Origin of the sequence: Streptomyces sp. NPDC006551 (assembly GCF_040611675.1) — a bacterium.
Taxonomy (GTDB): domain Bacteria; phylum Actinomycetota; class Actinomycetes; order Streptomycetales; family Streptomycetaceae; genus Streptomyces.
Window position 1 is genome coordinate 57672 of sequence record NZ_JBEXOT010000014.1, and the last position, 57671, is coordinate 115342.

Below are 57671 nucleotides of genomic sequence, written 5' to 3' on the forward strand. Positions count from 1 at the left end.
ACCTGGGGGCCGGTGTAGAGGCCGCTCGCGGAGAAGTTCGGGGGCATCGCGTTCATGGGGTTGTTCACCATCCTGGTGGCGTTCAGCGGGCTGGGATCGGTGGGCTGGGGGCGGCGGGCGCTCAGGCGCCCGTGCCGCCGCCGCCCGGAACGCCCGAAGCGGCAGAGATGATCTCGTCGATGAGGCCGTAGTCCTTGGCCTCCTCCGCGGTGAACCAGCGGTCGCGGTCGCCGTCGCGGATGATCGCCTCGACGGTCTGGCCGGAGTGCAGCGCGGTGATCTCGGCCATGCGCCTCTTCGTACGAAGGAGGTACTCGGCCTGGATCTTGATGTCCGAGGCCGTACCGCCGATGCCGGCGGAGCCCTGGTGCATCAGGATGTCGGTGTTCGGCAGCGCGAAGCGCTTGCCGGCGGAGCCGCCGGTGAGCAGGAACTGGCCCATCGAGGCCGCCATGCCCATACCGATGGTCACGACGTCGTTGGGGATGTACTGCATGGTGTCGTAGATGGCCATGCCGGCCGTCACCGAGCCACCGGGGCTGTTGATGTAGAGGAAGATGTCCTTGTCCGGGTCGGCGGCCAGGAGGAGCATCTGTGCCGTGATCTTGTTGGCGATCTCGTCGTCGACCTGCTGGCCGAGGAAGATGATGCGCTCGCCGAGCAGCCGGTTGTAGACATGGTCGCCGAGGCCACCACCGATGGACGGCTCACCCGCGGCGTAAGGCATCAGATTCGTCACGTATCCACCTGCTCGTCTCTGACGGCTCCGGCCGTCTCAGCGTCTCTCGTACCGAGGACGGGGTAGGACCCTGCCCTCGTATTCATGGACCCTAACGCGCAGGTCGGACAACACCATCCCGCTTCCCGAACTGTTCGCTGGGAGCGCAAGGTAGTTGGACGCACCGCGCATACGTTCCGCATACGGTCACGGGCCCGGACGCACCGCAGTGCGTCCGGGCCCGTGGACCGGTTCAGCGCGAGGCTCAGGCCTCGTTCTTCTCCTCGGCGGCCTCGACCGCGTCGGCGGCGGCCTCGGTCTCGTCCTCGTCCTCGAGGTCGACGGTCTCGCCGTTGGTGTCGACGACCTTGGCGGCCTCGACGACGACCGCGAGGGCCTTGCCGCGGGCGACCTCGCCGACGAGCATCGGCACCTGGCCACCCTCGACGACGGCCTGGGCGAACTGGTCGGGGCTCATGCCGGAGGAGGCGGCGCGGCGCATGAGGTGCTCGGTGAGCTCCTCCTGGCTGACGTTGAGCTTCTCCTTGTTGACGAGCTCATCGAGGATGAACTGCGTCTTGATGCCCTTCTCGGCCTGCTCCTTGGTCTCCGCCAGGAACTCCTCCTCGGTCTTGCCCTGGATCTCCAGGTACTTCTCGAGGGTGAGGCCCATCTGGCCGAGCTGGTGGTGCTCCAGGTTGTGCTTGCGGGTGTTGATCTCGTCCTCGAGGAGCTTCTCGGGGATCGGGACCTCCGCCAGCTTCAGCAGCTCGTCGAGGACGCGCTCCTGGGCCTGGGTGGCCTGGTCGAACTGCTTCATGTTCTCGAGGCGCTTGCGGCTGTCGGCCTTGAGCTCGTCGAGGGTGTCGAACTCCGACGCCATCTGCGCGAACTCGTCGTCCAGCTCGGGGAGCTCACGGGCGGAGACGGCGGTGACCTTGACGGTGACCTCGGCGTCCTTGCCCTCGGCCGAGCCGCCCTTCAGCTGCGAGGTGAAGGTGGCCTCGCCGCCGGCCTCCAGGCCGGTGACGGCCTCGTCGATGCCGTCGAGGAGCTCGCCGGAACCGATGGTGTACGAGACGCCCTCGGCGACACCGTCGGGCAGCACCTCGCCGTCGACCTTGGCCTCGAGGTCGAGGGTGACGACGTCACCCTCGGCGGCGGCGCGCTCGACCGGGTTGGTGGAGGCGAAGCGCTCGCGCAGCTGCTGCACGGACTTCTCGACGTCCTCGTCGCTGACCTCGACCGCGTCGACGGTGACCTCGATGCCGGAGTAGTCCGGGATCTCGATCGCCGGGCGGATGTCGACCTCGGCGGTGAAGGCCAGCAGCTCGCCGTCCTTCAGCTCGGTGATGTCGACCTCGGGCTGACCCAGCGGGTTGACCTCGGCCTCGTTGACGGCCTCGGTGTAGAACTTCGGGAGCGCGTCGTTGACGGCCTCCTCCAGCACCGCACCACGGCCGAACCGCTGGTCGATCACACGAGCCGGGATCTTGCCCTTACGGAAGCCCTTGACCGTGACCTGCTGGTTGATCTTCTTGTACGCCGCGTCGAGGCTGTCCTTGAGCTCCTCGAAGGGCACCTCGACAGTGAGCCGAACCCGAGTCGGGTTCAGGGTCTCCACGGCGCTCTTCACGGTTCGGTCTCCTTGGTGGCTGATTCTTGGTTTCTGCCGATGCCGCTTGATGGCGGTCCCGGCCGATCGGCCCGGTCAGAGAGACACACGGGCACGCAGCTTGCATAGTAACCGCAAGCGGGATGAGGCCCACAACGCGATCTTGGGCGGGGCGATCCGCCCGACTTGATCTTGTATCGCGTGATGTTGGTCGGGGTGGCGGGATTTGAACCCACGGCCTTCCGCTCCCAAAGCGGACGCGCTACCAAGCTGCGCCACACCCCGTCGGTGCGACACGTAGGGTACATGCACGGAGACAGCGCGACGCCCCCTCCGGAAGGGGCGTGCGGGGACCGCCCGGGACCCGCTACGATGCTGTCCGTGCCGCGGCCCTCGTGACCTGCGGCGCGACCTGTGCGGGCGTAGCTCAATGGTAGAGCCCTAGTCTTCCAAACTAGCTACGCGGGTTCGATTCCCGTCGCCCGCTCCACATGGCTCAGGGCCAGGTCAGAGGATCATCCTCCGGCCTGGCCCTGACGCGTTCACCGGCCATCGCGCCGCGCGCTGCTCGGCGGAGACCGGCGGGGTCCTTCTCTTTTCACGGAGGCGATCACGGCGGAGACGGCGGCGGTCACGAGGAGGCTCCCCGCCATGACCATCCCGACGCCGATGACGAAGAGGCCGCTGGAGTCGTCCGACCAGTCGTAGAAGGCGGCAGTCGTCAGGCCGGCGGTGACACCCAGCACAGCGGCGGTGACATGACGCCGGGACGCCGCCCAGTACACCGGCGCAAGCAGGGTCAGCACCAGCCCGATCAGCTGCCACGCCTCGTACGGGCCGGTCGTCGTTCCATCAGGTCGTACGTCGGCATGCTGGTCCCAGCCCAGCCAGGCAGCCCACAGGGCGAGCGCCACCAGAGCCAGTACGAGCATCACCGACAGGTGGGGTACGAGTTTCCGAAGTCGTCGCATGGCCCGAGACTTCCGGCTCGGGCCGTGACCGACCAGGGCTCGCGTACTCAGCCCTGACCGAGTACTCGGCTCGGACGGAAACCGCCTACGAGGTCTTCCGTCGTGTTCAGAACTTGATCGAGCTGACCGTCTGCGTTATCGAGTCCAGGAAGCGCTGGATGTCGTCGGCCATGCCCGTGGAGGCAAGGAAGAAGCCGAAGAGCACCGCGACGACGGCCGGGCCGGCCTTCAGATTTCCGCCGCGGATCAGCACCACCAGGATGATCGCCAACAGCAGCACCACAGACAGTGAAATGGCCACAACTGATCACACCCTCGGTCGGTCCCACCTTGCCGCCCGGGAGCGCGCGTCACAGAACACCCCCGCTGCATCCATCGTGCCACCAACTTCCTGCCCCGGAACGCCGGGTGAGGAATCGTCGACGCACGAATCGAGCCAACCCGCGAGATTTCGTCTTGATCGTTACGGGGCGGAGAGCCCGAGCAGCGCGCGGACGTGGGCGTACTTGGCGGTCAGCCGGGCCCGGGTCGGGGCGTCGAGGGCGGCGAGGCGGGTGGGGTCGGCGTTGTGGGCGAGGTCGGCCTCCTTGACCAGGAGGGCGCCCGGGGTGGCGAGAATGCGCCGGGCGTACGTCTCCGGTGCCTCGCCCGGGTGTCTGGTGAGCGCGAGGACCATGTCCTTGACGGCGCGGGGAAGCTCGGCGCTCTCCAGCCGGTCGGCGGAGAGCGCGTCGTCCTCGACGGCGTCGTGCAGCCACGCCGCGGCGATCTGTTCGTCGCTGCCGCCGCGGGCGCGCACGCCGTCGGCGACCGCCCGCAGATGTTCGGCGTACGGGCGCCCCGCCTTGTCGGTCTGGCCCTCATGGGCCGCGACGGCGAGGGATTCGACCTGGGCGAGGGTGAGGTGCGGCATGCGCCGACTGTACGGCGGGTGCGGGCGCGGGGCGCGGTCCTCAGGTCTTGCGGCTGATCAGCAGGAGCGCCCGGTCGTCGTTGACGTCCTTGGCGCAGGCCTCGATGAGGTGCCAGGCGGCGCCCTCGAAGCCCGAGGCGACATAGCGGTCGGCCTCGCCCGTCAGCCGGTCGATGCCCTCGGCGATGTCCCGGTCCGCCGCCTCGACCAGGCCGTCGGTGAACAGCATCAGGACGTCGCCGGGCCGCAGCGAGCCCTTGACCGGATGGAACTCCGCGCCGTCGTAGACGCCGAGGAGCGGGCCCTCGCCGGCCTTCTCCTCCCAGCGGCCGCTGCCCGCGTGGAGCTGGAGCGCGGGCAGATGGCCGGCGGAGAGGAGTTCGTAGTCCCCGGAGTCCAGGTCGAGCACCAGATGGATGGAGGTGGCGAACCCCTCGTCCCAGTCCTGGCGGAGCAGGTAGCCGTTGGCGGCCGGCAGGAAACCGTGCGGGGGCAGCGAGCCGAGGAGTCCGCCGAAGGCGCCGGAGAGCAGCAGGGCGCGCGAGCCCGCGTCCATGCCCTTGCCGGAGACGTCCGTGAGCAGCACTTCGAGGGTGCGGCCGCCGTTGGTGCGGGCCGCGACGACGAAGTCGCCGGAGAACGACTGGCCGCCGGCCGGGCGCAGCGCCATCTCGCGGTGCCAGCCCTGCGGGAGCCGGGGCAGGGCGCTCTGCACCCGGATGCGTTCGCGCAGGTCGAAGAGCATGGTCCCGCCGCGCCGCCAGGGCACGCCGACCCGGGCCCGGAACTGCGCGATCAGCAGCCCGAAGAGGCCGCAGGCCGCCACGACCAGGACCGTTCCCGGGGTGACCCGGGCGGGGCCCTGGGTGTACGGGCCGAGCACGACGGACTCGACGATCAGGGCGCCGGCGGCCGCCGCGTACAGGCCGAGCAGGCTCGCGGGGCGCAGCAGCAGTCCGCCTGCCACGATCGGCAGGACGAGGGCGGCGGGCGCGCACCAGACCGGATCGGTGAGTGTGCCCAAGGTGATCGCGGGAATGGTGAGCAGGAGGCCGGCCAGCGCCACCCAGTCGGAACCGTCGCCGCGGAAGTAGTCGACGCCGGATTTGCGCAGCGCGACGCGGACCCGGTGGGCGCTCACGCGCATCCGGGCCGCATACGCGTCCACTCCCCTGCGACCTCTCATTGGCCTGGACCCTATCCACCCGCTCGGACCTCGTGCAGGGGGACCCCGAAGACATTGCGCGTGAAATCGGGTCGCCCCGGACGCGTGTGCGCTGATATCGATGGCATATGACCAATGAACTTCGGGTGTTGGACCCGGCCGAGTGGGACGACTGGTTCGGGACGCTGGAGACCGCGTTCGGCGGTGTTCCGGAGTCCCCGGAGGAGCGGACCCTCTGGCGGGAGTTGACCGAGTGCGACCGCTCGATCGGCGTCTGGGACGGCGAGGAGTGTGTGGGCACGGCGGGGGCGTTCAGCTTCCGGCTGTCCGTACCGGGTGGGGCGGTGGTGCCGGCGGCGGGCGTCACGATGGTCGGCGTGGCACCGACGCACCGGCGACGCGGGATCCTCACCTCGATGATGCGGCGTCAGCTCGACGACGTCCGGGCGGGCGGCGAGCCGCTGGCCGTTCTGACGGCCTCGGAGCCGGAGATCTACGGGCGGTTCGGGTACGGCATCGCCACGTACACGACGCGAGCGACGATCGACACGACGCGGGTGCGGCTCTCGGTGCCGGAGGGCACGGACGCGGTGACGCTGCGGCCGGCCGATCCGGCGAAGGCGGCGGAGGCGTGCGAGTCGGTGTACGCGCGGCGGGTCGCGGCCCGGCCGGGGATGCTCGCCCGGCAGCCGGGGTGGGAGCGGCTGCCGCTGCTGGACCCGCCGGGCGAGCGGGGCGGCGCGTCGGCGCGGCAGTGCGTACTGGCGGAGCGGGACGGGGAGGTCGTGGGGTACGCGCTGTACGCGGTCAAGCCGGAGTGGACGCACGCCGGGGCCGACGGCACGGTCGTGCTCAAGGACCTGGAGGCGCTGGACCCGGTGGCGGAGGCGGCGCTGTGGCGGTTCCTGTGCTCGATCGACCTGACGTCGTCGGTCCAGATGAACAGCCGGCCCGTGGACAGTGCCTGGCAGCACCTGGTGAGTGACGTCCGGCGCTGTGTGCCGACGCAGCGGGACGCGCTGCACGTGCGTCTGGTGGACGTGGGCGCGGCGCTGGAGGCGCGGACGTATCAGGCGCCGGTGGACGTGGTGTTCGAGGTCGCGGACGCGTTCTGTCCGTGGAACGAGGGGCGTTGGCGGCTGACGGGGGACGCCAAGGGTGCGGTGTGCGTGCGTACGGAGGAGGCGGCGGACGTCGCTCTGTCCGTACGGGAGTTGGGGGCGGCGTACCTGGGGGGCGTGAGCCTGACGTCGCTGGCCGCGGCGGGGCGGGTGCGGGAGCTTCGGGAAGGGACGCTGACGGAGGCGTCCGTGGCCTTCGGGTGGCCCGTGGCGCCGTGGTTGCCGCACGGCTTCTAGGGGGCGCGTCAGCGCTCTTGGCAGGTCGGGCACCAGAAGAGGTTGCGGGCGGCGAGGGTGGCCGTGTGGATCTCGCCGGCGCAGATGTGGCAGGGGCCGGGGGCCCGGCGGTAGACGTAGACCTCGCCACCGTGGTCGTCGACGCGTGGTGGGCGGCCCATCGCCTCGGGGGTGTGCTCCGGGCGTACGGTGTCGATGCGGTTGTTGCGGACGCCCTCGCGCATGAGGTCGACGAGGTCCGTCCAGATCGCCCGCCACTCCCTCGCGGTCAGGTCCCTGCCCGCGCGGTACGGGTCGATGCCGTGGCGGAAGAGGACCTCGGCCCGGTAGACGTTGCCGACGCCCGCGACGACCTTCTGGTCCATGAGCAGGGCCGCGATCGTCGTACGCGACCTCGAGATCCGGCGCCACGCCTTCGCGGCTCCGTCGACGTGGTCGGCGTCCCGCAGCGGGTCGGGGCCGAGGCGGTCGTGTATCGCCCGCTTCTCGGCGTCCGTGATCAGGGCGCAGGTGGTGGGGCCCCGCAGGTCGACGTACGCGCCGTCGTGGGCCAGGCGCAGACGCACGGTGTCGGTGGGCGGCGGCGCGGGGGCGTCCCCGAAGTTCACCTTGCCGAAGAGGCCGAGGTGGATGTGGACCCACTCCCCACCCAGGCCGCCGAAGCCGAGGAAGAGGTGCTTGCCGTGGGCCTCGGTGGTCTCCAGGACCGTGCCGTCCAGCAGGGCCGCGGAGTCCGCGAACTTGCCCTGGGGGCTGGAGACGCGAACGGACCGGCCGCCGAACCGTTCCCGGTAGTCGGCGGCCAGTCGGTGGATCGTGTGCCCTTCGGGCATCAGGCGGTGGGCTCCTGCGGGTGGTGGGCCGGGATCGGGGGGAGCTCGCCGGTCGTCTCGTACGCCGAGAGCATGTCGATGCGGCGAGTGTGACGCTCGTCACCCGAGTACGGCGTGTTCAGGAAGATCTCGACGAACTTCGTCGCCTCTTCCCGGGTGTGCATCCGGCCGCCGATGGAGACGACGTTGGCGTTGTTGTGCTCACGGCCGAGGGCGGCGGTCTGCTCGCTCCAGGCGAGGGCCGCGCGCACCCCCTTCACCTTGTTCGCGGCGATCTGCTCGCCGTTGCCGGAGCCGCCGATGACGATGCCCAGGCTGTCCGGGTCCGCGGCCGTCTTCTCGGCGGCGCGCAGGCAGAACGGCGGGTAGTCGTCCACCGCGTCGTAGATGTGGGGACCGCAGTCGACGGGCTCGTGGCCATGGGCCTTCAGCCACTCGACGAGGTGGTTCTTGAGTTCGAAGCCGGCATGGTCGGAGCCGAGGTACACGCGCATGGTTCCGAGTGTGGCACGGCGGGAGCGGGGTATCGGTCAGCGGGGTCGGGACCTTCACCCGTACTGGTCTGGACCTTCGGATTTCGCACAACGATCCGGAATCGGGTCTTCCGATCTCCCGGGGTCACGGGTTTCAATGCTCGTTGCTCGCGACCCGAGCGCCCCCCAGACGTAAGGAAAGCGTTCATGACTTCGCAGCCGACCCTTGCGAAGGAAGGCGGTACCACCGGAAGCGCCGGTGATTCCCAGCCTTCCGACGGTCTCAAGGCCGGTCTCAAGAACCGTCACCTCTCGATGATCGCCATCGGTGGCGTCATCGGTGCCGGCCTCTTCGTCGGCTCCGGCTCCGGCATCGCCGCGGCCGGTCCCGCCATCCTGCTCTCGTACGCGCTCGTCGGCACGATGGTCGTGTTCGTGATGCGGATGCTCGGCGAGATGGCGGCCGCCCGGCCGTCGTCCGGCTCCTTCTCCGCCTACGCCGACCAGGCGCTGGGCCGCTGGGCCGGATTCACCATCGGCTGGCTGTACTGGTTCTTCTGGGTCGTCGTGCTCGCCGTCGAGGCGACCGCTGGCGCGGTCATCCTGGAGTCGTGGATACCGGCCGTGCCGCAGTGGGCCTGGGCGCTGATCGTGATGGTCGTGCTGACCGCCACCAACCTCGCCTCCGTCTCCTCGTACGGCGAGTTCGAGTTCTGGTTCGCCGGGATCAAGGTCGTGGCGATCGCCGCGTTCGTCGTCGTCGGCTTCCTCGCCGTCTTCGGTGTGCTGCCGGGCTCGGACAACCCGGGCGCGGGCTTCGCCCACCTCACCGACACCGGGGGCTTCTTCCCGATGGGTGCGGGCGCGATCCTCACCGGCGTCCTGATGGTCGTCTTCTCCTTCATGGGCAGCGAGATCGTCACGCTCGCCGCCGGCGAGTCCGAGAACCCGCAGAAGGCCGTCACCAAGGCCACCAACAGCGTGATCTGGCGGATCGCCGTCTTCTACCTCGGCTCGATCTTCGTCGTCCTGACGCTGCTGCCGTGGAACGACAAGTCGATCGTCGACAAGGGCTCGTACGTCGCCGCGCTCGACTCGATCGGCATCCCGCACGCCGGCCAGGTCATGAACGTGATCGTGCTCACCGCCGTGCTGTCCTGCCTGAACTCGGGCCTCTACACCGCCTCGCGGATGGCCTTCTCGCTCGGCCGGCGCGGTGACGCGCCGAAGGCGTTCGCCCGCACCAACGCGCGGGGCGTACCGACCGCGGCGATCCTCGCCTCGGTGGTCTTCGGCTTCGTCGCCGTGTTCTTCAACTACTGGCGGCCGGACGACGTCTTCGCCTTCCTGCTGAACTCCTCGGGTGCCGTCGCGCTCTTCGTCTGGCTGGTCATCTGTGTGACCCAGCTGCGGATGCGCGGGATCATCCTGCGCGAGACGCCGGAGAAGCTGGTCGTACGGATGTGGCTCTTCCCGTACCTGACCTGGGCGACCATCGCGATGATCGTCTTCGTCCTGGGCTACATGGTCTACGACGGCGGCAGCGCGCGGGAGCAGGTCGTGCTCTCCCTCCTGGTGGCCGCCCTGGTGCTGGTGATCGCGCTCGTCAAGGACCGGTTCGCGAAGGCCACGCGCGAGGAGATCGGGCACTGATCCGGAACATCCGGACCTGACGTACGAGGTCAGGAAAGCGGAAGGCTCTCCGTACACCGATCACGTCGGCGACGGAGAGCCTTCTCATGTCCGCGTCTTGTCCGCGGGAGGTGAGGCTGTCGCGGGAAACCAGGACATCGCTCCCGAACGGAGCGGCCCGGTCAGCCCTTCCGGCCGAGGAGCTTCCACGCGGTGGGGAGCACTCCCATCGCGAGAGCGGCCTTGAGGGCGTCGCCGATGAGGAACGGGGTCAGGCCGGCCGCGACCGCCTGCGACAGCGTCATGCCGGTGGCGAGGGCCAGGTACGGCACGCCCACCGCGTAGATGATCAGGGAGCCGAGCGCCATCGTTCCCGCCGTGCGGAGCACGGAGCGGTCTGCGCCACGGCGGGCCAGGAAACCGACGACGGTGGCGGCGAGCAGCATGCCGAGGATGTAGCCGAAGGACGGCATCCCGTAGCCGGAGGTGGCCTGCGCGAACCACGGCACGCCCGCCATGCCGGCCAGCGCGTACACGGCCAGGGCGAGGAAGCCGCGGCGGGCGCCCAGCGAGGTGCCGACGAGCAGGGCGGCGAAGGTCTGGCCCGAGACCGGGACGGGGGAGCCGGGGACCGGGACGGCGATCTGCGCGGCGATGCCGGTGAGGACGGCGCCGCCGGCGACCAGCGCGATGTCGCGGGCGCGGCCGGCCGGCAGCAGGTCGGCCAGGACCGTTCCGGCACGGAGGGAACGGACAGGGGCGGCGGCGGTGCTCATCGGTACTCCGCGAGGGTGAGGACGGGGGGGACAGGTTGACCGTAGTCGAGGAGTGAACGCTCGATCACCATCAGCCGCCCACAAAGCGGAGGTTGAGCGCTTCGTGGAGATCAAACAAAGGATGGCGGCCAACCCTCGCGCCACGTGATGCTTGTCACTGGGAAGCCTCGCCGAGAGGCCCCTTTTGCGTCAGGGGACGACCACCGGAGAGACTGTGGGGTCTCCATAAACGCTTTCGAGAGCACGGCCCCCCACATGCACGACGCACCGCCTGCCGCCCCGGCTCCCCTCGCTCCCGAACCGGAGCCTCTCTCCCATGGGCTGAAGCAACGTCATCTGACGATGCTCGGGCTCGGCGGTGTGATCGGCGCCGGGCTCTTCGTCGGCTCGGGTGCGGGCATCGCCGTCGCCGGGCCCGGCATCGTGCTCTCGTACCTGATCGCGGGCACGCTCGCGATGCTGATCATGCGGATGCTCGGGGAGATGTCGGCGGCGATGCCCGCCTCCGGCGCCTTCTCCGTCCATGCCGAGCGGGCCCTCGGCCGCTGGGCGGGTTTCTCGGTGGGCTGGCTGTACTGGTTCCTGCTGGTGGTGGTGCTCGCCGTCGAGGCGACGGGCGCGGCCCGGATCGCGCACGGCTGGGTGCCGGGGATCCCGCAGTGGGGCTGGGTGCTGCTCTTCATGGTCGTGTTCACCGTCGCCAATCTCGCGGCGGTGAGGAACTTCGGCGAGTTCGAGTTCTGGTTCGCCGCGTTGAAGGTCGGCGCGATCGTCCTCTTCCTCGTCCTGGGGGTCCTCGCGATCGTCGGATGGCTGCCCGAGACCGACCCGGTGGGGATGACCAACCTGACGGGGCAGGGCGGTTTCCTGCCCAACGGCTGGGAGGGCGTGGTCTCCGGCGTCCTCGCCGTCGTCTTCGCCTTCGGCGGTCTGGAGGTCGTCACGATCGCGGCCGCCGAGTCGGACGACCCGGCCCGCAACGTGGCGCGGGCGGTGCGCAGCGCGGTCTGGCGGATCCTCTTCTTCTACGTCGGTTCGATGCTGGTCATCGTGACCCTGCTGCCGTGGACGTCGATGGAGCCGGGGCAGTCGCCGTACGTCGCCGTCCTGGACGCGATCGGGGTTCCCTCGGCCGGTCAGATCATGAACGTCGTGGTGTTCGTGGCGCTGCTCTCGGCGCTCAACGCGAATCTCTACGGATCGTCCCGGATGGTCTTCTCGCTCGCCGAGCGCGGGGAGGCGCCGAAGGGGCTGCTGAGGATCTCCGCGGGCGGGGTGCCACGGCGCGCCGTGCTCGCGTCGGTGGCGTTCGGGTTCGTCTCCGTCCTGCTCAATCTGAAGTGGCCGGATTCCGTCTTCCTCTACATGCTCAACGCGGTCGGCGCCGTCCTCCTCTTCGTCTGGGGACTCATCGCGGTGTCCCAGCTGAGGCTGCGCCGCCGGATCGAGCGGGAGGCGCCGGAGACCCTGACGCTGCGGATGTGGGGTTTCCCGTGGCTGACCTGGGCGTCGCTGGCCGCCATGGCAGCCGTACTGGTGCTGATGCTGACCGACGAGGGGGCGCGGCCGCAGGTGCTCTGGTCGGGCGCGGCCACCGGCGCCGTCCTGCTGGTGGCGTGGGTGCGAGAATCGCGCACGAAGCGGAAGTGAATCTTCACCTTGTGTGAAGGTCGTGCCCGTATAGCGGACATCCGTTCCCTGTAAGCGGTGCGCGCGCCCAGACTGTGGCGCGTTCCCCCGTACCGGCCAATGAACAGGGCGGCCCATGTCCCGGACCACCGCGCCCACGCCCGTCGACCGCAAGGACGACGGAGCGAGTGCGTCGCACGGCCTCTCGCACGGCCTCAAGCAGCGCCATCTCTCGATGATCGCCCTGGGCGGCGTCATCGGGGCCGGCCTCTTCGTCGGCTCCGGTGCGGGTATCGCCGCCGCCGGCCCCTCGATCGTGGTCGCCTACGCGATCTCCGGGCTGCTCGTCATGCTCGTGATGCGCATGCTCGGCGAGATGTCGGCGGCCAACCCCGCCTCCGGCTCCTTCTCCGTCCACGCCGAGCGGGCCATCGGCCCCTGGGCCGGTTTCACCGCGGGCTGGGCCTTCTGGTTCCTGCTCTGTGTGGCCGTCGGCCTGGAGGGCATCGGCGCCGCCAAGATCATGACGGGCTGGTTCCCGGGCACTCCGGAGTGGGCCTGGGTGGCCCTCTTCATGCTGGTGTTCTGCGGCACCAACCTGGCGGCGGTGAAGAACTTCGGCGAGTTCGAGTTCTGGTTCGCCGCGCTCAAGGTCGGCGCGATCGTCCTCTTCCTCGGCATCGGCGTGCTCGCCATCGTCGGCGTGCTGCCCGGCTCGGACGCCCCCGGTGCCACGAACCTCACCGGGGACGGCGGCTTCTTCCCCAACGGCTCCGAGGGCCTGATCGTCGGACTGCTCGCCTCCGTCTTCGCGTACGGCGGTCTGGAGACCGTCACCATCGCCGCGGCCGAGTCCGAGCACCCCGTCCAGGGCGTCGCCAAGGCCGTCCGTACGGCGATGTGGCGCATCGCGCTCTTCTACATCGGCTCGATGGCGGTCATCGTCACCCTCGTCCCGTGGGACGACAAGGCGGTGGTCGAGAAGGGCCCGTACGTCGCCACCCTCGACCATCTCGGCATCCCGGCGGCCGGCCAGATCATGAACGTGGTCGTGCTGATCGCCCTGCTGTCCGCGATGAACGCCAACATCTACGGCGCCTCCCGGATGGCCTGCTCGCTGGTCGACCGCGGCCAGGGCCCGAAGGCGCTGGGCCGTACGTTCGGCGGCGTCCCGCGCCCGGCGGTGCTCGTCTCCTCGGTCTTCGGGTTCGTGTGCGTGCTGCTCAGCTACTGGCGTCCGGACGACATCTTCATCTGGCTCCTGAACACCATCGGCGCCATCATCCTCGTCGTCTGGTTCTTCATCGCCGTCTCGCAGCTGCTGCTGCGCCGCCGGACCGAGCGCGAGGCGCCGGAGAAGCTGGTCGTGAAGATGTGGGCCTACCCCGTGCTGACCTGGGTGGCGCTGGCCGGCATGGCGGCGATCTTCTTCCTGATGGCCCGCGACGAGGGCACCCGGGTGCAGCTGTACTGGACGGGCGGCCTGACCGTGCTGCTCGCCGCGATCGGCTTCGCGCTCCAGAAGGCGCGGCGGCCGGTGTCGCAGGACGCCTGATCCCCTCCCGTACGACGAACCCCCGGACCTGATCGGTCCGGGGGTTCTTTCGTCTGCCCGACGCGTGACCTAGGGCCAAGGGCTGATCAACTTCGACCCACTCCTGCTGTTAGCCTGCACTTGCATATAGGTTGCAATAAGCACCAGCAGCGAGAGGCTCGGCACATGGCGATCTACACCCTTCCGGAACTGCCGTACGACTACGCGGCGCTGGAGCCGGTGATCAACCCGCAGATCATCGAGCTGCACCACGACAAGCACCACGCCGCCTACGTCAAGGGGGCGAACGACACCCTGGAGCAGCTGGAAGAGGCGCGCGACAAGGAGCAGTGGGGCGCGATCAACGGCCTGGAGAAGAACCTCGCGTTCCACCTCTCCGGCCACATCCTGCACAGCATCTACTGGAACAACATGAACAGCCCGAAGGACGGCGGCGGTGGCGAGCCGCTCGCCGCCGACGGTGTCGGTGAGCTCGCGGACGCGATCACCGAGTCCTTCGGCTCGTTCGCCAAGTTCAAGGCGCAGCTGACCAAGGCCTCCGCGACCACCCAGGGCTCGGGCTGGGGTGTGCTCGCCTACGAGCCGATCAGCGGCCGGCTGATCGTCGAGCAGGTCTACGACCACCAGGGCAACGTCGGCCAGGGCTCGGTCCCGATCCTGGTCTTCGACGCCTGGGAGCACGCCTTCTACCTCCAGTACAAGAACCAGAAGGTCGACTTCATCGAGGCCATGTGGCAGGTCGTCAACTGGCAGGACGTGAACAAGCGCTACCGGACGGCCAAGAACTCCGTCCCGTTGATCTCCATCTGATCAGCCCCTCGGCGCCCTGCTCGTGATCGTCTTCTCAACCTTCACGGGGCAGGCGGAAGAAGGACGACCCCCGCGAGGACGTGACTCGCGGGGGTCGTCTGTATCAGCGGAAGAGGTTCGGCCGCGGACTACTCGAAGCTCGGCTCCGCCGTCCGCGTGCGCTTGATCTCGTAGAAGCCCGGCGTCGAGGCCACCAGGAGAGTGCCGTCCCACAGCCGGGCCGCCGCCTCGCCGCGCGGGGTCGGGGTCACCACCGGGCCGAAGAAGGCGACCTGCCCGCCGTCAGCGCCCGGTACGGAGATCACCGGCGTGCCGACGTCCTGGCCGACCTTGTCGATGCCCTCCTTGTGGGAGGTGCGCAGCTCGGTGTCGTAGGTGTCCTTGTCGGCGTACTCGACCAGGTCGGCCGGCAGGCCCACATCGGTGAGGGCCGCGGCGATCGCCTCGCGCGTGGGGCCCTCGCCGTTGTTGTGGAAACGGGTGCCGAGCGCGGTGTAGAGCTTGCCGACGACCTCGTCGCCGTGCAGCTGCTGGGCCGCGATCACCACGCGGACCGGACCCCAGGCCTGGGTCTCCAGCATCTCGCGGTACTGCGGCGGGACCTCGTCGAGACGGTTCTCGTTGAGGACCGCCAGGCTCATGACCTTCCAGCGCACGTCGACCGGGCGCACCTTCTCCACCTCCAGCATCCACCGGGAGGTCATCCAGGCCCAGGGGCACAGCGGGTCGAACCAGAAGTCGGCGGTGGTCCTGCTCTCGGACATGTCACTCCTCATGGACGGGCGTCTGCAGTGGATGTGGTGCGCCAGAAGGAGCAACGTCACGACGGGGCCGAGCCATTCCCCGAGTGCCGGGGGTCAGCGGCACATGGGAGGATCGGTGCTGTTTCCAACGAGCCACGAAGGAGTGACCGTGCCCGGAGAGAATCTGTCCCGCGACGAGGCCCGCGAGCGGGCCGAGCTGCTGACCGTCGACGGGTACCAGGTCGCCCTCGATCTGCGCTCCGCGGTCGGCGAGTCCGGGGAAGGCGTGCGCACCTTCCGCTCGGTGACCACGATCCGCTTCCGCCGTACGGGGACGGGCTCGGCCACCTTCGTCGACCTGATCGCGCCCGCCGTGAACGCGGTGGAGCTGAACGGCCGGGCGCTGGACCCGGCCGTCGTCTTCGACGGCTCGCGGATCGCGCTGGACGGCCTGGCGGACGAGAACGTTCTGGTGGTGGACGCCCAGTGCGCCTACAGCCGGACCGGTGAGGGCATGCACCGCTTCGTCGACCCGGAGGACGGCGAGGTCTACCTCTACACCCAGTACGAACCGGCCGACGCCCGCCGCGTTCACGCCAATTTCGAGCAGCCGGACCTCAAGGCGCCGTACCGCTTCGAGGTGACGGCGCCCGAGGAGTGGACGGTCTGGTCGAACGGCGCGGGCGAGCGGGGCGCCGACGGTGTGTGGCGGTTCGCGGAGACGGCGCCCATCTCGACGTACATCACCTGTGTCGTCGCGGGGCCGTACCACTACGTCACCGACACGTACAAGCGCACGCTGGACGACGGGACCGAGCTGGAGATCCCGCTCGGCGCGATGTGCCGCAAGGGGCTCGCAAAGCACTTCGACGCGGACGACGTCTTCCTGATCACCAAGCAGGGCTTCGACTTCTTCCACGACAACTTCGACTACCCGTACCCCTTCGGGAAGTACGACCAGGCCTTCGTCCCCGAGTACAACCTCGGCGCGATGGAGAACCCGGGCATGGTGACCTTCCGCGAGGAGTACATCTACCGGGGCAAGGTGACGCAGGCGGCGTACGAGCGCCGGGCGAACGTCATCCTGCACGAGATGGCGCACATGTGGTTCGGCGACCTGGTCACCATGGTGTGGTGGGACGACCTGTGGCTGAAGGAGTCCTTCGCCGACTTCATGGGCTCGTTCTCGCTGGCGGAGGCGACCCGCTTCACCAACAGCTGGGTGACCTTCGCCAACAACCGCAAGTCGTGGGCCTACCGCGCCGACCAGCTGCCGTCCACGCACCCGATCACGGCCGACATCCGTGACCTGGAGGACGCCAAGCTGAACTTCGACGGCATCACCTACGCCAAGGGCGCGTCCGTCCTCAAGCAGCTGGTGGCGTACGCGGGGCGGGACGCGTTCCTGGAGGGGGCGCGGCGCTACTTCAAGCGGCACGCGTACGGCAACACGCGCCTCGCCGATCTGCTGTCCGTCCTGGAGGAGACCTCCGGCCGTGACATGAAGGCGTGGTCCCGCTCCTGGCTGCAGACCTCCGGCGTCAACGCGCTGACGCCGGTGGTGACGTACGACGCGGAGGGCCGGATCACCGAGCTGGCCGTCGTCCAGGACGGCGACGAGCTTCGCCCGCACCGGGCCGCCGTGGGGCTCTACCGGCTGTCGGACGCGGGCGAACTGGTGCGGTACGCGCGGGCCGAGGCGGACGTCACCGGGGCGCGGACGGTCGTGCCCGAACTGGCGGGCGTCGAGCGGCCGGCGCTCGTCCTGGTCAACGACGACGACCTCACGTACTGCAAGATCCGCTTCGACGAGGGCTCGCTGAGCACCCTGCGGGCGCACCTGGGCGACATCACCGACCCGCTGGCGCGCGCGCTGTGCTGGTCGGCGCTGTGGAACCTGACGCGGGACGGCCTGATGCCGGCCCGGGACTTCGTGGCGATCGTGCTGGACTTCGCGGGCCGCGAGACGGACATCGGTGTGCTGCAGATGGTGCACGCCTGGGCCCAGGCGGCGGTCACGCACTACGCGACCGTCGACTGGCGTGAGGAGGGCGCCCGGCTGCTCGCCGAGGGCGGGCTGCGCGAACTGCGGCTGGCCGAGCCGGGGAGTGAACACCAGCTGACCTGGGCGCGCTTCTTCGCGGCGACCTCCTCGTCGGACGCGGACTTCCAGCTCCTGGAGGGGCTCCTCGACGGCACGGCGAAGATCGACGGGCTGGACGTCGACCAGGAGCTGCGCTGGTCGTTCCTCACCCCGCTGGCCGCGCACGGCCGGGCGGACGAGGCGCGGATCGACGCGGAGCTGGCCCGGGACGACACCGCGACCGGCAAGCGCCACCAGGTCCGCTGTCTGGCGGCCCGCCCCTCCGCCGCGGTCAAGGCGCAGGCGTGGGCGCAGGTCGTCGAGTCGGACGCGCTGTCGAACGCGCTCGTGGAGGCGACGATCGCGGGCTTCGTCCAGCCCTCGCAGCGCGAGCTGATCGCGCCGTACGCGGAGAAGTACTTCGCGGTGATCGCACGGCTGTGGGCGGACCGGTCGATCCAGATCGGGATGGACGTGGTCCGGGGTCTGTTCCCCGGGCTGCAGGACGGCGAGGAGACCCTGGCCGCGACGGACGCGTGGCTCTCCGCGCACGCGTCCGCCCCGCCGGCGCTGCGCCGGCTGGTCCTGGAGGCCCGGGACGACCTGGCGCGGGCGCTGCGCGCCCAGGCGTGCGACCGCGCGGCGGCGTAGGGGTTCACCGGGCCATCGGATCGGCCCCGGCGACGAGCTCGGCTCGTGGCCGGGGCCGATCCATGCCGGTGCGGTGGCGGTGGAGTCCGGTGGCGGTGCCGGGGCCGGTTGTGGTGCCGGGGCCGGTGGCGTCCGGTGGATCAGGGCCGGTGAGCCTTGCCGTGAACCCGGCGCGATCGGCGCGTTACGCCGCAGGTCGCGGCCGGTGAGCCTCGCCGTGAGCATGGCGCGATCGGCGCGTTACGCCGCAGGTCCGGGCTCTCGGGGGCCAGGACTGATCGGCAGTCGAACGCGCGTACTTTAGGACGAGCTTGTCCCTGAATGTCTACGGCTGTGTAACAGCGGTTAGCGGACGCGCGGGCGGCGGAAGACCTTCGGCATGAACCACAACACCCCCATCACCCCCCGCCCCCTCCCCCGCACCGGCGAAGCCCGGATCCAGGAGGCACTCCGCTACACCCGGCGTCGCGGCGGCGTGCCGGGCCAGAGTGCCGAGGCGATGGTCACCGGCCTCGCCGCGCTCGCCTTGCACCGCTTCGCCTCCGCTCCTCCGCTGCACTCCGTCGACCAGATCGACGTGCTGGTGCACCGCACCCGCCGGCTGCGGTCCACGGGCTGCGTGCGGGTCGTGCGCGCGCAGGACCTCCCCGAGCCGCTGGAGCTCGGAGGGGTGCCCGTCGCGCCGGTCGCCCGCGCCCTCGCCGACGCGGTCTCCGCCCTCACCGACGCGGGCGTGGTGCGCCGGCTGCTCACCGAGGCCGTACGCGCCGGACATTGCGAACCCGGCGTGGTGGTCCGCGAGTTGAGCCGCGAGCGGCTGCTGAACCGGCCCCACGTGGTGGACGCCGTCGACTCGCTGCTCGCCGAGGGCCGGGCCATCGCCGAGGAACGCCTCTACGAGATGGTGCGGGCGTTCGCCCTGCCCGACCCGATGTGGAACGTCGACCTGCGGCTGCCGGGCGGCCCTCATCTCGGCGGCCTCGACGCCTACTGGCCGGACCAGGCGGTGGCGGTGGAGTTGGACACCCGGGCGCCGAGACAGGACGACGACGCGCTGTGGTCCGAGTACACCCGCAAGCGCGAGCATCTGGAGCGGCTCGGCATCACGGTCGTGCACATCACCCCGCGCAAACTGCGCGAGGCGATGGACCAGCAGGCCACGGTGATCCGCACGGCCCTGATGACCGCCTCGGACCGGCAGCCCGCCGCCTACGTCGTCGTCCTTCCCCGGTAGCCGCTACTCCTTCGGCGCCGTGCCGCAGAACTCGGCCTCGATGACGGTCTGGCTGTCACCGGTCCAGTCGGCGTTGAAGTTCATGGCGAGCGAGTGCTCGCCGTCCCGGCTGGTGACGGCCTGCGAGGAGGAGCCGTGGATGCCACCGCCGTGGCCCCAGACCTCCTTGCCGCAGCTCAGCTTCGTCCGCATCAGCCCGAGGCCGTAGCGCAGTTCCGGGGCGCTCGGGTCGGTGGGGACGGTGTCGGTCAGCTCCCGCTGCTCCGCCTTCGGCAGCAGCTTGCCCTTGAGCAGGGCTCGGTAGAACGTCTGGAGATCAGCGGAGTTGGAGATCATCTCGCCCGCCGCGTGAGCGAGGGAGGGGTTCAGCTCGGTGATGTCGTGGACCCGGGTGGCGTTCGGGTCGAAGGAGAGTTTCGAGTACGCCCGTGAGCTCGGCTTCGGCACCGTCACGTCGGTGCCGGGGACGCTGGTGGCGCGCAGCTTCAGCGGCTTGATGATCCGGCGCTCGACCTCCTTTCCGTACGGACGGCCGGTGACCTTCTCTATCACCAGGCCGGCCAGGACGTAGTTGGTGTTGGAGTAGTTCCAGTCGGTGCCGGGGGCGAAGTCCGGCTCGTGGGTCATCGCGACGGCGACGAGCTGCTCCGGGGTCCAGGTGTCGTAGCGGTGCTCCAGGAAGGCGGGGCCGAAGATCTTCTCCTGGAATCCCGGGTCCGAGGTGACGCTGTAGACGCCGCTCGTGTGGTTGAGGAGCTGGCGGACGGTGATCTTCCGGCCGTCGTGGCCATTGCCCCGGACCATGCCGGGCAGCCACTTCTCGACCGGGTCGTCGAGGTCGAGGCGGCCTTCGGCCTGGAGCTGCAGGAGGACGGTGGCGACGAAGGTCTTGGTGATGGAGCCGACCCGGTAGTGGTCCTTGCCACCGCGTTCGCCCGCGGTCCCGGTCCAGCCGGCGCGGCCGGTGCGGGCCTGGGCGACGGCTCCGGGAACGCCCGCCTCGACCGCCGCGTCGAGGGCCTGCTGGGTGGCGTGGTGGTCCTGCTTCTGGGACGTGGCGGGCGCTGCCGCCGCGGCCGCGGGCGCGGCGAGGGCGGTGGCGGTGAGGGCGGCCACGGCGGTGGCTGCGAGAACGGTCCGGGTCATGGTGCGTACGGCCGGCATGCGCGGGCTCCCCTGTCGTGTGTACTGCGGTCACGCGAGGGGACCGCGGTACGCACGGTGAAGGTTGAGCGGGGTCCGGGGGGTTGAGCGGAAATCAGCCGTTCGCGGGATCGGTGCGCCGGGAGCGCCCGACCGGGGGGCGTTCGCGCCACAACTCGAGCCCGATGTCGACCAGTTCGACGCGTGCGAGGTCGGGGACGGCGGCGAGGGGGTGCCAGGCGGCGAGATCGGTGGAGCCGTTGATCTCGTTGCGCAGGGAGCCGCCGGTGACGCGGGCCTCGTAGATGATCCGCAGCCCCTGGAAGTCGCCGGGCCCGGCGAGGCGGCGCAGCCAGGAGCGGCGGATCGAGTCGATGCCGAGCAGGGCTGTGGGTTCGGTGAGGTACCCGGTCTCCTCCTCGACCTCGCGGACGACGGTCCGGACCGGTTCCTCGCCGTGCTCCATGCCGCCGCCGGGCAGCGTCCACTTCTTGGTGCCGTCGCCGGCCACCCAGCGGGCGAGCAGTATCTCGTCGTCCCGTACGCATACGGCGTAGGCCGCCACCCTCAACTCCGTCTTCATGCGGAGAGGTTAGAACCAGTACGCCGGATACGCCCGCCCGGTGACGCGGGCGCCGGCCAGGCCGACGGCGACGAGGAGCAGGCCGGCCAGGGCGAGCAGTCCGAGGAAGGCGAAGAACGGCGGATTCTCGAGGGTGACGATCACGGCGGTCGCGGCGGCGGGCGAGTGCGGGGTGCGCGCCAGCATCATCACCCCGAGCGCGAGTCCTCCGGCGACGGCGGCTCCCCAGATCCCCGGCCCGGTGACCGCGAGGACGGCGAAGCCGGTGAGCGCGGAGAGCAGCTGCCCGCCGACGACGGACCGCGGCTGGGAGAGCGGCAGATCGGGCGCCCCGGCCACGAGCGCCATGCTCGCCGCGAGCGGCGGGATGAGCAGGGGCTCGTGGAGTACGGCGCCGACGGCGACGAGCACGAGCAGCGCGACGACGCTGACGGCGGTGGCCAGGGCCACGACGTGGGGGCGGGGTCGTGCGGGAGGCCGGGCGGGGACGGGGGCGGGGGCCGGGGCGGTCGTCATGAACGGTCCTGGTTCAGGGGCGGGTTGGCCGGGGAGTACACGGGGGCGGACCAGCGCAGGGGGCTGGCGGACGGGGTCTCGACCGTCTGGGCGATACGGAAGCGGGTGCGCCGGCCTTCGGGGCCGTACTCGGTGTGGGCGACGCCGGTCAGCCGGAGCGTCGTGCCCGTGCCCCAGTCCAGGAAGAGCAGTCCGGCCCGACCGTCGGCCTCCAGGTTGCCGAGGGTCAGGAACATCGCGTTGCCGCGGTAGTCCGGCCAGCTCACCTCGGTCGGCGAGTCGACCCGGACGAAACCGGGGTTGCCGCCCCGATGGCTCGCGTCCGCGCCGTCCGGGGCGACGGTCGCGACGAAGAAGGTGTCGGCGGCGCGGACGAACCCCTCCTGGTCGGGGGTGAGCGCCCCGCCGCGCCGCTCGGCACCGGCGGGGGTGGCGACGTCGGGTGCGTCCAGGTCGCGCTTCTGGAGGTACTTGGGGCAGTTGGAGAAGACCTGGTCCGCCTCGACGGTGAAGCCGCGCGGGCTGGGCCGGGCGATGCCGTTGAGGCGCATCCGGCGGCGGGTGCGGGGGTCGAGGGCGATCGTGCCGACGGGGGTTCCGGCGGCGGCGCCCTCGGGGAGGGCGGCCGCCACCGAGATCGTGTGCGGGCCGGTCGCCCGCACGAAACCGGGCTCACCGGTGAGCAGTGAGCTCCAGACCCGCCCGGCACCGTCCGCCGCGCCGATCACCAGCATCGGCTGCTGTCCGAGGAACGCGGCGGCGATGGCGGGAATGCCGTCGCGGATGGAGCGGGCGGCGTGGGCGGCGCGGTCGCGGACGCCTACGCGGTCCTGTACGGCGAGGGCGCCGAAGTTGTAGGGGTCCATGTCCCTGGTGGTCCTTCCCAGTCCGGGCCGGGCGGGTGCGGCGGGGCGCTGCGCGGGGAGCGCCGTGGGCGACGGGGGCGGCTAGAAGAAGCCGCAGGTGGGGGCCGCCTCGTTCGGCGCCGCCGCGCCCTCTGCGCCCTTGCGCGCGTAGATCTCCAGACGGGTGCCGTCCGGGTCGTGGAAGAAGATGCCGCCGGACGCCGCGCCCTCGGCGTGGGCGACCACACCCTCGTAGGCGAAGGAGGCACCGCGCGCCTTCAGTTCCGCCTCGGCCGCCGTGACCCGTTCGATCGACTCGGCCTCGAAGGCGAGGTGGTGCAGGCCCGCGCGGCCTTGGTCGTACGAACCCTCCGCCTGCTGCCAGAGGGTGAGGACGAGCTGTCCGTCCTGGCCGAGGAAGGCGTACCGCCTGCCCTCCTCCTTGCCCTCCCGCAGGACCTCGAAGCCGAGGACGCCGGCGTAGAACCCGATCGAGCGGTCCAGGTCCGTGACGTTGAGCCCGATGTGGCCGGTGCGCAGCGTTCCGATCGCCGACATGGCGGTCCCCTTTTCGTCGATGGCCGACCCAAGACGGGCTAACCCTTGAAATGGACTTTAGGGGTTAGCTGCCGGGAGCGTCAACCGGTCACGTACCCTTGAGAGGTTAGTTCGACGAGGAGGGCGTCCGCCATGACCGTTTCCGACCCCCGGCCGCTCACCGGCGAGCCCGTCTCCCTCGATCTCCTCAACACCCGCTGGAACGAGGACGGCACCCGCCAGGACCTGCTCACGGACACCGACGGCCTCGCCGTCTGGCTCGCCGCCAACGGGCTGGACGGCCGGTTCGCCGCCGACGCGACCACGCTCCGCCATACGCTCGCCGCCCGTGACGCCCTCGCCGGCCTCGTGGACCGGCCCGGCGGCCCGGCCGCCGTCGCCCGCGTCGACGCGGTTCTCGGGCACGGCCGGATCCGCGCCACCCTCACCCCGGAGGGGCCGGGCGAGGAGGCCGAGTTCGAGGACGCCACCTGGGGGCCCGGCTGGACCGCCGCCCGGGACTACCTCGACCTGCTGCGCACCGCGCCCGACCGGATCCGGGCCTGCGCCCACGAGGCGTGCGTCCTGCACTTCTTCGACACCTCGCGGAACGGGACCCGACGCTGGTGCTCCATGGCGATCTGCGGCAACCGGGCCAAGGCCTCGCGGCACTATGCCCGTACAAAAGACAACTAGTCCCCCGCGCGAGCCCTTCGACTCGCCCCGGTTGAGGACGATTCATCCCTCGTGGCGCATGTCCCGCAGTGGCGGATGTGCGCCACACGCACATCCCGCCACCGCTTAACTCTCCACAAACCCCTGTTACTTACGAAAGGCTGAGCGGTCATCCGGTACCGAATTCCGGACCCTCTCTTTCACCACCAGGGATGTAAATGACCACCCCCGAAACTCAGAGCTCCATATCCGGGCGCTCGACCCCCGGGCACAGACGCGCGGCACGCATCGCCGCCGCCGCGGGACTCGTGACCGCGCTCATCGCGGCCGGTGCCGCTCCGGTCCTGGCCGCCGAGGACCCGGCGACCACTCCGCCGGTCAAGTCCTCCGACTCCGCCGACAAGCTGGGCGCGACCGACGCGCAGCGCCTCTCCGAGGCCGAGGCCACCGGCGAGAAGAACGTCACCCTCCTCGTCGCCACCGCCCCCGGCGCCACCGAGCAGGTCGCCGGCCAGCTCGACGCCGTCCAGGGCGCCTCGGTCGGCAAGCGGGAGGACGCGCTCGGCTACGTCCGCGCCACCGTCCCCACCGCCAAGGCGCAGGCCGCCATCCAGGCGGCCGCCAAGCTCGCCTCCGTCCAGTCGATCGACCTCCAGGCCGAGATCAAGCTGGACGACCCGACTCCGGACGCGGGCGACGTCGAGGGCACGACCGTCACCTCGACATACCCGGCCCCCGGCAAGAACACCCCGGCGAAGAACCCGTACAACCCGGCCCACGAGACCGGTGCGGTCGAGTTCGTCAAGGAGCACCCCAGGGCCGACGGCCGCGGCGTGACCATCGGCATCCTCGACTCCGGTGTCGACCTCGGCCACCCCGCCCTGCAGAAGACCACCACCGGCGAGCGCAAGATCGTCGACTGGGTCACCGCCACCGACCCGCTGACCGAGGGCGACGCCACCTGGCGCGCCCAGGTCACCCCGGTCGCCGGCCCGGTCTTCACCGCCTCGTCGCAGAGCTGGAAGGCGCCCGAGGGCTCCTACCAGTTCAGCCGTTTCGCCGAGTCGATCACCGCGGGCGGCGACCCGGCCGGTGACATCAACCGCGACGGCGACAAGACCGACCTCTTCGGCATGCTGTACGACCCGGCCGCCGGGACCGTCCGCGTGGACTCCGACCAGAACAACGACTTCACGGACAACGCGCCGATGAAGCCGTACAAGGACGGGTACCAGATCGGCTACTTCGGTACCGACAACCCGGCCACCGAGGTCGTCGAGCGCACCCCCTTCGTCGTGGAGATCCGCAAGGACGTCGCGATGGACCCGCTCGGCGGCAGCTGGGTGGGCCAGAAGCGGGACTTCGTCAACGTCGGCATCGTCGAGTCCTCCCACGGCACGCACGTCGCCGGCATCACCGCCGCCCACGGTCTCTTCGGCGGCAGGATGAACGGCGCCGCGCCCGGCGCGAAGCTCGTCTCCTCGCGCGCCTGCACCTGGACCGGTGGCTGCACCAACACCGCCCTCATGGAGGGCATGACGGACCTCGTCGTCAACCGCGGCGTCGACATCGTCAACATGTCGATCGGCGGCCTGCCCGCGCAGAACGACGGCGACAACGTCCGCGCCCGCCTCTACACCCGGCTGATCGACGAGCACGGTGTCCAGCTGGTCATCTCGGCCGGCAACTCCGGCCCGGGCATCAACACGATCGGCGACCCCGGCCTGGCCGACAAGGTCATCTCGGTCGGCGCGGCCATCTCCAAGGAGACGTGGGCCGCCAACTACGGCTCGGCCGTCGAGAAGAAGTACGCCATGTTCCCCTTCTCCTCGCGCGGCCCGCGTGAGGACGGCGGCTTCACCCCGACCATCTCCGGTCCCGGCTCGGCCGTGAACACCATCCCGACCTGGCAGGCGGGCTCGGGCGTGCCCGAGGCCGGCTACGCGCTGCCCGCCGGTTACGGGATGCTCAACGGCACCTCGATGTCCTCCCCGCAGGTCGCGGGCGCGAGCGCGCTGCTGCTCTCCGCCGCGAAGCAGAAGGGCGTGGAGCTCTCCCCGCTCACCCTGCGCACCGCGCTCACCTCGACCGCCAAGCGGATCTCCGGTGTCGCGGCCCACGAGCAGGGCTCCGGTCTGATCGACATCAACGAGGCCTGGGACTCGATCAAGGACGGCGCCACGGCGCACGACTACAAGGTCCAGGCCCCGGTCGACACGAAGATCTTCCCGGCCCCGCGCACCGGCACGGGTGTGTACGACCGTGAGGGCGGCCTCAAGGTCGGCCAGAAGAAGGTCTACGACGTCACCATCACGCGCACGAGCGGCCCGAACCGGACCATCGAGCACGAGCTGGACCTGAAGTACAACGACGGCACCTTCCGGATCCTCGGCGACGACGAGGTCGACCTGCCGCTGAACAAGCCGGTCACCGTCAAGGTCCAGGCCCGGCCCACCACGGCCGGGGTGCACAGCGTGATCCTGGAGGCCGACGACGAGCGCACCGAGGGCGTCGACAAGCAGATCCTGTCGACCGTCGTCGTCGCGAGCGACCTGGTCGCACCCGGCTTCGGCGTCTCCGCCACCGGCTCGGTGCAGCGCAACAGCCACAAGTCGTACTTCGTGACCGTCCCGGAGGGCGCCAAGTCCCTGGAGGTCGCCATCGGCGGTCTCAAGGAGAAGAGCCAGACCCGGTTCATCGCGATCCACCCGTACGGCGTGGCCATCGAGTCGACCGCGTCCACGGCGTGCTACCCGCACTACAACCCGGCCAACACCTGCCGTCCGGACCTGCGTTCGTACGCCAACCCGACGCCGGGCGTCTGGGAGATCGAGGTCGAGTCGCGCCGCACCTCGCCCGACCTGGACAACCCGTACAAGCTGGACGTCTCCGTCCTCGGCGCCGACTTCGACCCGGCCGTGCAGACCGTCGCCGAGGCGAAGGTCGGCACCCCGGCGCCGGTCGAGTGGAAGGTCACCAACAAGTTCGCCGCGATCAACGGCACGCTGAAGGGTGGCTCGCTCGGCTCGGCCAAGGTCGAGACCCCGACCATCAAGCACCACGAGCAGCAGACGAAGACCGTCACCATCGGTGAGGGTGTCGAGCGGCTCGACGTGGCGATCGGCAACACCTCGGACAAGGCCGCCGACCTGGACCTGACGGTCCTGCTCGACGGCAAGCAGGTGGGCCAGGCCGCGGACGGCGACTCGGAGGAGGCCGTCTCGCTGGTCAAGCCGGCCGCCGGTACCTACACCATCGTGATCGACGGCTACTCGGTGCAGGCCGAGGGCGGCACGACCTTCGACTACAAGGACGTGTACTACTCGTCCTCGCTCGGCAGCGTGCGGGTCGACGCGTCGAAGCCGGTGACGCTGGCCAACGGCGCGAGCGCCCAGGTCGGCGCCGAGGTGCTGGTCGCCGGTGCCGCGCCCGAGGGCCGGCAGTTCTTCGGCGAGGTCCAGCTGCTGAACGCGCGCGGCACGGTCGCGGGCTCCGGCAGCGTCGTGATCGGCAAGGTCACGCCGTAACACCCGGTGAAACCCCGCTGAGCGGGTAGGAGGGCGGGCGCCGGAACCGGCGCCCGCCCTTCGTGTGTCGTGACTCATGTCCCGACCCTTGGACAATGGATTGGACAAGGCGCCCGGTGACATACGCATCATGGACCGGCAGCACCCTGCACAAACGTACGGAGGAGTCCCCGTGAAGGTCGGAATCGTCGGAGCCACCGGTCAGGTCGGCACAGTCATGCGCAAGATCCTGGCCGAGCGCAACTTCCCCGTCGACGAGCTGCGGCTCTTCGCCTCCGCCCGCTCCGCCGGCACGGTCCTCGACGGGGTCACGGTCGAGGACGCCTCCACCGCCGACTACACCGGCCTGGACATCGTGCTCTTCTCGGCCGGGGGCGCCACCTCCAAGGCGCTCGCCGAGAAGGTCGCCTCCCAGGGCGCCGTCGTGATCGACAACTCCTCCGCCTGGCGGCGCGACCCCGAGGTCCCGCTGGTGGTCTCCGAGGTCAACCCGCACGCGATCAAGGACCGCCCCAAGGGGATCATCGCCAACCCGAACTGCACCACGATGGCCGCGATGCCGGTCCTCAAGCCGCTCCACCAGGAGGCCGGCCTGACCGCGCTCGTCGCCACCACCTACCAGGCCGTCTCCGGCTCGGGTGTGGCGGGCGTGGCCGAGCTGCGTACGCAGGCGTGCGCCGTGGCCGAGAACGCCGACCGGCTGGCCTTCGACGGCGAGGCCGTCGAGTTCCCCGAGCCCGCCGTCTACAAGCGTCCGATCGCCTTCAACGTGGTCCCGCTGGCCGGCTCGATCGTCGACGACGGCACCTTCGAGACCGACGAGGAGCAGAAGCTCCGCAACGAGTCCCGCAAGATCCTGGAGATCCCGGAGCTCAAGGTCTCCGGCACCTGCGTCCGGGTCCCGGTCTTCTCCGGCCACTCCCTCCAGGTGAACGCCCGCTTCGACCGCCCGATCAGCGTCGAGCGCGCGTACGAGCTGCTCAAGGACGCCGAGGGCGTCGAGCTCTCCGAGATCCCCACCCCGCTCCAGGCGGCCGGCAAGGACGCCTCGTACGTCGGCCGGATCCGCGTGGACGAGACGGTGGAGAACGGTCTCGCGCTCTTCCTCTCCAACGACAACCTGCGCAAGGGTGCCGCGCTGAACGCGGTGCAGATCGCGGAGCTGGTGGCCCAGGAGCTCAAGGGCGCCTGAGCCCCCCCCCCCCCCGGCAGCCGTCTCGGAACCTGCCTCCGGCGGAATTCGGACAACGCGTTCGAATCCTGTCCGCCGGATGGCAGGATCCGACCATGACCCACTTACCGAAGGGCGCCGACATCCCGGTGCCGGTGCGGGCCCTCCAGGTCGCGGTCGCCTGGCGGACCGGGCCCGGCGTGCCCGACGTGGACATCTCCGCGCTGCTGCTCGACGCGGGCGGGCGGGTGCGGGGTGACGCGGATCTCGTCTTCTACAACCACGGCAAGCACGCCTCGGGTGCCGTACGGCACCTGGGCAGGTCGGCGCCCGGAGCGCCGGGCTCCCCGGCGGCGGACTGGCTGTGGCTGGATCTGGGGCGGGTGGAGCCGACCGTCGAGCGGGTCGTGATCGCCGCCTCCGCCGACGGCGGCGTCTTCGGTCAGGTACCGGACCTGGACATCCGGGTCACGGACACGGCGGGCGCCCCGGCCGCGTACTTCGCCATCGGCGACGCGACGACGGAGACGGCGTTCCTCTTCGGCGAGTTCCTCCGCCGTGACGGCGGCTGGAGCTTCCGCGCGGTGGGCCAGGGGTACGTGTCGGGGCTCGCGGGCCTGGCGACGGACTTCGGCATCGTGGCCGAGGCCCCGCCGGAACCCGTCCCCGGCCCCGGCTACGTCCCGCCGCCGCCTCCGGGCCCCGGCCACGCCCCGCCGCCCCCCGGTCCGGGCTACGCGCAGCCGCTCACGTCGCCCATATCGCCCGTGGCGCCGGTAACGCCCGTCGAGTCGTACCCCCCGGCGCCGACCCACGCCGCGCCCGCCCCGCCCACGCCACCCTCCGCGCTCGCCGATCCCTTCTCCGTCTCCTTCCGCCCCTCCGTCCACCAGGGCCGCGGCAAGGAGACCGTGCACTGCGACCCCGCCATCCCACCCGGCTGGGCGCTCCTGGAGATCGAGTCCTCCCACTCGATCTCCACCACCATCGAGTCCTGCGACGAGCACGGCCGCGCCGCGGACTTCCTGCTCACGGCGTACGAGGACGACGTCCGCGCCCGCACCGTCGCCGTCGTCCCCCGCGGCCGGCCCCTGACCCTGCGGGTCGAGGCCGACACCCCCTGGAACCTGCGGGTACTGCCGCTCACCCACGCACGCCGTTTCGACAGCCACATCGAGGGCGTCGCGCACGACCTCGTCGTCTACGACGGGCCACCGGCAGTCCTCGACTTCGTCCACCACGGCCGGTGCGACTTCACCGTCCACCAGCACACCCCGCCCGCCGAGCCCGCGTACGACGCCGAGGACCAGGAGCTGCTGGTCAAGGAAGTCGGGGAGGTCCGGGTCAGCGCTCCCGTGTCCGGGCCGGGACTGCTGCGCATCAGCGGGGACGGGCCCTGGAAATGCTCGGTGCGCCGGTGAGTACGCCGTGGAAGGATGGGCCAAACGTCAAGAAACCGAGGAGTTGACCGGGTGCCTGGCACAAACCTGACCCGTGAAGAGGCGCAGCAGCGGGCGAAGCTGCTGACCGTGGACGCGTACGAGGTCGCACTGGACCTCTCCGGCGCGCAGGAGGGCGGCACCTACCGGTCCGTCACCACCGTCCGCTTCGATTCCGCCGAGGCGAACGCCGAGACCTTCATCGACCTCGTCGCCCCCGCCGTGCACGAGGTCGTGCTGAACGGCCGCACGCTCGACGTGGCCGCCGTCTTCCGGGACTCGCGGATCCACCTGGCCCATCTCCACCAGGGCACGAACGAGCTTCATGTCGTCGCCGACTGCGCGTACACCAACACCGGTGAGGGCCTGCACCGGTTCGTCGACCCGGTCGACGACCAGGCGTATCTGTACACGCAGTTCGAGGTGCCGGACGCCCGCCGGGTCTTCGCGGCCTTCGAGCAGCCGGACCTGAAGGCGACCTTCCAGTTCACCGTGAAGGCGCCGAGCGGCTGGACGGTGATCTCGAACTCGCCGACGCCCGAGCCCAAGGACGACCTCTGGGTCTTCGAGCCGACCCCGCGCATCTCGACGTACATCACCGCGCTGATCGTCGGCCCGTACCACTCGGTGCACTCCTCCTACGAGAAGGACGGCCAGACGGTGCCGCTGGGCATCTACTGCCGCCCGTCGCTGGCCGAGTACCTCGACGCGGACCACATCTTCGACGTCACGCGCCAGGGCTTCGACTGGTTCCAGGAGAAGTTCGCGTACGACTACCCCTTCGCCAAGTACGACCAGCTCTTCGTGCCCGAGTTCAACGCGGGCGCGATGGAGAACGCGGGCGCGGTCACCATTCGCGACCAGTACGTCTTCCGCTCGAAGGTGACGGACGCGGCGTACGAGCGCCGGGCCGAGACGATCCTGCACGAGCTCGCGCACATGTGGTTCGGCGACCTGGTCACCATGGAGTGGTGGAACGACCTGTGGCTGAACGAGTCGTTCGCCACCTACACCTCGGTCGCCTGCCAGGCCTCGGTGAAGGGCACCCGCTGGCCGAACGCCTGGACCACCTTCGCCAACGCGGAGAAGACCTGGGCGTACCGCCAGGACCAGCTGCCCTCCACGCACCCGATCATGGCCGAGATCAACGATCTCGAGGACGTGCTCGTCAACTTCGACGGCATCACGTACGCCAAGGGCGCCAGCGTGCTGAAGCAGCTGGTCGCGTACGTCGGTCAGGACGAGTTCTTCAAGGGCGTGCAGGCGTACTTCAAGGCGCACGCCTTCGGCAACACACGCCTGTCGGATCTGCTCGGCGCGCTGGAGAAGACGTCCGGCCGTGACCTCAAGGCCTGGTCGAAGGCGTGGCTGGAGACGGCCGGCATCAACATCCTGCGCCCCGAGATCGAGACGGACGCCTCCGGTGTCATCACCTCGTTCGCGGTCAAGCAGGAGGCTCCGGCGCTGCCCGCCGGCGCCAAGGGCGAGTCGATCCTGCGTCCGCACCGGATCGCGATCGGCTTCTACGACCTGGACGAGGCCGGCAAGCTGGTCCGTACGGACCGGGTCGAGCTGGACGTCACCGCCACCGAGCTGACCTCCGTGCCGCAGCTGGTGGGCAAGGCCCGCCCGGCGGTCGTGCTGCTCAACGACGACGACCTGTCGTACGCCAAGGTCCGGCTCGACGAGGTGTCGCTGAAGAACGTCACCGCGCACCTCGGGGACTTCGCCGAGTCGCTGCCGCGCGCGCTGTGCTGGGCCTCGGCCTGGGACATGACCCGCGACGGTGAGCTCGCCACGCGCGACTACCTGGAGCTGGTGCTCTCCGGCATCGGCAAGGAGAGCGACATCGGCGTCGTCCAGTCGCTCCAGGGGCAGACGAAGGCCGCCCTGGACCTCTACGCGGCGCCGGAGTGGCGCGAGACGGGCCTGAACCGGTGGACCGAGGCGACGCTGGCGCATCTGCGCGCGGCCGAGCCGGGCAGCGACCACCAGCTGGCCTGGGCCCGGGCGTTCGCGGCGACCGCCCGCACCCCGCAGCAGCTCGACCTGCTCGCCGGGCTCCTGGAGGGCAACGAGACGATCGAGGGCCTGGCCGTCGACACCGAGCTGCGCTGGGCGTTCGTGCAGCGGCTCGCGGCGACCGGGGTGTACGACGAGCCCGAGATCGCCGGCGAGCTGGCGCGTGACAGGACGGCGGCGGGCGAGCGCCACGCGGCGACCGCTCGGGCGGCCCGTCCGACGGAGGCGGCGAAGGCCGAGGCCTGGGCGTCGGTCGTGGAGTCCGACAAGCTGGCGAACGCCGTGCAGGAGGCGGTGATCGGCGGCTTCGTCCAGACCGACCAGCGCGAGCTGCTCGCGCCGTACACGGAGAAGTACTTCGCCTCCATCAAGGGCGTCTCGGAGACCCGCAGCCACGAGATGGTCCAGCAGATCGTGGTGGGGCTCTACCCGACGATCCAGGTCTCTCAGGAGACCCTGGACGCGACCGACGCGTGGATCGGGGCGAACGACCCGTCCCCGGCGCTGCGCCGGCTGGTGACGGAGTGCCGCGCGGGCGTCGAGCGCGCGCTGAAGGCGCGGGCGGCGGACGCGGCCGCCGCCCGCTAGCGGAGACGAACCTGCGTGACAGCGAAGGGGCCCCGGACGGTCGTCCGGGGCCCCTTTCCTCACGTGTACGGGTGGTCAGCCCAGGGCCTTGATCCACTGCCAGCCGCCGGTGCCGATGGTGATCGGCGTGCCGAGGCCGGTGGTCGTGCCGGGCAGGAACTCCAGGTTCTCGGCCGTGCCCGAGGTACGGGTGGTCCACAGGTCGGCGGTGCCGTCGCCGGTGCCGTCGCCCGCGGAGACCGCGAGCCGCCGGTCGGCGACCGTCCACGGCCCGCCGTCGAGCGCCCGGGGGGCGCCGAGCGGCTGGGCGCCCTGCCCCGCGTACTGTTCGACGGCCCCCGTGGCACGGTCCCGGGCCCAGACGTCGGCGCGGCCGTCGTGGTCGGCGTCGCCGGGCAGGAGCAGGTCCTGTCCCGCCCATTCCGGTTCGCCGATCCGGACGGCGGCGCGCGGCGCGAAGCCCGGCTTGCCGTCGACGGCGGCGCCGCCGCGGTGCAGCCACAGGCCGGTGGAGCTGCGGGCGAGGACGTCGGGAAGGCCGTCGCCGTCGAAGTCCCCGGCGCTCACCGGGGTGGTACCGGACCAGCCTGTGGGCCGGCCTCCCATCGCGATCCGGGTGCCCAGCTCGCCGCTGCCGGTGTTGGGGTAGACCCACAAGTCATCGCCGATGCGGGCGACGAGGTCCTCGCGGCCGTCGCCGGTCCAGTCGCCGCGGTGGCTGACCACGGCGTCGGCCCAGCCTCCGGTGCCGATCTGGCGCTGGGCGGCGAGACGACCTCCGCCGGTCCCGGAGTAGAGGCGCAGATCGCCGTCGTCCTTGGCGGCCACGAAGTCGGGGCGGCCGTCGCCGGTCAGGTCCCCGGGGACGCCGGAACCCTTGCGGGGTTCGGGGTGGGCGGCCGCCCGCAGCAGCAGGTGGTCGGAGAGCGGGGCCGTACCGGCGGGCTCGGGTTCGAACGCGTCGGCCCGTACGGTGTGGAAGTCGCCGGCGGTGAGGAAGACGTGGTCGAACTTCCGGCCCGAGGCGATGGTGGCCTCACCCGACTCGCACGCACTCACGCCGTCGGCGACGCACTGTGGGGTGAAGAAGTCGCGGTCGTTCTCGTCCGCCTCGGCGAACCGGCCGGTGCCGGGGAGTCCGGCGCGCACCGGGTCGAGGGCGGCGTAGTCCGCGCCCGCGTTGAAGTCCCCGCCGAGGATCACCGGGACGCCGGCGGCCCAGGTGTCGATATGGGCGAGGGCCTGGGCGGAGCCGTTGTCCGGACGGATGTACTGGGCGAGGTGGGTGGTGCACGCCAGGGTGGTGCGTCCGTCGACGGGGCCGCGAGCGCAGAGCACCGCGCGGGGTTCCTGGTCGGCCGGGACGTCGAGGTCGGCGACGTACCGTTCGACGGCCGGGGCCTTGACGAAGACGCCGAGACCGAAGCGGGCGTCGCCGGTGGCGGACCACTTGGCGCAACCGGGTGTGGTGGTGGTGCTCGTCCACACGGCGCTGTAGCCGGGCAGGGCATCGCGGAGGGAGGCCCACTGCCCGACGCACAGTTCCTGGAGCATGACGGCGTCGGCGTTCCAGCTGACGGTCTGCTCGCGGAGCTTGGCGGTCCAGGTGGGCAGGTCCAGCTCGCTCTGGCAGGTGGAGCCGCCGCAGACGTTGTACGTGATCGTCCGCACCGGCGGCGCGGTGGCCGGGTCGACGGTGTCGGCCGCGGCCACGGTCACGGTGCCGGCGAGCAGCGCCAGGGTGGCGGCGAGCCGGACTCCCCAGCGCAGGGCCGTTCTTCGAAGGTTCCTCATGTCCGTTCCCCCAGGTGTCAGCAGGTCCGGACAGACTAATGATCAGAGGAGACGGCGAAAGGGGCGCCCTCCCCCGCGGGGCACCCCTTTCGGCGTGCTTGAGGTCCGCCCGGCGGGCGGGCGTCGGCGCGCGGCCGCGTCGCCGGGCGGAAACCGGTGTCAGCCGCTCGGCTCCTCGTAGCGGCGGCGCAGTTCGGCCGAGCCCTGCTCCGTGAGGGTGCCGTGGAGTCGCATGCGGGCGACGCCGCCGTCGGGGAAGGCGTCGAGGCGGACATGGGTGACGACGGCCTGTGCGGGGAGCTTGAAGCGGTGCGGGGTGTCGGGCTGGAGCCTGGTGCGGGGGATGATCTCGAACCACTCCGCGCCTGTGGAGGGATCGCCGTTGCAGCCCTGGAGGGCGATCCACCCCGCCGAGTTGCCCTTGAGGTAGGCGGTGTCGATCTCGACGGCGCGCACGGCGCCCTGGGCGGCGAGCCGGAAGCGGACCCAGTCGTTGGTTCCGCGGACCCGGCGGCGGCGGTTCTCCCAGCCGTCGTCCATCTTGCGGGAGGTTCCCGGCAGGATGATCTGGGTCGGCGAGGAGTAGAACTTGTCCGACGCGTCCTCGTACACCCCGCCGTTGAGTACGGAGATCAGGTCGAGGGTGCCGAGCAGCTCCAGCCACTCGGGGTCGGGCACGACCTCGCCGTGGACGCGGAGCCGGGCGATGCCTCCGTCGGGGTGCTGGCAGAGCCGGATGTGGGTCCAGCACCGTTCGCTGCTGATCTCGAAGCCGTTGGCGGCGTGGCCGCGGACGGGGGTGGGCGGGACGATCTCCTCCCACTTCACGTCGTCGGCGAGGAGCTGCTCGGGGCTGGGCGAGCCCTCGACGGCCGCGGCCTGGACGGACACGCGCTGCGGGTAGTTGCCGCGGAAGTGGGCGGTGTCGACGACGATCCCCCGGATGACGCCGGGGGCGCCGAGGCGGATGATCGCCCAGTCGTGGTCCTCGGGGGCGGGGAAGACGTTCCCGGCGTCGGCGCCACGGCGGCGGCGGGTCTCCCAGCCGTCCATGATCTTGCCCTTGTGGCCGAAGTGCTCCGGGTCGAAGACGGCGCGCTCGCGGACGAGGAGGTTCTCGCGCTCGGCGAAGAACTCGTCGTTGGCGGCGACGACACCGGCGCCGAGGCGGCGGTCGGCCAGGTCGACCAGCTCGGTGAAGGGGAAGTCACCGGTGCGGTAGTCGGCGTACGGGTCGCCGCCGCCGTAGGGGGCGGCGTCGTTGGCGTGCGGATCCTGGTCGTTGCTCGTCTCGAAGGTCATGCCCCGACCTTCCCGTGCGCCGGAGCCCAGGTCCATCGAATGTTTTCGACGGATGTCTTCAGCTCTACTGAACGGTCTCGCGGGCCGCCGCCGCCTGCCGGAGCGCGGTGAGCACCCGGGCGACGGCGGGGCCCTCCTCCGCCCCGCGCCGTACCGCCGCGACGACATGGCGGCGCGGCTGGTCGGCGGAGAGGACGCGCATCACGACGCCCGCGCGGCGTTCGGCGGAGGCCATGCGGGGCACGAGGGCGATTCCCATGCCGGCCTCGACCATGGCGAGGATCGCGGTCCAGCCCGCTGCGCTGTGCGCCTGCTCGGGCACGAAGCCGGCGGCCTCGCAGGCGGCGGTGGTGATCTCGGACCAGGGACCGGAGCCGCCGAAGATCCAGGGCTCGGCGGAGAGGTCGGCGAGCCGCAGCCCGGGCGCGTCGGCGAGCGGGTGCCCGCTGGGCAGGGCGATGTCGAGCGGGTCGGCGAGGAGGGGGACGCGGCTGAACTTGGGGTCGCGCGCGGAGGGGGCGTGGGCGGCGAGCGAGAGTGCCAGATCGACCTCTCCGGCGGTGAGCAGTTCGTACGCCTCCGCCGCCTCGGCCTCGCGGACGCGGACGCCGAGCCCGGGGTGGGCGGTCCGCAGGTGCTGGACGGCGGGGACGACGAGCGCGGGCACGGCCGTGGAAAAGGCGGCCACCCGCACCTCACCGGCCTCGCCGCGCAGGTATCCGTCGAGTTCGGCGTCGGCCCGCTCCAGTTGGGCGAAGACGGCCTCCGCGTGCCGGAGCACCAGATGGGCGGCGTCGGTGAGCCGGACACGGCGGCCCTGTGCCTCCAGGAGCTGGACCCCGAGCTGTCGGGCCAGATTGGTGAGCTGCTGGGAGACGGCCGAAGGGGTCATGAGCAGCGCCTCCGCGGTCGCGGTGACGGTGCCGCGATCACGGAGGGTACGGAGGATCTGGAGCTTCTTGATGTCCCACTCGGTCATGGGGCGCAACCTATCGGGCGGTTCGTTTCCCGTGGGCCGCGGCCAGTGCGACCCCGCCGAGGATGAGGGCCGTGCACGCCCCGCCCAGCAGTCCCAGCTCCTCGCCGAGGAGCACGTACGAGAGCACGGCGACGCAGACCGGCTGGAGGTAGTACACGACTCCGGCACGGGCGGCGCCGATCAGGGCGATGGCCTTGTTCCACGCGAAGAAGGCGACGGCGGAGGAGAGGACGCCGACGTAGAGCAGGGGGCCGACGGTGCCGGTGGTCGCCTCGAAGCCGCCCTGGACGGCGAGGCTGATCGCGTACGCGGGGAGCAGCATCAGGGCGCCGAGCACGAAGGTGGTGAGGAGGAAGGCGAGGGGGTCGATCTCGGTGGGCTTGCGCTTGAGCAGTGCGCTGTAGGAGGCGAAGGAGAGGGCGGCCGCGAACATCCACAGGTCGCCGGCGGCGAAGTCGATCGTGAGCGAACCCCTGCCGACGAGCAGCAGCACCCCGAGGGCGGCGAGCAGCGTCCCGACGGTGCGGCGTGCGCCGAGGCGTTCACCGCCGAGCCGGGAGAAGAGCGACATGATCACGGGGGACGCGGCCATGATCATGCCCATGTTGGAGGCGGAGGTGGTCAGTCCGGCCTGGTGGACGAGCGTGTTGTAGAGGGCGATGCCGAACAGCGAGGCGAGGGCGACGAAGCGGAAGTGGCGGCGGATGAGGGCCCGTTGGCTCCAGGTCCGCCGGGCCGCGAGCGGGGCGACGGCGAGGAGGGCGATGATCCAGCGCCAGAAGACGGCCTGCACGGGCGGGACGGAGTCGGCCATGTCCCGGGTGGCGACGAAGCTGCCGGACCAGACGACCGTGGCGACGAGCGCGAGGAGAAGGCCGAGGCCGGCCCCCCGCGCGAGGTTCTTCGCGGTGGCCGGCTCGTCGGTCGTTCTCGGTGCGGTCCGGGCGCGGTCCAGGAGTGCCACGGGGGTCCTTTCGGTTGCGGTGGCCCTACCGTCGCACCGCAGAACTCTCCAGGTCCATCGAAAGTTTTTCATCGTTCTTTTCAGCTGAGCTGAACGATGTGCTCTTCGTGGCGACCTTCGGGGTACGGGGGCCCAGCTGGCCGATCACGGTGGCGCCGAAGGCGATCACCATGCCGAGCAGTTGCACCGGACCCAGCGCCTGACCGAGCGCCGCCCAGCCGATGACGGCCGCGGTGATCGGCGAGAGCGGGCCGAGGAGGGTGGCGGAGGAGGCGTCCAGCCGCTCGATGCCCCGGAACCAGAGGTAGTAGGAGATCGCGGTGTTGCCGAACGCGAGGTAGGCGTAGCCGGCGAGATGGGTGCCGGTGAGGGCCGGCGGGGCACCCTCGATCAGGAACGCGATCGGCAGGATCATCAGGCCGCCCGCGGTGAGCTGCCAGCCGGTGAGCGCGAGGGCGCCGATCCCCTCGGGGCGGCCCCAGCGCTTGGTGAAGACGACGCCCGCGGACATCGAGAGGGCGGAGAGGAGCCCGGCGACCACGCCGACGAGATCGAGGGCGGCACCGGCCTTGAGGACGACGAGACTGACGCCGAAGGCGGCGGCCACGGCCGTGAGCAGGGACCGCACGGTGGGCCTGTCGCCCAGGAGGAGGGCGGCGAGGCCGACGACGAAGAGCGGGCCGACGGAGGCCACGACCGCGGCGACACCGCCGGGAAGCCGGTACGCGGCGAGGAAGAGCAGAGGGAAGAAGGCGCCGATGTTGAGGCCGCCGAGGACCGCCGCCTTCCACCACCAGGCGCCCCGCGGGAGCTTGCGGGTGACCGCCAGGAGCAGGAGCCCTGCGGGCAGGGCGCGCATCAGCCCGGTGAAGAGAGGCCGGTCGGGCGGCAGGAACTCGGTGGTGACGAAGTAGGTGGAGCCCCAGGAGACGGGGGCGAGGGCGGTGAGCGCGACGACGGCGGCCTTACGGGACATGACGGTTCCCCCTGATCCGGTATGCCGGGGCTCCGGGCTCGTGGCGGCCCAGAGTGGCTTGGTGGTAATTAACTTAGCACTAAGCTACTTACTTGCAAGTGGCTTTCTTGTCATCGAGTGGAAGGAGGGAGGAGACTGTCGTCATGGAGAAGCACACCCCGGGTCCCGGCCCCGCCCACGACCCCGTCGACGCGATCATCGACCAGTGGGCAGCCGTCCGGCCCGATCTGGAGACCCTCCCGATGGCGGTCTTCGGGCGGATCTACCGGCTGGCCGCCGCCATGCGCGGCCGGGTCGAGAAGGCGTACGCGCCCTACGGCATGGGGCTCGGCGAGTTCGACGTGCTCGGGACCCTGCGCAGGTCCGGGGAGCCGTACACGCTCTCACCGCGCGAGCTGGCCGCCACGCTGATGATCACCACCGGCGGGATGACCGGCCGGCTGGACAAGCTGGAGAAGGCCGGACTGCTCAGCCGCAGCCCCGACCCGAACGACCGGCGCGGGCTGCGGGTCACCCTGAGCGATCACGCCCGGGAGCTGGTGGACCAGGCCGTCGGGGCCGGTCTCGCCCAGCAGCGGGCGGCCCTGGAGTCCGCGCTCACCGAGGAGGAGGCGGAACAGCTGGCCGGGCTGCTGCGCAAGCTGCTCGCGACCACGGCCTGAACGCACGCGAGGGCGCCGCACGGTAGCTCGTACCGTGCGGCGCCCTCGCGGGAACGACGAGGAGGCGGTCAGGCCTTCTTGGACTTGTCGAGCACCATCACCAGACCGGCGATCACCAGGAACAGCACGATCGGTGCGACCACGTACAGGCCGAGCGTCTCGACGACACTCAGCTTGGGGGCCGGGTCGTCACCGTCGTCGCGGGTGAGCGCGAGCGCGGGGGACGACATGAGCAGCATCATCAGCGTCGTACCGGCCGCGACAGCACCGGCGCGCAGGGCGTTCTTCTTGTCCACGGTGCAAACGTAGCGAACCCCTAAACGGGCCGCGCGCCCGGGGGTGCCGTACGGGCGCCGAACACGCTCAGCAGCCGGTGCAGCCGCGGCGAGGCGGCCAGCTGCTCCAGGCCGAGCGGCTGTCCGTCCGGACCGGCGACCGGCAGCCGCCAGTTGGGGTACTGGTCCCAGGTCCCCGGCAGGTTCTGCGGGCGCCGGTCCCCCACCGCGTCCGGCAGCCATACCCCCACCATCCGAGCCGGGGTACGCAGCAGGAACCGGTGCACCGCCCTGATCTCCGCCTCCTCGTCCCCCGGGCCCTCCGGGAGCAGCCCGAGCCGCTGCAGCAGGCGGAGCCACTCACGGGTCTCGGCCGCGTCCCGGCTCCGTTCCCGCTCCAGGTCGCCGGTGAGCAGACCGAGACGGTGACGCAGGGCCACATGGTCGCCGCTGAGGCGGGCGGCGGTGGAGGGGAGGTCGTGGGTGGTGGCGGTGGCCACACAGTCGGCCCGCCACGCCTCGGGCGGCAGCGGGCGGCCGGTGCCGGTCCAGTCCCGCTCGAACCAGAGCACGGACGTGCCGAGCACCCCGCGCCGGGACAGCCGCTCGCGCACGCCCGGCTCGACGGTGCCGAGATCCTCGCCGATCACGACGGCGCCGGCCCGGTCGGCCTCCAGGGCGAGGACGGCGAGCATGGCCTCGGCGTCGTAGCGGACGTAGGTCCCCTCGGTGGGCTCGCGGCCCTCGGGGACCCACCAGAGCCGGAACAGGCCCATCACATGGTCGATGCGCAGGGCGCCCGCGTGGCGCAGCAGTTCCTTCAGGAGCCCGCGGTAGGGGGCGTAGCCGGAGGCGGCCAGGGCGTCGGGGCGCCAGGGCGGCAGCCCCCAGTCCTGGCCTAGGGCGTTGAAGGCGTCGGGCGGGGCGCCGACCGACATGCCCGCGGCGAAGGCGTCCTGCTGGGCCCAGGCGTCGGAGCCGTCGGGATGGACGCCCACCGCGAGGTCGTGGACGACACCGACGGCCATCCGGGCCTCGTCCGCCGCCGCCCCCGCGGCGGCGAGCTGGCGGTCCGTCAACCAGGCGAGCCAGCAGTGGAAGTCGATCCGGTCGCGCAGCCCGGTCCCCGGCCCCGTGCCCGCGCGGACCGCCGCCTCGGCGGAGCGCGGCTCCCGCAGCTCCTCCGGCCAGGTGCGCCAGTGGTGACCGTGGCGCTCGGCGAGCGCGCAGTAAGTGGCGTGATCCTCCAGGGCGCGGCCGCGCTCGGCCAGGAAGTCGCGGTAGTCGGCGCGTCTGCCGGGGCCGAGCTCCACGGTCCGTACGAGCTCCAGGGCGCGCCGCTTGACCTCCCACACCGCGTCCCGGTCGATCAGCGCCCCCTTGCGCAGGACTCGTTCGCGCAGCTCGGCGGCGTCGGTCAGGACGGAGTCCAGTTCGGCTCGGTATTCGGGGGCCACGTGTGCGTACTCGGGGATGTCCTCGATCCGCAGATGGACGGGGTCGGGGAAGCGACGCGAGGAGGGGCGGTACGGGGAGGGGTCGGTGGGCGCCCCGGGCACGGCCGCGTGCAGCGGGTTGACCTGGACGAACCCGGCGCCGTGCGTCCGGCCCGCCCAGGTGACCAGCTCCCGCAGGTCGCCGAGGTCGCCCATGCCCCAGGAGCGGGCGGACAGCACGGAGTACAGCTGGACGAGCAGGCCGAACGACCGCCGCTCCGGCCGGGGGACGCGCGCGGGGGCGACGATCAGCGTGCTCCGTCCGCCGCGCCCCTCGGGGGCGACGGCGTCGACCGTGTGGACGCCGGGCGGCAGCCGGTCCCAGTCCTCGCCCTCCACCACCTCGCCCGACTCGGTCGTGACCCGCAGCCGGGTCCCGGGCGGCAGGTCCTCGGGCGGGCGCACCGGTCCCGCCGGGCCCGCGGGGTCCTCCTGCCAGCGCACCAGGGTGGCGGGCAGCAGGCGCTCCCGCTCGGCCCGCCCGGCCGTCTCGAGCGCGGCCTCGACCGCCTCCGGTGTGGAGGCGTCGACGTCCAGGGCGCCGAGCACGGCCACGACGGTGGCGTCGGGCACCCGGACGGTGACGCCCTCGGAGGGCTCGTACTCGGTGGCGACGCCATGGAGGGCGGCGAGGCGGGCCAGGGTCACTTCACGCTCCGAGGGCTCCGGGGCCGGCGGCTGGGCGGCCCGAGGGGGTGTCCGGCGAGTCAGACTCCGGGGGACTCCGTGCCGCCCGCCGTGCCGGGGGCGGTGGGTTCGCTGGTCAGGGGGGCCGCGTCCGTCAAGGGCGGCTCACTGGTGAGGGGTGCGGCGTCGGCGAGCGGGGGTTCGCTGGTCAGCGGACCCGGGATCAGGAGGGGTATCTGTTTGGACCGGGCGATCGTCACGTTGGCGTGGGGGGTGGACACGGACATGCGGGCTCCCGTTACGTCTCGACAGGTGGGACAACGACTGAGCCCTACCCAGCCCACCCCGTTTTACCGGCCCGACTTGGCGAAGGGGTGCCACCCCGCCGGGCAAAGCAGACACATCGGCCATGCGCATTGACACCTCCGCCTGACGGGTGGTGGGCTCGTGACCCACTCGTGACAAAAGGAGTCCCACGTGCACCTCGGGCGCAGGAAGCGGACCGCGTCGGCCGTGGCCGCCGCGGTGATCGGTGGTCTCCTCGGCGGCGGCATGCCGGGGCTCGCCCAGGCCGCGCCGGTCTCCCCCCTCACCGCCCCCGACGAGCAGCGGGCCGTGCCCTCGGTGTGGCCGCGTCCGCAGTCCCTGAAGGGCGCGGGTCCCTCGGTGCCGCTCGGCGATCAGGTGACGCTGCTCACGGACGCCGACGCCGATCCGTACGCCGTCGCGGCGCTGCGCGAGGTGCTGCGGGCGGCGGGGGTACGGACCGTCCACACGTCCCTGCCCGGCGGCGGGACCGTGATCCGCGCGGGCTCCGCCGCCTCCGGCGAGGCCCTGCGGGCGCTGCGCGTGCCCGAGCGGGCGGATCTGCCGCGCGGCGGCTACCGGCTGGCGACCGGGCGGGTCCAGGGCCGGGACACGGTCGCCCTCGACGGCGTCGGCGAGGACGGTCTCTTCCACGCCGTCCAGACGCTGCGTCAGCTCGTCGGCGAGCGGCGCGAGGTCCCGGGCGTGGTCGTCCGCGACTGGCCCGGCACCGCCGTGCGCGGGCTCACCGAGGGCTTCTACGGCCGCCCCTGGAGCCTGGAGCAGCGCCTCGCCCACCTCGACTTCATGGGCCACACGAAGCAGAACCGCTACCTCTACGCCCCGGGGGACGACCCCTACCGCCAGACGCAGTGGCGCGACCCCTACCCGGCCGATCAGCGCGCCGAGTTCCGCGCGCTCGCCGAGCGGGCCCGCGCCAACCATGTGACCCTCGCCTGGGCCGTGGCGCCCGCCCAGTCCATGTGCCTGGCGTCGGACGACGACGTCAAGGCGCTCCTGCGCAAGATCGACGCGATGTGGGCGCTCGGCGTGCGCTCCTTCCAGCTCCAGTTCCAGGACGTCAGCTACAGCGAGTGGCACTGCGGGAAGGACGCGGACACCTTCGGACGCGGGCCCCGGGCGGCGGCCGCCGCCCACGCGCGCGTGGCCGGCGCCGTGGACCGGCACCTGGCCGGCCGGTATCCGGACGCCGAACCGCTGACCCTGATGCCGACCGAGTACTACCAGGACGGCGCCACGGAGTACCGCACGGCCCTCGCGGCCGAACTCGCCGACCGGGTACGCGTGGCCTGGACGGGCGTCGGGGTCGTCCCGCGCACGATCACCGGGCGGGAACTGGCCGGTGCCCGCGGGGTGTTCCGTCATCCGCTGGTGACCATGGACAACTACCCGGTGAACGACTACGCCCAGGACCGGCTCTTCCTCGGCCCCTACACAGGCCGCGAGCCGGCCGTGGCGGCCGGTTCCGCCGCGCTCCTCACCAACGCCATGGAGCAGGCGGCGGTCTCCCGCATCCCGCTGTTCACCGCCGCGGACTACGCCTGGAACCCGAAGGGGTACCGGCCGCAGGAGTCCTGGCGGGCCGCCGTCGCGGAGCTGGCCGGGCCGGACCCGGCGGCGCGCGCCGCGCTGTGGGCGCTGGCCGGGAACGACGCCTCCTCGATCCTCGACCCGGCGGGCGAGTCGGCTTATCTCAAGCCGCTGATGACCGCGTTCTGGAACAGCCGGACGGCCCCCGACCCGGCGACACGGGAGAAGGCGGCGCGCGAGCTGCGGGCGGCGTTCACGGTGATGCGGGAGGCCCCCGGGCGGCTGGCCGCGACGGCCGACGGCTCGCTGGACGACGAGGCGCGGCCGTGGCTGGAGCAGCTGTCGCGGTACGGCCTGGCCGGCGAGACGGCGGTCGACATGCTGCTGGCCCAGGCCCGTGGCGACGGGGCGGCGGCCTGGCGGTCCCAGCTGCGTCTGGAGCCGCTGCGGGAGGCCGTGAGGTCGAGCGAGGTGACGGTCGGCAAGGGCGTCCTCGATCCCTTCCTCACGCGCGCGGTGGCGGAGTCGGCGGCCTGGACGGGCGCGGACCGGGCGCAGCGGGCCGGGCGGCCTGCGGACCGGGCGCCGGACTCGTACACCGTCCGGCTCGACCGTTCCCGGCCCCTGGAGACCGTGACCGCGATGACCGAGCCGGGCGCGGCCGCCGGGCCGGACGCGCGCGTGGAGGCGCACGTCCCCGGCGAGGGCTGGCGGACGCTCGGACCGCTGTCCGCGTCCGGCTACACACAGACGGAGCTCAAGGGGCTGCGCGCGGACGCGGTGCGGATCGTGTGGAGCGGTACGGCTCCGGAGGTCCGGTCCCTGGTGCCGTGGTTCGCCGACGAACCGCGCGCCGAACTGGAGCTCGCCCGCGCCGAGACGGACGCCGAGATCGGCGGCCCCGCGCAGCGGGTCGACATCCGGCTGGCGGGCCGGCGGGCCGGGGAGGTGCGCGGGGCGCTGACCGCGAAGGCGCCGAAGGGCATCGAGGTGCGGCTGCCGAGGGAGATCCGGGTGCCGCGCGGCACGCGCGCGACGGTGCCCGTGCGGGTCTCGGTGGCGGCGGATGTGCCTGCGGGCTCCTACCGGGTGCCCGTGACCTTCGCCGGCGAGGAGCGGGTCCTGACGGTCCGCGCCTTCCCGCGCACGGCGGGACCCGACCTGGCGCGGACGGCGACGGCGTCGTCCTCGGGGGACGAGACCCCCGACTTCCCGGCGGCGGCGGCCGTGGACGGCGACCCGGCCACCCGCTGGTCCTCCGAACCGGTGGACGGCGCCTGGTGGCAGCTGGAGCTTCCGCGGCCGGCCCGGATAGGACAGGTGGTCCTGCACTGGCAGGACGCGTACGCCTCCCGCTACCGCGTCCAGGTCTCCGCCGACGGCCGCTCCTGGCGGACCGCCGCCACGGTCGCCGACGGGCGCGGGGGTCGCGAGTCGGTCCGTATGGACGCGGCGGACACCCGCTTCCTGCGCGTGCAGGGTGACGCGCGGGCGACGGAGTACGGCTACTCCCTCTGGTCGGTGGAGACGTATGCGGTCGCCCCGCCGCGGACCGAGAAGCAGGCGGAGCCCGGCGGGTCGGACCAACCGGAACAGCCGGAGGAGCCGCGGCAGCCCGTGGAGCCGCCGCGGCCCGGGGAGTAGCGCCTCGCGCCGACAGAGCCCGGATCAGCCCGTCTTCACGGCCCCCGCGGGGACGTGGGAGACGGCGTCGATCCGGGCCATGACGTCGTCGGCGCCGTACGGCTGGAGGTAGGGCAGCCAGCGCGGGTCCCGGTGCCCGGTCCCGATGATCCGCCACGCCAGGCCGGTCGGCGGCGCCGGTTGGTGGCGCAGGCGCCAGCCCAGCTCGCGCAGGTGCCGGTCGGCCTTCACGTGGTTGCAGCGGCGGCAGGCCGCCACCACGTTGTCCCAGGCGTGCGTGCCCCCGCGGCTGCGCGGAACGACGTGGTCGACGCTGGTTGCGACGCCACCGCAGTACATGCAGCGTCCGCCGTCGCGGGCGAAGAGGGCTCTGCGGGTCAAAGGAACGGGCCCCCGGTAGGGGACCCGTACGAACCGCTTCAGCCGGACCACGCTGGGTGCCGGGATGACGCGGGTCTCGCTGTGCAGGAAGGCGCCGGACTCCTCGAGGCACAGTGCCTTGTTCTCGAGGACGAGGACGAGCGCGCGGCGGAGCGGTACGACGCCGAGGGGCTCGTACGACGCGTTGAGGACCAGGACATGCGGCACGGATGCCTCCTAATACGCCGGCGGCGCGTGGCTCGCGCCGGGACGAACTGCTCTCAGTCTCTCCTCATGCCTGGTCGGAACGCCACCATGCAGCCGTAACGGGCTTGGGGTGTTCTCGACCACAACGGCATCGTCTCCGGAGTATTTCCCGCGTGAGGTCGGTCTCTCCCTCGAACAGGGCGAGGGGAACGCATCGGATGCCCCGTTAGTGTGGATGGTCTGCGTACGTGATGCCTGGAGGTCTCTGTCGTGTCCTGGTCCGCCCTGGTGGCCGCCGCCGATCCGCAGCCTGTTCCGGTGACCCTGGACGAGGCGGCGGAGAAGGCGACGAACGCCGCAGGCTGGGTGGAGGAGAACTGGTCCACCTGGCTGAACACCGGTCTGCGCATTCTCCTCATCCTGGTCGTCGCCCTGCTGCTGCGGATGGCGATCCGCCGTGCCCTGACGAAGCTGATAGAGCGGATGAACCGCTCCGCCCAGGCGGTGGAGGGCACCGCGCTCGGCGGGCTGCTCGTCAACGCCGAGCGGCGCCGGCAGCGCTCCGAGGCGATCGGCTCGGTGCTGCGTTCGGTCGCGTCCTTCGTGATCCTGGGCACGGCCGGTCTGATGATCCTGGGCGCCTTCCAGATCGACCTGGCCCCGCTGCTCGCGTCGGCCGGTGTCGCGGGTGTGGCGATCGGTTTCGGTGCCAGGAACCTGGTGACGGACTTCCTCTCCGGTGTCTTCATGATCCTTGAGGACCAGTACGGCGTCGGTGACTCGGTCGACGCCGGTGTGGCCTCCGGTGAGGTCATCGAGGTCGGTCTGCGGGTGACGAAGCTGCGCGGCGACAACGGCGAGATCTGGTACGTGCGCAACGGCGAGATCAAGCGGATCGGCAACCTCAGCCAGGGCTGGGCGACGGCGGCGGTCGATGTCGCCGTCCGCCCGACCGAGGACCTGGACCGTGTCCGCGCGGTGATCACCGGGGCCGCCGAGGCCATGGCCAAGGAAGAGCCGTGGAACGAGCGGCTGTGGGGTCCGGTCGAGATCCTCGGCCTCAACGAGGTGTTGCTGGATTCGATGACGATCCGGGTCGCGGCGAAGACGATGCCGGGCAAGGCCCTGGGGGTCGAGCGCGAGCTGCGCTGGCGGATCAAGCGGGCCCTGGACGAGGCCGGCATCCGGATCGTGGGCGGCGTCCCGGCGCAGGCCGAGGAGTCCACGGCGGACCCGACGGCGGGCATGGCGGCCCCCTCGGCGTTCGCCTCCGCGACCTCCCCGCAGTCCGCGGCGGCCACTCCCATCCCGCCGTCCTCGCCCAACCTCTCGAAGTAGCGCTCGCTCCGTCCGCGACGCCCCCGCAGGTAACGCTTTGGTTGCCTTCGGGGGCGTCGCGCGTTCCCGGGTATTGACGGCCCGCCGACGCCCGTCCTACGGTCCTCCCACCGAATAGGAAACTTTCCTAACAGAGCCGCCCCGGCGCAGTTGGGAGACCGGGCCGTGGGGCAGCAGAATGGGCCCCCGACCAGAGCCGAAGGGCAGGTGCATCCGTCATGGCCGGTACGACCCCGGGGACCCCCGGCACCCCACGGGTGCTGCGCGCCATGAACGACCGTGCCGCCCTCGATCTGCTCCTGGAGCACGGCACCCTGTCCCGGACCCGGATCGGCAAGCTCACCGGGCTCTCCAAGCCGACCGCCTCGCAGCTGCTCGCCCGGCTCGAAGCCGCCGGGCTCGTCGTCGCCACCGGCACCACCGCGGGCCGGCCGGGACCCAGCGCCCAGCTGTACGCGGTCAACGCCCGGGCCGCCTTCGCCGCCGGACTCGACGTGACCCCGCACCGCATCCGCGCCGCCGTCGCCGATGTCACCGGCGAGGTCGTCGGCGAGTTCGAACTGGCGACACCGGGCCGGGCCGCCGAGGGCGTCGTACGGCAGGTCACCACCGCCCTCGACGGCGCCGCCGAGGACGCGGGGATCACCCGGTCCGAGGTGCACCGGCTCGTCATCGGGACCCCCGGCGCATTCGACCCGGCCACCGGCCGGCTGCGGTACGCCTCCCACCTGCCCGGCTGGCACTCCCCCACCCTCCTGGAGGAGCTGGCCACCGTCCTCCCGATGCCGTTCGAGTACGAGAACGACGTCAACCTCGCCGCCGTCGCCGAACAGCGCCTCGGCGCCGCCCGCGGCCACGACGACTTCGTGCTGCTGTGGAACGAGGAGGGCCTCGGTGCCGCCCTCGTCCTCGGCGGCCGCCTCCACCGCGGCTTCACCGGCGGCGCCGGCGAGGTCGGCTTCCTGCCCGTGCCCGGCACCCCGCTCGTACGGCAGGTGACCAAGGCCAACTCCGGCGGCTTCCAGGAGCTCGCCGGCGTCCAGGCCGTCCCCCGGATCGCCCGGGACCTCGGGATCGACACCGTCGAGCAGCCGTACGTCCCCACCGCGTCCGCACTGCTGTCCCACGCCGCCGTCCACCACGCCACCGACCCGCGCTACGCCGCGCTCCTCGACCGGTACGCCGAGCGGCTGGCCACCGGTCTCGCCTCCCTCGTCGCCGTACTCGACCCCGAACTCCTCGTCCTCTCCGGCGCCGTGACCGTCGCCGGCGGGGAGCCCCTGCGCGAGCGCGTCCAGTCGGAGCTGGCCGAACTCGCCGCGTCCCGGCCCCGGCTCGTCCTCGGAGCCGTACAGCGGAATCCCGTGCTGCGCGGCGCGCTCGAACGCGCCCTCGCCGCCACCCGCGACGAGGTCTTCGACACCTCGCGCTAGCCCCCGCCCCGTCCCACCGGCACCCCTCCGCCACAGCCCTCCGCCCCAGGGAGACTTCGCCATGCCCGTACGCCCCCGCAGAGCCGCGATCGCGCTCGCCACCACCGCCTCCATGGCCGTCCTCGCCTCCGCCTGTACGGGCTCCGCGGGCAACGGCGCGAGCGACGACCCGAACGCGAAGACGACGATCACCTTCTGGCACGGCTGGTCGGCACCGTCCGAGGTCAAGGCGATCCAGGACAACGTCGACCGCTTCGAGAAGGCGCACCCGAACATCACGGTGAAGGTCGTCGGCAACATCAACGACGACAAGCTCAACCAGGCGCTGCGCGCGGGCGGCTCGAACGGCCCGGACGTGGTCTCCTCCTTCACCACGGCCAACGTCGGCAAGTTCTGCGCCTCGGGCGCGCTCGCCGACCTCAAGCCGTTCATCGAGAAGGACAAGCTCGACCTCGACAAGACGTTCCCGAAGGTCCTGCAGGAGTACACGCAGTTCGAGGGCGTGCGCTGCACCCTGCCGCTGCTCTCCGACGCGTACGGCCTCTACTACAACAAGGACGCCTTCGAGGCGGCCGGCATCACCGCCCCGCCGAAGACCTGGTCGGAGTTCACCCAGGTCGCCAAGAAGCTGACCAAGCCGAAGGGCGACTCCTACGAGCAGCTCGGCTTCATGCCGAACTACCTCGGCTACGAGACCGTCGTGAGCCACTACATGTCGCAGTGGGACCACACGTACTTCGACGCGAACGGCAAGTCGAACGTCGCCAAGGACCCGGCCTTCGCCGAGATGATGACGTACCAGAAGTCGCTGGTGGACAGCCTCGGCGGGTTCGCGAAGCTGGACAGGTACCGCACGACCTTCGGTGACGAATGGGGCGCGAAGCACCCCTTCCACACCGGACAGGTCGCCATGCAGCTCGACGGCGAGTGGCGGCTGAACTTCATCAAGGACGCCAAGGTCGGCTTCGAGGTCGGCGTCGCGCCGCTGCCGGTCGCCGACGACGAGGTGGCCGAGTACGGCAAGGGCTACCTCTCCGGCACGATCATGGGCATCGCCCCGCAGAGCGAGAAGCAGAACGCGGCCTGGCAGCTGGTGAAGTACATGACCACGAACACCGAGGCCGTGGTGAACTTCGCCAACGGCATCGGCAACGTGCCCTCCACCCTGGAGGCGCTGAAGTCCCCGAACCTGAAGTTCGACCCGCGCTTCAAGACCTTCCTGGACATCGCCCAGCACCCCGAGTCGACCACCTCGGACGGCGCGGTGAACGGCTCCACCTACCAGGACACCCTCCAGGACTTCGCCCAGAAGTACGAGAAGGGCCAGGTCACGGACTTGAAGAAGGGCCTTCAGGAGACCGCGGCCCAGATCGACCGCGACATCGCCCAGGCGAAGTAGCGGCCGGGAAGCGCACTCATGAGCACCGGCACCTTGCCCACGCAGCGGCCGGCCGCCCCGGCCGCCGCCCCCCGGGACGGGCGTCCCACGCTGCGGTCGAGGCGCGTGCGCAACGCGCTTCGCACCGCGGCGTTCATGTCGCCCTGGCTGATCGGATTCGGCGTCTTCTTCGCCTATCCGCTCCTGTCGACCGTCTACTTCTCGTTCATGAAGTACGACGGTCTCAACCCGCCGACGTGGCGGGCCTTGGACAACTGGACGTACGTCTTCTCGGACCTGCCGAAGTTCTGGCCGGCGATGCGGAACACCCTGTGGCTGGCCGTCGTCATGGTCGCCTGCCGGGTGGTGTTCGGCCTCGGCGTCGGCATGCTGATCACCAAGATCAAGACGGGTGTCGGGGTCTTCCGCACCCTCTTCTACCTGCCGTACCTGGCCCCGCCGGTGGCCGCCACGCTGGCCTTCGTCTTCCTGCTCAACCCCGGCACCGGGCCGGTCAACTCGCTCCTGGAGGCGGTCGGCATCCCCGCCCCCTCCTGGTTCAACGACGCCGACTGGGCCAAGCCGGCCCTGACCGTCCTGGCCGTGTGGGGCGTCGGCGACCTCATGGTCATCTTCATGGCCGCGCTGCTCGACGTACCGAAGGAGCAGTACGAGGCCGCGGAGCTGGACGGCGCCTCCGCCTGGCAGCGGTTCCGGTACGTCACGCTGCCGAACATCTCGCCGATCGTGCTGTTCGCTGTGGTGACCGGGATCATCGGCGCGATGCAGTACTACACCCAGCCGATCGTGGCCGCCAAGGTCGCCTCGGGAGTGATGGGAGGCTCCGGCCAGACCTTCGAGCCGGGCTACCCGGACGACTCCACGCTCACCCTCCCGCAGCTCGTCTACAACCTCGGCTTCGGCCGCTTCGACTACGGCGCGGCCTGCGTCGTGGCGCTGGTGCTCTTCGCTTTCTCCATGGCCTTCACCGCGCTGCTGATGCGCCGGCGCGGCGGCCTGATCGGCTCGGGTGACTGATCATGACCACATCGTCCGCCGCGTCCGTCGCCTCCGCCCCCGACCGGCCCGTGGCGAGCCCCGCCGAGAAGCGTGCCCGCCGCAGGTCGCTGCTGCACTGGATCGCCGTGCACTCCCTCGGGATCGCCGCCGCCCTCTTCTTCGTGCTGCCGTTCGTCTTCGTCTTCCTGACGTCCCTGATGAGCGACCAGCAGGCGCTGACCCGGGATCTGACCCCGAACACCTGGCACTGGGACAACTATTTCCGGGTCTTCGACACCCCGGGCTTCCTCACCTGGTGGCGGAACTCCCTGCTGTACGCGGGCCTCGGCACCGCGCTCGTGGTCGTCTCCTCGATCCCGGTGGCGTACGCGCTCGCCAAACTCCGCTTCCGCGGCCGGCATCTGTCGCTGCTGCTGGTCATCTCGATGATGATGCTGCCGCCGCAGGTCGTCATCATCCCGATGTACCTGTTCTGGGCCAAGCAGATGGATCTCTCCGGCACCCTGTGGCCGCTGATCATCCCGATGGCGTTCGGCGACGCCTTCGCCGTCTTCCTGCTGCGCCAGTTCCTGCTGACCATCCCCAACGAGTACATCGAGGCCGCCAAGATCGACGGATGCGGCGAACTGCGCGCCCTCGTCAAGGTCGTACTCCCGATGGCCAGGCCGGGCATCGCCGCCGTGGCACTGTTCCAGTTCTTCTACTGCTGGAACGACTACTTCGGACCGCAGATCTACGCCTCCGAGAACCCGGGCGCGTGGACGCTGAGTTACGGCCTGGAGTCCTTCAAGGGGGCGCACCACACCGACTGGAATCTGACCATGGCCGCGACCGTCCTGGTCATGGCTCCTGTGATCCTCGTGTTCTTCTTCGCCCAGAAGGCGTTCGTCGAGGGAGTCACACTGACCGGAGTGAAGGGCTAGCTGACCGATATGAAGCTCGCTGTCGTGGGGGGCGGCTCCACCTACACCCCCGAACTGATCGACGGATTCGCGCGATTGCGCGACACCCTGCCCATCACCGAACTCGTCCTCGTCGACCCGGCCGCCGACCGGCTGGAGCTGGTCGGCGGGCTCGCCCGGCGGATCTTCGCCAAGCAGGGACACGACGGGAGGATCGTCACCACCTCGGACGTCGACGCGGGCGTCGAGGGCGCCGACGCCGTCCTGCTCCAGCTGCGGGTCGGCGGGCAGGCCGCGCGCCTCCAGGACGAGACCTGGCCGCTGGAGTGCGGCTGCGTCGGCCAGGAGACGACGGGCGCCGGCGGTCTCGCCAAGGCGCTGCGGACCGTTCCGGTGGTCCTCGACATCGCCGAGCGGGTACGGCGCACCAACCCGGACGCCTGGATCATCGACTTCACCAACCCCGTCGGCATCGTCACGCGCGCGCTGCTCCAGGCCGGCCACAAGGCCGTCGGCCTGTGCAACGTGGCCATCGGTTTCCAGCGCAAGTTCGCGAAGCTGCTCGGCGTCTCGCCGGCCGAGATCCATCTCGACCACGTCGGCCTCAACCATCTGACCTGGGAGACGGCCGTCCGCCTCGGCGGACCCGAGGGCGAGAACGTGCTGCCCCGGCTGCTCGCCGAGCACGGCGACGCCATCGCCGACGACCTGCGCATGCCGCGCCCGATCGTCGACCGGCTCGGCGTCGTCCCCTCGTACTACCTGCGCTACTTCTACGCGCACGACGAGGTCGTACGCGAGCTCGGCACCAAGCCCTCGCGGGCCGCCGAGGTGGCCGCGATGGAGAAGGAACTCCTCGCGATGTACGGCGACCCGGCGCTCGACGAGAAGCCGGCCCTGCTCGCCAGGCGCGGCGGCGCCTTCTACTCGGAGGCCGCCGTGGACCTGGCCGCCTCCCTGCTGGGGGGCACCGGGTCGCCGTACCAGGTGGTGAACACGTACAACAACGGCACGCTGCCCTTCCTGGCGGACGACGCCGTCATCGAGGTGCAGGCCACGGTGGGCCCGCAGGGCGCCTCGCCGCTGCCGGTCGCCGAGGTCGACCCGCTGTACGCCGGGCTGATCGCGAACGTGACGGCGTACGAGGACCTGGCCCTGGAGGCGGCCCTGAGGGGCGGCCGTGACCGGGTGTTCAAGGCGCTGCTCGCGCACCCGCTGGTCGGGCAGTTCGCGTACGCCGAGGGGCTCACGGACCGGCTGATCGCGCACAACCGGGAGCACCTCGCGTGGGCCTGAACGGAGTCCTGCTGGCGATCGACGCCGGGAACAGCAAGACGGACGTGGCGGTCGTCGGCCGGGGCGGTGACGTCCTAGGTTCGGCGCGCGGCGGAGGGTTCCAGCCGCCGGTCGTCGGGGTCGAGGCGGCGCTCGACGGGCTCGCGGAGACGGTGGGGCGGGCGGCCTCGGAAGCGGGGCTTCCGATGTCGTTCGCGCATGTCTCCGCCTGCCTCGCCAACGCCGATCTGCCGGTGGAGGAGCGGGAGTTGACGTCCGCCCTGGCGGCGCGGGGCTGGAGCCGCTCGGTCCAGGTGCGCAACGACACCTTCGCCATCCTGCGCGCCGGGCTCGACGAGCCCCGGGGCGTCGCGGTGGTGTGCGGCGCCGGGATCAACTGCGTCGGCATGCTGCCGGACGGCCGGACCGCCCGCTTCCCCGCCATCGGGCGGATCTCCGGCGACTGGGGCGGCGGCAGCGGACTGGCCGAGGAGGCACTGTGGTTCGCGGCCCGCGCGGAGGACGGGCGGGGCGAGCCGACCGAGCTGGCGCGCGCCCTGCCCGCGCACTTCGGCCTGGAGACGATGTACGCGCTGATCGAGGCGCTGCATCTGGGCCGCATCCCCTTCGGGCGGCGGCACGAGCTGACGCCCGTGCTGTTCCGTACGAGCGCGGAGGGCGACGCCGTCGCCCGGTCGCTGGTGCACCGGCTCGCCGAGGAGGTCGTCGCCCTGTCGTCGGTCGCGCTCGGGCGGCTCGGCCTCCTCGACGAGGAGGCGCCGGTGATGCTGGGCGGCAGCGTGCTGGCGGCCCGCCACCCGGAGCTGGACGACCGGATCGCGGAACTCCTTGCCGTGAAGGCGCCGAAGGCGGTGATCGGGGTGGTGACCGCGCCGCCGGTCCTGGGCGCGGCACTCTTCGCGCTCGACGCGTGGGGGGAGGGGCCGGACGCCGCGGCCCGGCTCCGGGAGCACTACTCCTGAGTTCTTCGTCCGTCGGGTGAACGGGGCGTTCCGCGGTCGGGGAACGCCCCGTTCACCCTTTCGTGGTGGAACCGATTCCGGCCGGACGACGTATTCAACGTAGAGGGTTCGCCCGTGGGGGCGGCCGGGGCATGGGGCACGATAGGAACAAGATCGCGTCATTCCCGGTGTGCGGGTGGGGCCCCTGAGGTCATACTGCTGGCCGGGCAGCCGTCGTCGACCATGGGGGAGGTCACGTGACATACCCGCCGAACGCGCCCGTCGCATCGGCGCCGGACACCGCGCCCGCGCACCCGGGCGGCGGCGTGCCCGCGCAGCCTTCGCCGGCGCCCGTTCAGCCGTCGCCGGCGCCCGGCGCGGCCCCGCCCGCCGGTCGGGGGGCCTGGGACGAGGGCAGGGAGTGGCTGCGCAAGGCCGCGACCACCGAACCCGGCCGGTTGCGGGTCCTCGGCGCCGTACTGGCCCTGCTGGTCGTCGCGTTCGGTACGGTCACCGCCTTCGAGGTCGCGGGCCGGGCCGCCTCGGCCGACGACGTGGTGAGCCGCAGCCAGCCCCTGAGCGCCGACGCCGCCGACATCTACCGCTCGCTCGCCGACGCCGACACCGCCGCCGCGAGCGCCTTCCTGGCGGGCGCGGAGGAGCCCCCGGAGGTCCTGAAGCGGTACGCCGACGACATCACGACGGCTTCCCGGCTGCTGGTCAAGGCGGCGGCGAGCACCGAGGGTTCGACGGAGTCGGCCCGCGAGATCGCCACGCTCAACGAATTCCTGCCCCGCTACACCGGCCTGATCGAGCGGGCCCGGGCCGCCAACCGGCAGGGTCTGCCGCTGGGCGGTGCCTATCTGCGGTACGCCAACCAGCAGATGACCACCGAACTGCTCCCGGCGGCCGAGCGGCTGTACGAGGCGGAGACGGCCAGGCTCCACCGGGACGAGGAGGACGCGCGGGACTGGCCGCTGCTCTCCCTCGCGCTCGGGATCCTCACCCTCGCCGCCCTCCTGTGGGCGCAGCGCCGCAACTACGCCCGGACCAACCGGGTGTTCAACCACGGGCTGCTCGCCGCGACGGCCGCCTCCGTGATCACGCTGCTCTGGCTCGCGGCCGGGCACACGGTCGCCCGGGCCGGGCTGAGCGAGGCCCGCGACCACGGGCAGAGTTCGCTCCAGGTGCTCAACACCGCGCGGATCAACTCCCTGAAGGCCCGCGCCAACGAGAACCTGGCGATGGTCTCGCGGGGCGCGGTCCTCACCGACGACGGCAAGAACGACAAGTACGAGACGGACTACGCCACGGGGATGCGGGCGCTGACGGACGCGCTCGCCCGGGCCCGGGAGCTGGCCGACGACGACGCCGGGCGCGATCCGCTGAGCGAGGCCGCGGACCGTACGGCCGAGTGGCGGCAGCGCCACACGGTCGTCCGCGAGAAGGACGACGCGGGAGACTTCGAGGGCGCGCTGGCCCGGGTCATCGGGTCGAAGGAGTCCACCGGGCAGTCCTTCGACCAGGTCGACGCGGCCCTGAAGAAGGCCCTGGACCACGAGCAGAGGGAGTTCACCCGCGCCGCCGACGGCGGGCGGGGCGCGCTGAGCGGACTCCCGCTCGGCGCGGCCGCGCTCGGAGTCCTCGGCGCGGCCGGTGCGATCCTGGGGATCAACCGCAGGCTGTCGGAGTACCGGTGAGAGAGGGCGGGATGCGGAACGGCGTCGACGGCACGGGAACGCACCACCGGGCTCCGCGGCGTCCCCTGGCGCGGCTGCGCGGCTGGGGCGGGGTCGCCGCCATGGCCGTCGCCTGCGGACTCACCGCCTCGCTGACGCTGCTGCCGCTGGCGCACGACGGAGCCGGCCGGGCGGACCCGCCCCGCGTCTCCGGCCCCGGCGGCGGCGTCGGAACCGGCATGCCGGTCAGAGCGGACACCTGCGAGAACCCGGAGGCCTCGCTCACCCCGTCCGGTGCCGACGGCCCCTCGATCGCCGCCATCAAGGAACGCGGCAAGCTCGTCGTGGGCGTCGACCAGTCCAGCTACCGCTGGGGATACCGCAACCCCAGCACGCGCGCGCTGGAGGGCTTCGACATCGACCTGGCCCGGGCCATCGCCAAGGACATCCTGGGCAGCGACGAGAAGATCGTCTTCCGGGCCATTCCGACCAACCAGCGGATCGCCGCCCTGGAGAGCGGCAAGGTCGATCTCGTCGTCCGCACGATGACGATCAACTGCAAGCGGATCCAGCAGGTCGCCTTCTCCACCGCCTACTTCCAGGCCGGCCAGCAGGTCCTCGCTCCCAAGGAGTCGCCCATCACCGGCTACGACTCCTCGCTGAGCGGCAAGCGTGTCTGCACGGCCGAGGGCTCCACCGCCTACGAGGCCCTGGAGCACGACTCCTTCGGCGCGCTGTACAAGGACGAGGGCGACGGCACCAAGGACGACAAGGACCGGCTCACCGTCCCCAACCAGCTGGACTGTCTGGCCAGGCTCCAGATGGGCGAGGTCGACGCCGTCGTCACCGACAACGCCCTGGCGGCCGGCCAGGCCGCCCAGGACCCCGCGGTCGAGCTCAAGGGCAGACCGTTCACCACCGAGTACTACGGCGTCGCCGCCAAGCTCGGCAACGACGACCTCGTCCGCCGGGTCAACCAGGTCCTCGTCCAGTACCGGCAGGGCGCCTGGACGGCGGCGTACGTCAAGTGGCTGAAGGCGGACCTGCCCGGGATATTCGGGCCGCCCGCACCGAAGTACAAGTAGAGCGAGAGGTGATCGATGGGCGTCACGGGACCCCCCGGGCCGGTAATGGACCGGGACGAGGCGGACCGTGCGCTGGCGCGGCTCGGCGCGGAGCACAAGGCGATCGAGGACTCGCTCCTCGCGCTCCAGGACCACGCGGGCCGCAGGCTGCTCGAAGGCGCCGAGCTGACCGGTACGACCCGGGAACGCTGGGAGACCACCGAGAGGACGATCACCCGGCTCTGGACGTACTTCGACGCGTACACCGCCGCCCTGAACGACGTCCGTGAGCTGCGCTCCCGCCGCCGCTGGCCCGGCCCGGCCGACCTGGTCGAACTGACCGAGCGGCTGCGGGGCGAGAGCGTGCACGTGTCCGACGGGCAGCAGGGGCTCCCGGCGTCGCTCGACGGCCCGCCACGGCTCTCCGAGAGTTTCACCCTGGAGCGTCTGGTGAGCCGGATGAACGAGCTGTACGCGGCCTCGCTCGACGTGGTGGTGACCGCCGACGCCGTCTGGTCGGCGCTGCCCGCGCGGATAGATCTGCTCGCCGCCGAGCTGGGGCGTACGCGCTCGCTCGCGCACTCGGTCGGCGTCCGGCCCGGGGAGCACCCGGCCGGTGACGAGCTGGAGTCGATCACGGCCGAGCTGACCGCGCTGCGCGCGCAGGTCGTCACCGATCCCCTGGCGTTCTGGCGGCCCGCTGCGGGCAGTTCGGCGCCCGGAGGCGGCCGGCCCGACACCACGCGGTACGACCGGGCGGCGCTCGCCCTGGAGGACGTGCGGCGGGAGATCGAGGCGGTTCTCGCGGTCCGGCAGGACTCCGAGGAGCGGCTGCTGCGGCTGCGCGACGTGCTCTCGCGCGCCGACCGCACCCTGGCCGAGGCGCGGGCGGCGCGCGGCGAGGTCCTCGCCAAGATCGCCGCCTCCGAGGTGCCGGCCGTCAGCGGCCCGCCGACGGCCCTCCAGGAACGGCTCGCGACGGCCGCCGAGTACCGCAGGCACGCCCAGTGGCACCGGCTCTCCCCGCTCCTGGAGTCCCTGGAGCAGGAGGCCGAGGACGAGCTGATGCGCGCCCGGGAGTCCCTGACCGCCGTCACCGCGCCGCTCGCCGTCCGCGCCGAGCTGCGCGGCCGGCTGGACGCGTACCGGGCGAAGGTGGCCCGGCTGGGCGCGGCGGAGGACCCACTGCTGATCGAGCGGTACGACGCGGCCCGCCGGATGCTGTGGAGCGCGCCGTGCGACCTGCGGGTCGCCGAGCAGGCGGTGCTGCGC

At 71.5% G+C, this 57671-nt stretch carries 49 protein-coding genes and 2 tRNA genes (2 of these 51 cut by a window edge); 25 read left to right on the forward strand and 26 right to left on the reverse strand.

Going from position 1 to position 57671, the window contains the following annotated elements:
- The 4 genes from ABZY12_RS15935 to ABZY12_RS15950 form a co-directional block, all read right to left on the reverse strand.
- On the reverse strand, positions 1 to 56 hold the start of the coding sequence (locus ABZY12_RS15935; protein WP_356890518.1) for an ATP-dependent Clp protease proteolytic subunit. Its footprint begins 616 nt before the window's first position; only the first 56 of its 672 coding nucleotides appear in the window; it begins with the start codon at positions 54 to 56; its stop codon lies off the left edge, out of view.
- A 65-nt stretch (positions 57 to 121) separates the two neighbouring features.
- On the reverse strand, positions 122 to 727 hold the full coding sequence (locus tag ABZY12_RS15940) for an ATP-dependent Clp protease proteolytic subunit (RefSeq protein WP_356890646.1): 606 nt from the start codon (positions 725 to 727) through the stop codon (positions 122 to 124).
- A 256-nt stretch (positions 728 to 983) separates the two neighbouring features.
- Positions 984 to 2354, reverse strand: a complete 1371-nt coding sequence (tig, locus tag ABZY12_RS15945) for a trigger factor (RefSeq protein WP_356890520.1) — start codon at positions 2352 to 2354, stop codon at positions 984 to 986.
- A gap of 187 nt (positions 2355 to 2541) precedes the next feature.
- Positions 2542 to 2618: transfer RNA gene (locus ABZY12_RS15950), tRNA-Pro, on the reverse strand.
- A gap of 131 nt (positions 2619 to 2749) precedes the next feature.
- Between ABZY12_RS15950 and ABZY12_RS15955 the strand changes: the two genes are divergently transcribed.
- A tRNA-Gly gene (locus ABZY12_RS15955) sits at positions 2750 to 2823 on the forward strand.
- 52 nt (positions 2824 to 2875) lie between these two features.
- Here the strand turns inward: ABZY12_RS15955 and ABZY12_RS15960 are convergent.
- From ABZY12_RS15960 to ABZY12_RS15975, 4 genes are all read right to left on the reverse strand, one after another.
- Positions 2876 to 3304 carry a hypothetical protein gene (locus ABZY12_RS15960; RefSeq protein WP_356890522.1) on the reverse strand — a complete coding sequence of 143 codons (429 nt, stop codon included), beginning with the start codon at positions 3302 to 3304 and terminating at the stop codon, positions 2876 to 2878.
- A 106-nt stretch (positions 3305 to 3410) separates the two neighbouring features.
- Entirely contained in the window at positions 3411 to 3605 is a 195-nt protein-coding gene (locus ABZY12_RS15965; protein WP_147978023.1) for a hypothetical protein, read from the reverse strand.
- A gap of 162 nt (positions 3606 to 3767) precedes the next feature.
- Positions 3768 to 4217, reverse strand: a complete 450-nt coding sequence (locus tag ABZY12_RS15970) for an HD domain-containing protein (RefSeq protein WP_356890524.1) — start codon at positions 4215 to 4217, stop codon at positions 3768 to 3770.
- Positions 4218 to 4257: 40 nt separating this feature from the next.
- A complete protein-coding gene (locus tag ABZY12_RS15975) occupies positions 4258 to 5403 on the reverse strand; it encodes a PP2C family protein-serine/threonine phosphatase (protein ID WP_356890526.1) in 1146 nt (381 codons plus the stop codon).
- 107 nt (positions 5404 to 5510) lie between these two features.
- Here ABZY12_RS15975 and ABZY12_RS15980 point away from each other — a divergent pair, with 107 nt between their 5' ends.
- Complete coding sequence (locus tag ABZY12_RS15980; protein ID WP_356890528.1) at positions 5511 to 6740, forward strand: GNAT family N-acetyltransferase; 1230 nt, start codon at positions 5511 to 5513, stop codon at positions 6738 to 6740.
- Between the two features lie 8 nt (positions 6741 to 6748).
- Here the strand turns inward: ABZY12_RS15980 and ABZY12_RS15985 are convergent, their stop codons facing one another.
- A complete protein-coding gene (locus tag ABZY12_RS15985) occupies positions 6749 to 7573 on the reverse strand; it encodes a DNA-formamidopyrimidine glycosylase family protein (RefSeq protein WP_356890530.1) in 825 nt (274 codons plus the stop codon).
- Entirely contained in the window at positions 7573 to 8067 is a 495-nt protein-coding gene (locus ABZY12_RS15990) for a ribose-5-phosphate isomerase (RefSeq protein ID WP_356890532.1), read from the reverse strand. The genes ABZY12_RS15985 and ABZY12_RS15990 overlap by 1 nt, the downstream gene beginning before the upstream one ends.
- A 186-nt stretch (positions 8068 to 8253) precedes the next feature.
- Here ABZY12_RS15990 and ABZY12_RS15995 point away from each other — a divergent pair, with 186 nt between their 5' ends.
- The gene (locus ABZY12_RS15995; RefSeq protein ID WP_356890534.1) at positions 8254 to 9699 is read left to right on the forward strand and encodes an amino acid permease; all 1446 of its coding nucleotides are present in this window, start codon (positions 8254 to 8256) and stop codon (positions 9697 to 9699) included.
- 161 nt (positions 9700 to 9860) lie between these two features.
- Here ABZY12_RS15995 and ABZY12_RS16000 read toward each other — a convergent pair whose 3' ends face one another.
- Complete coding sequence (locus ABZY12_RS16000; protein ID WP_356890536.1) at positions 9861 to 10454, reverse strand: biotin transporter BioY; 594 nt, start codon at positions 10452 to 10454, stop codon at positions 9861 to 9863.
- A gap of 255 nt (positions 10455 to 10709) precedes the next feature.
- Here ABZY12_RS16000 and ABZY12_RS16005 point away from each other — a divergent pair, with 255 nt between their 5' ends.
- The 3 genes from ABZY12_RS16005 to ABZY12_RS16015 all read left to right on the forward strand — a co-directional run bounded on the left by ABZY12_RS16005 (position 10710) and on the right by ABZY12_RS16015 (position 14448).
- Positions 10710 to 12104, forward strand: a complete 1395-nt coding sequence (locus ABZY12_RS16005; RefSeq protein ID WP_356890538.1) for an amino acid permease — start codon at positions 10710 to 10712, stop codon at positions 12102 to 12104.
- A 115-nt stretch (positions 12105 to 12219) separates the two neighbouring features.
- Entirely contained in the window at positions 12220 to 13638 is a 1419-nt protein-coding gene (locus tag ABZY12_RS16010) for an amino acid permease (RefSeq protein WP_356890540.1), read from the forward strand.
- A 165-nt stretch (positions 13639 to 13803) separates the two neighbouring features.
- On the forward strand, positions 13804 to 14448 hold the full coding sequence (locus ABZY12_RS16015) for a superoxide dismutase (RefSeq protein ID WP_356890542.1): 645 nt from the start codon (positions 13804 to 13806) through the stop codon (positions 14446 to 14448).
- A 128-nt stretch (positions 14449 to 14576) separates the two neighbouring features.
- Here ABZY12_RS16015 and ABZY12_RS16020 read toward each other — a convergent pair whose 3' ends face one another.
- On the reverse strand, positions 14577 to 15212 hold the full coding sequence (locus tag ABZY12_RS16020; RefSeq protein WP_356890544.1) for a DsbA family protein: 636 nt from the start codon (positions 15210 to 15212) through the stop codon (positions 14577 to 14579).
- Positions 15213 to 15360: 148 nt separating this feature from the next.
- On the opposite strand from ABZY12_RS16020, the gene pepN (ABZY12_RS16025) reads away from it, so the two are divergent.
- Positions 15361 to 17925, forward strand: a complete 2565-nt coding sequence (gene pepN / locus ABZY12_RS16025) for an aminopeptidase N (RefSeq protein ID WP_356890546.1) — start codon at positions 15361 to 15363, stop codon at positions 17923 to 17925.
- A 379-nt stretch (positions 17926 to 18304) separates the two neighbouring features.
- On the forward strand, positions 18305 to 19159 hold the full coding sequence (locus ABZY12_RS16030; RefSeq protein WP_356890548.1) for a hypothetical protein: 855 nt from the start codon (positions 18305 to 18307) through the stop codon (positions 19157 to 19159).
- A gap of 3 nt (positions 19160 to 19162) precedes the next feature.
- Here ABZY12_RS16030 and ABZY12_RS16035 read toward each other — a convergent pair whose 3' ends face one another.
- The 5 genes from ABZY12_RS16035 to ABZY12_RS16055 form a co-directional block, all read right to left on the reverse strand.
- Complete coding sequence (locus ABZY12_RS16035) at positions 19163 to 20323, reverse strand: serine hydrolase domain-containing protein (RefSeq protein ID WP_356890550.1); 1161 nt, start codon at positions 20321 to 20323, stop codon at positions 19163 to 19165.
- Between the two features lie 94 nt (positions 20324 to 20417).
- On the reverse strand, positions 20418 to 20885 hold the full coding sequence (locus tag ABZY12_RS16040; protein ID WP_356890552.1) for an NUDIX hydrolase: 468 nt from the start codon (positions 20883 to 20885) through the stop codon (positions 20418 to 20420).
- Between the two features lie 9 nt (positions 20886 to 20894).
- Complete coding sequence (locus ABZY12_RS16045) at positions 20895 to 21401, reverse strand: HPP family protein (RefSeq protein ID WP_356890554.1); 507 nt, start codon at positions 21399 to 21401, stop codon at positions 20895 to 20897.
- A complete protein-coding gene (locus ABZY12_RS16050; protein ID WP_356890556.1) occupies positions 21398 to 22267 on the reverse strand; it encodes a pyridoxamine 5'-phosphate oxidase family protein in 870 nt (289 codons plus the stop codon). Before ABZY12_RS16050 ends, ABZY12_RS16045 begins: the two co-directional genes overlap by 4 nt.
- An 81-nt stretch (positions 22268 to 22348) precedes the next feature.
- Complete coding sequence (locus ABZY12_RS16055) at positions 22349 to 22804, reverse strand: VOC family protein (protein WP_356890558.1); 456 nt, start codon at positions 22802 to 22804, stop codon at positions 22349 to 22351.
- 132 nt (positions 22805 to 22936) lie between these two features.
- Between ABZY12_RS16055 and ABZY12_RS16060 the strand changes: the two genes are divergently transcribed.
- From ABZY12_RS16060 to pepN (ABZY12_RS16080), 5 genes are all read left to right on the forward strand, one after another.
- Positions 22937 to 23479, forward strand: a complete 543-nt coding sequence (locus tag ABZY12_RS16060) for a CGNR zinc finger domain-containing protein (RefSeq protein ID WP_356890560.1) — start codon at positions 22937 to 22939, stop codon at positions 23477 to 23479.
- 197 nt (positions 23480 to 23676) lie between these two features.
- Positions 23677 to 26985, forward strand: coding sequence for a S8 family serine peptidase (locus ABZY12_RS16065; protein WP_356890562.1), 3309 nt, complete (start codon positions 23677 to 23679; stop codon positions 26983 to 26985).
- A 172-nt stretch (positions 26986 to 27157) separates the two neighbouring features.
- Entirely contained in the window at positions 27158 to 28177 is a 1020-nt protein-coding gene (locus ABZY12_RS16070) for an aspartate-semialdehyde dehydrogenase (protein ID WP_356890564.1), read from the forward strand.
- Between the two features lie 95 nt (positions 28178 to 28272).
- Complete coding sequence (locus tag ABZY12_RS16075) at positions 28273 to 29577, forward strand: TerD family protein (RefSeq protein ID WP_356890566.1); 1305 nt, start codon at positions 28273 to 28275, stop codon at positions 29575 to 29577.
- 51 nt (positions 29578 to 29628) lie between these two features.
- Positions 29629 to 32205 (forward strand): aminopeptidase N, encoded by a 2577-nt coding sequence (gene pepN / locus ABZY12_RS16080; protein ID WP_356890568.1) that lies wholly within the window; start codon positions 29629 to 29631, stop codon positions 32203 to 32205.
- Between the two features lie 75 nt (positions 32206 to 32280).
- Here pepN (ABZY12_RS16080) and ABZY12_RS16085 read toward each other — a convergent pair whose 3' ends face one another.
- From ABZY12_RS16085 to ABZY12_RS16105, 5 genes are all read right to left on the reverse strand, one after another.
- Positions 32281 to 33999 carry an FG-GAP-like repeat-containing protein gene (locus tag ABZY12_RS16085; protein WP_356890570.1) on the reverse strand — a complete coding sequence of 573 codons (1719 nt, stop codon included), beginning with the start codon at positions 33997 to 33999 and terminating at the stop codon, positions 32281 to 32283.
- A gap of 159 nt (positions 34000 to 34158) precedes the next feature.
- Entirely contained in the window at positions 34159 to 35301 is a 1143-nt protein-coding gene (gene alc, locus ABZY12_RS16090) for an allantoicase (protein ID WP_356890572.1), read from the reverse strand.
- A gap of 64 nt (positions 35302 to 35365) precedes the next feature.
- Entirely contained in the window at positions 35366 to 36280 is a 915-nt protein-coding gene (locus tag ABZY12_RS16095) for a LysR family transcriptional regulator (protein WP_356890574.1), read from the reverse strand.
- Between the two features lie 10 nt (positions 36281 to 36290).
- A complete protein-coding gene (locus tag ABZY12_RS16100) occupies positions 36291 to 37244 on the reverse strand; it encodes a DMT family transporter (protein ID WP_356890576.1) in 954 nt (317 codons plus the stop codon).
- Between the two features lie 25 nt (positions 37245 to 37269).
- Positions 37270 to 38220, reverse strand: coding sequence for an EamA family transporter (locus tag ABZY12_RS16105; protein WP_356890578.1), 951 nt, complete (start codon positions 38218 to 38220; stop codon positions 37270 to 37272).
- Between the two features lie 143 nt (positions 38221 to 38363).
- Here ABZY12_RS16105 and ABZY12_RS16110 point away from each other — a divergent pair, with 143 nt between their 5' ends.
- A complete protein-coding gene (locus tag ABZY12_RS16110; protein WP_356890580.1) occupies positions 38364 to 38882 on the forward strand; it encodes a MarR family transcriptional regulator in 519 nt (172 codons plus the stop codon).
- Positions 38883 to 38950: 68 nt separating this feature from the next.
- Here ABZY12_RS16110 and ABZY12_RS16115 read toward each other — a convergent pair whose 3' ends face one another.
- From ABZY12_RS16115 to ABZY12_RS16125, 3 genes are read right to left on the reverse strand one after another with little or no spacing between them, the layout of a single operon-like run.
- Positions 38951 to 39178, reverse strand: coding sequence for a hypothetical protein (locus ABZY12_RS16115; RefSeq protein ID WP_356890582.1), 228 nt, complete (start codon positions 39176 to 39178; stop codon positions 38951 to 38953).
- A gap of 20 nt (positions 39179 to 39198) precedes the next feature.
- Positions 39199 to 41301, reverse strand: coding sequence for a 4-alpha-glucanotransferase (gene malQ, locus ABZY12_RS16120; protein WP_356890584.1), 2103 nt, complete (start codon positions 41299 to 41301; stop codon positions 39199 to 39201).
- A gap of 59 nt (positions 41302 to 41360) precedes the next feature.
- Entirely contained in the window at positions 41361 to 41567 is a 207-nt protein-coding gene (locus tag ABZY12_RS16125; RefSeq protein WP_356890586.1) for a hypothetical protein, read from the reverse strand.
- A 190-nt stretch (positions 41568 to 41757) separates the two neighbouring features.
- Here ABZY12_RS16125 and ABZY12_RS16130 point away from each other — a divergent pair, with 190 nt between their 5' ends.
- Complete coding sequence (locus tag ABZY12_RS16130; protein WP_356890588.1) at positions 41758 to 44781, forward strand: beta-N-acetylglucosaminidase domain-containing protein; 3024 nt, start codon at positions 41758 to 41760, stop codon at positions 44779 to 44781.
- Positions 44782 to 44805: 24 nt separating this feature from the next.
- Here the strand turns inward: ABZY12_RS16130 and ABZY12_RS16135 are convergent, their stop codons facing one another.
- Positions 44806 to 45369: an HNH endonuclease gene (locus ABZY12_RS16135; protein ID WP_356890590.1), complete on the reverse strand. Its 564-nt coding sequence runs from the start codon at positions 45367 to 45369 to the stop codon at positions 44806 to 44808.
- Between the two features lie 249 nt (positions 45370 to 45618).
- Between ABZY12_RS16135 and ABZY12_RS16140 the strand changes: the two genes are divergently transcribed.
- From ABZY12_RS16140 to ABZY12_RS16185, 10 genes are all read left to right on the forward strand, one after another.
- Positions 45619 to 46686, forward strand: coding sequence for a mechanosensitive ion channel family protein (locus ABZY12_RS16140; protein ID WP_356890592.1), 1068 nt, complete (start codon positions 45619 to 45621; stop codon positions 46684 to 46686).
- 218 nt (positions 46687 to 46904) lie between these two features.
- Positions 46905 to 48119, forward strand: coding sequence for an ROK family transcriptional regulator (locus ABZY12_RS16145; protein WP_356890594.1), 1215 nt, complete (start codon positions 46905 to 46907; stop codon positions 48117 to 48119).
- Positions 48120 to 48180: 61 nt separating this feature from the next.
- The gene (locus ABZY12_RS16150; RefSeq protein ID WP_356890596.1) at positions 48181 to 49518 is read left to right on the forward strand and encodes an ABC transporter substrate-binding protein; all 1338 of its coding nucleotides are present in this window, start codon (positions 48181 to 48183) and stop codon (positions 49516 to 49518) included.
- Between the two features lie 135 nt (positions 49519 to 49653).
- Entirely contained in the window at positions 49654 to 50535 is an 882-nt protein-coding gene (locus ABZY12_RS16155; protein WP_356890648.1) for a sugar ABC transporter permease, read from the forward strand.
- 2 nt (positions 50536 to 50537) lie between these two features.
- Positions 50538 to 51440, forward strand: a complete 903-nt coding sequence (locus ABZY12_RS16160; RefSeq protein WP_356890598.1) for a carbohydrate ABC transporter permease — start codon at positions 50538 to 50540, stop codon at positions 51438 to 51440.
- Positions 51441 to 51449: 9 nt separating this feature from the next.
- Positions 51450 to 52715 (forward strand): 6-phospho-beta-glucosidase, encoded by a 1266-nt coding sequence (locus tag ABZY12_RS16165; protein WP_356890600.1) that lies wholly within the window; start codon positions 51450 to 51452, stop codon positions 52713 to 52715.
- Positions 52706 to 53677, forward strand: a complete 972-nt coding sequence (locus tag ABZY12_RS16170) for a BadF/BadG/BcrA/BcrD ATPase family protein (RefSeq protein WP_356890602.1) — start codon at positions 52706 to 52708, stop codon at positions 53675 to 53677. Before ABZY12_RS16165 ends, ABZY12_RS16170 begins: the two co-directional genes overlap by 10 nt.
- A 404-nt stretch (positions 53678 to 54081) precedes the next feature.
- Entirely contained in the window at positions 54082 to 55356 is a 1275-nt protein-coding gene (locus ABZY12_RS16175) for a hypothetical protein (protein WP_356890650.1), read from the forward strand.
- An 11-nt stretch (positions 55357 to 55367) separates the two neighbouring features.
- Entirely contained in the window at positions 55368 to 56420 is a 1053-nt protein-coding gene (locus ABZY12_RS16180; protein ID WP_356890604.1) for a glutamate ABC transporter substrate-binding protein, read from the forward strand.
- Positions 56421 to 56435: 15 nt separating this feature from the next.
- Positions 56436 to 57671 carry the 5' portion of a hypothetical protein gene (locus ABZY12_RS16185; protein WP_356890606.1) on the forward strand. It continues 63 nt past the right edge of the window, so only the first 1236 of its 1299 coding nucleotides appear in the window; its start codon is at positions 56436 to 56438; the stop codon falls past the right edge of the window.

Bases quoted from the DNA above. Each gene is read 5' to 3' on its own strand.
- ABZY12_RS16050 (WP_356890556.1), bottom strand. From the start codon at position 22,267: ATGGACCCCTACAACTTCGGCGCCCTCGCCGTACAGGACCGCGTAGGC.
- ABZY12_RS16110 (WP_356890580.1), top strand. From the start codon at position 38,364: ATGGAGAAGCACACCCCGGGTCCCGGCCCCGCCCACGACCCCGTCGAC.
- ABZY12_RS15980 (WP_356890528.1), top strand. From the start codon at position 5,511: ATGACCAATGAACTTCGGGTGTTGGACCCGGCCGAGTGGGACGACTGG.
- ABZY12_RS16040 (WP_356890552.1), bottom strand. From the start codon at position 20,885: ATGAAGACGGAGTTGAGGGTGGCGGCCTACGCCGTATGCGTACGGGAC.
- ABZY12_RS16075 (WP_356890566.1), top strand. From the start codon at position 28,273: ATGACCCACTTACCGAAGGGCGCCGACATCCCGGTGCCGGTGCGGGCC.
- ABZY12_RS16020 (WP_356890544.1), bottom strand. From the start codon at position 15,212: ATGTCCGAGAGCAGGACCACCGCCGACTTCTGGTTCGACCCGCTGTGC.
- ABZY12_RS16065 (WP_356890562.1), top strand. From the start codon at position 23,677: ATGACCACCCCCGAAACTCAGAGCTCCATATCCGGGCGCTCGACCCCC.
- ABZY12_RS15975 (WP_356890526.1), bottom strand. From the start codon at position 5,403: ATGAGAGGTCGCAGGGGAGTGGACGCGTATGCGGCCCGGATGCGCGTG.
- alc (WP_356890572.1), bottom strand. From the start codon at position 35,301: ATGACCTTCGAGACGAGCAACGACCAGGATCCGCACGCCAACGACGCC.
- ABZY12_RS16005 (WP_356890538.1), top strand. From the start codon at position 10,710: ATGCACGACGCACCGCCTGCCGCCCCGGCTCCCCTCGCTCCCGAACCG.
- ABZY12_RS16095 (WP_356890574.1), bottom strand. From the start codon at position 36,280: ATGACCGAGTGGGACATCAAGAAGCTCCAGATCCTCCGTACCCTCCGT.
- ABZY12_RS15940 (WP_356890646.1), bottom strand. From the start codon at position 727: ATGCCTTACGCCGCGGGTGAGCCGTCCATCGGTGGTGGCCTCGGCGAC.
- ABZY12_RS16060 (WP_356890560.1), top strand. From the start codon at position 22,937: ATGACCGTTTCCGACCCCCGGCCGCTCACCGGCGAGCCCGTCTCCCTC.
- ABZY12_RS16180 (WP_356890604.1), top strand. From the start codon at position 55,368: ATGCGGAACGGCGTCGACGGCACGGGAACGCACCACCGGGCTCCGCGG.
- ABZY12_RS16000 (WP_356890536.1), bottom strand. From the start codon at position 10,454: ATGAGCACCGCCGCCGCCCCTGTCCGTTCCCTCCGTGCCGGAACGGTC.
- ABZY12_RS15995 (WP_356890534.1), top strand. From the start codon at position 8,254: ATGACTTCGCAGCCGACCCTTGCGAAGGAAGGCGGTACCACCGGAAGC.
- ABZY12_RS16035 (WP_356890550.1), bottom strand. From the start codon at position 20,323: ATGCCGGCCGTACGCACCATGACCCGGACCGTTCTCGCAGCCACCGCC.
- ABZY12_RS16010 (WP_356890540.1), top strand. From the start codon at position 12,220: ATGTCCCGGACCACCGCGCCCACGCCCGTCGACCGCAAGGACGACGGA.
- ABZY12_RS16150 (WP_356890596.1), top strand. From the start codon at position 48,181: ATGCCCGTACGCCCCCGCAGAGCCGCGATCGCGCTCGCCACCACCGCC.
- ABZY12_RS15970 (WP_356890524.1), bottom strand. From the start codon at position 4,217: ATGCCGCACCTCACCCTCGCCCAGGTCGAATCCCTCGCCGTCGCGGCC.
- ABZY12_RS16165 (WP_356890600.1), top strand. From the start codon at position 51,450: ATGAAGCTCGCTGTCGTGGGGGGCGGCTCCACCTACACCCCCGAACTG.
- ABZY12_RS16030 (WP_356890548.1), top strand. From the start codon at position 18,305: ATGAACCACAACACCCCCATCACCCCCCGCCCCCTCCCCCGCACCGGC.
- ABZY12_RS16085 (WP_356890570.1), bottom strand. From the start codon at position 33,999: ATGAGGAACCTTCGAAGAACGGCCCTGCGCTGGGGAGTCCGGCTCGCC.
- ABZY12_RS16155 (WP_356890648.1), top strand. From the start codon at position 49,654: ATGTCGCCCTGGCTGATCGGATTCGGCGTCTTCTTCGCCTATCCGCTC.
- ABZY12_RS16160 (WP_356890598.1), top strand. From the start codon at position 50,538: ATGACCACATCGTCCGCCGCGTCCGTCGCCTCCGCCCCCGACCGGCCC.
- ABZY12_RS16055 (WP_356890558.1), bottom strand. From the start codon at position 22,804: ATGTCGGCGATCGGAACGCTGCGCACCGGCCACATCGGGCTCAACGTC.
- ABZY12_RS16105 (WP_356890578.1), bottom strand. From the start codon at position 38,220: ATGTCCCGTAAGGCCGCCGTCGTCGCGCTCACCGCCCTCGCCCCCGTC.
- ABZY12_RS15985 (WP_356890530.1), bottom strand. From the start codon at position 7,573: ATGCCCGAAGGGCACACGATCCACCGACTGGCCGCCGACTACCGGGAA.
- ABZY12_RS15960 (WP_356890522.1), bottom strand. From the start codon at position 3,304: ATGCGACGACTTCGGAAACTCGTACCCCACCTGTCGGTGATGCTCGTA.
- ABZY12_RS16015 (WP_356890542.1), top strand. From the start codon at position 13,804: ATGGCGATCTACACCCTTCCGGAACTGCCGTACGACTACGCGGCGCTG.
- ABZY12_RS16125 (WP_356890586.1), bottom strand. From the start codon at position 41,567: ATGTCCGTGTCCACCCCCCACGCCAACGTGACGATCGCCCGGTCCAAA.
- ABZY12_RS16145 (WP_356890594.1), top strand. From the start codon at position 46,905: ATGGCCGGTACGACCCCGGGGACCCCCGGCACCCCACGGGTGCTGCGC.
- ABZY12_RS16045 (WP_356890554.1), bottom strand. From the start codon at position 21,401: ATGACGACCGCCCCGGCCCCCGCCCCCGTCCCCGCCCGGCCTCCCGCA.
- ABZY12_RS15990 (WP_356890532.1), bottom strand. From the start codon at position 8,067: ATGCGCGTGTACCTCGGCTCCGACCATGCCGGCTTCGAACTCAAGAAC.